49 protein-coding genes and 1 pseudogene are annotated in these 52275 nt (G+C 28.2%); 24 read left to right on the top strand and 26 right to left on the bottom strand.

What is annotated here, in order from left to right; all coding sequences use genetic code 11:
- From KQ44_RS02855 to hprK, 5 genes are all read left to right on the top strand, one after another.
- A partial coding sequence (locus tag KQ44_RS02855; RefSeq protein WP_143277868.1) for a DUF4132 domain-containing protein occupies positions 1-2103 on the top strand: 2103 nt, incomplete at its 5' end.
- Positions 2096-3406: an RNA polymerase factor sigma-54 gene (gene rpoN, locus KQ44_RS02850; protein WP_096736160.1), complete on the top strand. Its 1311-nt coding sequence runs from the start codon at positions 2096-2098 to the stop codon at positions 3404-3406. The genes KQ44_RS02855 and rpoN, both read left to right, overlap by 8 nt.
- A gap of 15 nt (positions 3407-3421) precedes the next feature.
- Entirely contained in the window at positions 3422-4192 is a 771-nt protein-coding gene (gene raiA, locus KQ44_RS02845; RefSeq protein ID WP_096736159.1) for a ribosome-associated translation inhibitor RaiA, read from the top strand.
- Between the two features lie 36 nt (positions 4193-4228).
- Positions 4229-4693: a PTS sugar transporter subunit IIA gene (locus KQ44_RS02840; protein WP_096736158.1), complete on the top strand. Its 465-nt coding sequence runs from the start codon at positions 4229-4231 to the stop codon at positions 4691-4693.
- On the top strand, positions 4693-5655 hold the full coding sequence (hprK, locus tag KQ44_RS02835) for an HPr(Ser) kinase/phosphatase (RefSeq protein ID WP_096736157.1): 963 nt from the start codon (positions 4693-4695) through the stop codon (positions 5653-5655). The genes KQ44_RS02840 and hprK overlap by 1 nt, the downstream gene beginning before the upstream one ends.
- Before the next feature lie 6 nt (positions 5656-5661).
- On the opposite strand, the gene KQ44_RS02830 is transcribed toward hprK, so the two are convergent.
- Together KQ44_RS02830 and rsmH are read right to left on the bottom strand one after the other, a co-directional pair.
- Positions 5662-6009 (bottom strand): septation ring formation regulator EzrA, encoded by a 348-nt coding sequence (locus KQ44_RS02830; RefSeq protein ID WP_096736156.1) that lies wholly within the window; start codon positions 6007-6009, stop codon positions 5662-5664.
- 34 nt (positions 6010-6043) lie between these two features.
- A pseudogene (gene rsmH / locus KQ44_RS02825) lies at positions 6044-6951 on the bottom strand (16S rRNA (cytosine(1402)-N(4))-methyltransferase RsmH).
- Positions 6952-7337: 386 nt separating this feature from the next.
- On the opposite strand from rsmH, the gene KQ44_RS02820 reads away from it, so the two are divergent.
- The 3 genes from KQ44_RS02820 to KQ44_RS02810 all read left to right on the top strand — a co-directional run bounded on the left by KQ44_RS02820 (position 7338) and on the right by KQ44_RS02810 (position 8320).
- The gene (locus KQ44_RS02820) at positions 7338-7868 is read left to right on the top strand and encodes a DUF308 domain-containing protein (protein WP_096736155.1); all 531 of its coding nucleotides are present in this window, start codon (positions 7338-7340) and stop codon (positions 7866-7868) included.
- Positions 7869-7935: 67 nt separating this feature from the next.
- Positions 7936-8148 (top strand): (2Fe-2S)-binding protein, encoded by a 213-nt coding sequence (locus tag KQ44_RS02815; RefSeq protein ID WP_096736154.1) that lies wholly within the window; start codon positions 7936-7938, stop codon positions 8146-8148.
- A complete protein-coding gene (locus KQ44_RS02810) occupies positions 8141-8320 on the top strand; it encodes a (2Fe-2S)-binding protein (RefSeq protein WP_096736153.1) in 180 nt (59 codons plus the stop codon). Before KQ44_RS02815 ends, KQ44_RS02810 begins: the two co-directional genes overlap by 8 nt.
- Positions 8321-8401: 81 nt before the next feature.
- Here KQ44_RS02810 and KQ44_RS02805 read toward each other — a convergent pair whose 3' ends face one another.
- From KQ44_RS02805 to kdsA, 5 genes are all read right to left on the bottom strand, one after another.
- On the bottom strand, positions 8402-9319 hold the full coding sequence (locus tag KQ44_RS02805) for a transketolase family protein (protein WP_096736152.1): 918 nt from the start codon (positions 9317-9319) through the stop codon (positions 8402-8404).
- Between the two features lie 31 nt (positions 9320-9350).
- Positions 9351-10148, bottom strand: a complete 798-nt coding sequence (locus KQ44_RS02800; RefSeq protein ID WP_096736151.1) for a transketolase — start codon at positions 10146-10148, stop codon at positions 9351-9353.
- A 148-nt stretch (positions 10149-10296) separates the two neighbouring features.
- The gene (locus KQ44_RS02795) at positions 10297-10650 is read right to left on the bottom strand and encodes a GIY-YIG nuclease family protein (RefSeq protein ID WP_096736150.1); all 354 of its coding nucleotides are present in this window, start codon (positions 10648-10650) and stop codon (positions 10297-10299) included.
- Positions 10637-11320, bottom strand: a complete 684-nt coding sequence (locus KQ44_RS02790) for a spore coat protein (protein ID WP_096736149.1) — start codon at positions 11318-11320, stop codon at positions 10637-10639. The genes KQ44_RS02795 and KQ44_RS02790 overlap by 14 nt, the downstream gene beginning before the upstream one ends.
- A gap of 255 nt (positions 11321-11575) precedes the next feature.
- Positions 11576-12391, bottom strand: coding sequence for a 3-deoxy-8-phosphooctulonate synthase (kdsA, locus tag KQ44_RS02785; protein WP_096736148.1), 816 nt, complete (start codon positions 12389-12391; stop codon positions 11576-11578).
- Between the two features lie 174 nt (positions 12392-12565).
- Here kdsA and KQ44_RS02780 point away from each other — a divergent pair, with 174 nt between their 5' ends.
- Together KQ44_RS02780 and KQ44_RS02775 are read left to right on the top strand one after the other, a co-directional pair.
- On the top strand, positions 12566-13129 hold the full coding sequence (locus KQ44_RS02780) for a GNAT family N-acetyltransferase (protein WP_096736147.1): 564 nt from the start codon (positions 12566-12568) through the stop codon (positions 13127-13129).
- A gap of 187 nt (positions 13130-13316) precedes the next feature.
- A complete protein-coding gene (locus KQ44_RS02775) occupies positions 13317-15689 on the top strand; it encodes a glycoside hydrolase family 3 C-terminal domain-containing protein (RefSeq protein WP_240516441.1) in 2373 nt (790 codons plus the stop codon).
- A 105-nt stretch (positions 15690-15794) separates the two neighbouring features.
- On the opposite strand, the gene KQ44_RS02770 is transcribed toward KQ44_RS02775, so the two are convergent.
- Positions 15795-16793 (bottom strand): LacI family DNA-binding transcriptional regulator, encoded by a 999-nt coding sequence (locus tag KQ44_RS02770; protein ID WP_096736145.1) that lies wholly within the window; start codon positions 16791-16793, stop codon positions 15795-15797.
- 170 nt (positions 16794-16963) lie between these two features.
- Between KQ44_RS02770 and KQ44_RS02765 the strand changes: the two genes are divergently transcribed.
- The 10 genes from KQ44_RS02765 (at position 16964) to KQ44_RS02720 (ending at position 27618) form a co-directional block, all read left to right on the top strand.
- Positions 16964-18388, top strand: coding sequence for a PTS transporter subunit EIIC (locus KQ44_RS02765; RefSeq protein ID WP_096736144.1), 1425 nt, complete (start codon positions 16964-16966; stop codon positions 18386-18388).
- Between the two features lie 142 nt (positions 18389-18530).
- The gene (locus tag KQ44_RS02760; RefSeq protein ID WP_096736143.1) at positions 18531-20018 is read left to right on the top strand and encodes a glycoside hydrolase family 32 protein; all 1488 of its coding nucleotides are present in this window, start codon (positions 18531-18533) and stop codon (positions 20016-20018) included.
- Between the two features lie 72 nt (positions 20019-20090).
- Positions 20091-20555 carry a transcription elongation factor GreA gene (gene greA / locus KQ44_RS02755; protein WP_020005730.1) on the top strand — a complete coding sequence of 155 codons (465 nt, stop codon included), beginning with the start codon at positions 20091-20093 and terminating at the stop codon, positions 20553-20555.
- Between the two features lie 177 nt (positions 20556-20732).
- On the top strand, positions 20733-22226 hold the full coding sequence (gene glgA / locus KQ44_RS02750) for a glycogen synthase GlgA (RefSeq protein WP_096736142.1): 1494 nt from the start codon (positions 20733-20735) through the stop codon (positions 22224-22226).
- A 35-nt stretch (positions 22227-22261) separates the two neighbouring features.
- A complete protein-coding gene (locus tag KQ44_RS02745) occupies positions 22262-22786 on the top strand; it encodes a DJ-1/PfpI family protein (protein WP_096736141.1) in 525 nt (174 codons plus the stop codon).
- Between the two features lie 192 nt (positions 22787-22978).
- On the top strand, positions 22979-23776 hold the full coding sequence (locus KQ44_RS02740; RefSeq protein ID WP_096736140.1) for a Cof-type HAD-IIB family hydrolase: 798 nt from the start codon (positions 22979-22981) through the stop codon (positions 23774-23776).
- A gap of 24 nt (positions 23777-23800) precedes the next feature.
- Positions 23801-24586: a Cof-type HAD-IIB family hydrolase gene (locus tag KQ44_RS02735; RefSeq protein ID WP_096736139.1), complete on the top strand. Its 786-nt coding sequence runs from the start codon at positions 23801-23803 to the stop codon at positions 24584-24586.
- A gap of 77 nt (positions 24587-24663) precedes the next feature.
- Positions 24664-25950: a glucose-1-phosphate adenylyltransferase gene (locus KQ44_RS02730; RefSeq protein ID WP_013112794.1), complete on the top strand. Its 1287-nt coding sequence runs from the start codon at positions 24664-24666 to the stop codon at positions 25948-25950.
- Between the two features lie 92 nt (positions 25951-26042).
- Positions 26043-27053, top strand: a complete 1011-nt coding sequence (locus tag KQ44_RS02725; protein ID WP_096737774.1) for an RluA family pseudouridine synthase — start codon at positions 26043-26045, stop codon at positions 27051-27053.
- 133 nt (positions 27054-27186) lie between these two features.
- Positions 27187-27618 (top strand): PepSY-like domain-containing protein, encoded by a 432-nt coding sequence (locus KQ44_RS02720; protein WP_096736138.1) that lies wholly within the window; start codon positions 27187-27189, stop codon positions 27616-27618.
- Between the two features lie 122 nt (positions 27619-27740).
- On the opposite strand, the gene KQ44_RS02715 is transcribed toward KQ44_RS02720, so the two are convergent.
- Both KQ44_RS02715 and KQ44_RS02710 read right to left on the bottom strand, forming a co-directional pair.
- Positions 27741-28976 (bottom strand): dicarboxylate/amino acid:cation symporter, encoded by a 1236-nt coding sequence (locus tag KQ44_RS02715; RefSeq protein WP_096736137.1) that lies wholly within the window; start codon positions 28974-28976, stop codon positions 27741-27743.
- A gap of 17 nt (positions 28977-28993) precedes the next feature.
- Positions 28994-30193: a MalY/PatB family protein gene (locus tag KQ44_RS02710; protein WP_096736136.1), complete on the bottom strand. Its 1200-nt coding sequence runs from the start codon at positions 30191-30193 to the stop codon at positions 28994-28996.
- 184 nt (positions 30194-30377) lie between these two features.
- Between KQ44_RS02710 and KQ44_RS02705 the strand changes: the two genes are divergently transcribed.
- A complete protein-coding gene (locus KQ44_RS02705; RefSeq protein WP_096736135.1) occupies positions 30378-31046 on the top strand; it encodes a PAS domain-containing protein in 669 nt (222 codons plus the stop codon).
- Between the two features lie 496 nt (positions 31047-31542).
- On the opposite strand, the gene KQ44_RS02700 is transcribed toward KQ44_RS02705, so the two are convergent.
- The 6 genes from KQ44_RS02700 to KQ44_RS02675 form a co-directional block, all read right to left on the bottom strand.
- Positions 31543-32304, bottom strand: a complete 762-nt coding sequence (locus KQ44_RS02700) for a DUF4253 domain-containing protein (RefSeq protein ID WP_096736134.1) — start codon at positions 32302-32304, stop codon at positions 31543-31545.
- Positions 32305-32368: 64 nt separating this feature from the next.
- Positions 32369-33985 (bottom strand): peptide ABC transporter substrate-binding protein, encoded by a 1617-nt coding sequence (locus tag KQ44_RS02695; protein WP_096736133.1) that lies wholly within the window; start codon positions 33983-33985, stop codon positions 32369-32371.
- Between the two features lie 79 nt (positions 33986-34064).
- On the bottom strand, positions 34065-34367 hold the full coding sequence (locus tag KQ44_RS02690; protein WP_096736132.1) for a nucleotidyltransferase domain-containing protein: 303 nt from the start codon (positions 34365-34367) through the stop codon (positions 34065-34067).
- On the bottom strand, positions 34364-34777 hold the full coding sequence (locus KQ44_RS02685) for an HI0074 family nucleotidyltransferase substrate-binding subunit (RefSeq protein ID WP_096736131.1): 414 nt from the start codon (positions 34775-34777) through the stop codon (positions 34364-34366). The genes KQ44_RS02690 and KQ44_RS02685 overlap by 4 nt, the downstream gene beginning before the upstream one ends.
- An 80-nt stretch (positions 34778-34857) precedes the next feature.
- Positions 34858-36048: an acetate kinase gene (locus KQ44_RS02680; protein ID WP_096736130.1), complete on the bottom strand. Its 1191-nt coding sequence runs from the start codon at positions 36046-36048 to the stop codon at positions 34858-34860.
- Positions 36049-36349: 301 nt separating this feature from the next.
- Entirely contained in the window at positions 36350-37591 is a 1242-nt protein-coding gene (locus tag KQ44_RS02675) for a peptidase M30, hyicolysin (protein WP_096736129.1), read from the bottom strand.
- 462 nt (positions 37592-38053) lie between these two features.
- On the opposite strand from KQ44_RS02675, the gene KQ44_RS02670 reads away from it, so the two are divergent.
- Positions 38054-38827, top strand: coding sequence for a CAP domain-containing protein (locus tag KQ44_RS02670; protein WP_096736128.1), 774 nt, complete (start codon positions 38054-38056; stop codon positions 38825-38827).
- 36 nt (positions 38828-38863) lie between these two features.
- Positions 38864-39274 carry a biopolymer transporter ExbD gene (locus KQ44_RS02665; RefSeq protein WP_096736127.1) on the top strand — a complete coding sequence of 137 codons (411 nt, stop codon included), beginning with the start codon at positions 38864-38866 and terminating at the stop codon, positions 39272-39274.
- Here the strand turns inward: KQ44_RS02665 and rfbB are convergent.
- From rfbB to KQ44_RS02630, 7 genes are all read right to left on the bottom strand, one after another.
- A complete protein-coding gene (rfbB, locus tag KQ44_RS02660; RefSeq protein ID WP_096736126.1) occupies positions 39261-40334 on the bottom strand; it encodes a dTDP-glucose 4,6-dehydratase in 1074 nt (357 codons plus the stop codon). The two genes, KQ44_RS02665 and rfbB, sit on opposite strands and share 14 nt — an antisense overlap.
- Before the next feature lie 15 nt (positions 40335-40349).
- The gene (gene rfbA / locus KQ44_RS02655) at positions 40350-41213 is read right to left on the bottom strand and encodes a glucose-1-phosphate thymidylyltransferase RfbA (RefSeq protein WP_096736125.1); all 864 of its coding nucleotides are present in this window, start codon (positions 41211-41213) and stop codon (positions 40350-40352) included.
- 14 nt (positions 41214-41227) lie between these two features.
- Complete coding sequence (gene rfbD, locus KQ44_RS02650; protein ID WP_096736124.1) at positions 41228-42085, bottom strand: dTDP-4-dehydrorhamnose reductase; 858 nt, start codon at positions 42083-42085, stop codon at positions 41228-41230.
- A gap of 5 nt (positions 42086-42090) precedes the next feature.
- Entirely contained in the window at positions 42091-42669 is a 579-nt protein-coding gene (gene rfbC / locus KQ44_RS02645) for a dTDP-4-dehydrorhamnose 3,5-epimerase (protein ID WP_096736123.1), read from the bottom strand.
- Positions 42670-42871: 202 nt separating this feature from the next.
- A complete protein-coding gene (locus KQ44_RS02640) occupies positions 42872-44827 on the bottom strand; it encodes an ABC transporter ATP-binding protein (RefSeq protein WP_096736122.1) in 1956 nt (651 codons plus the stop codon).
- A 44-nt stretch (positions 44828-44871) separates the two neighbouring features.
- Complete coding sequence (locus KQ44_RS02635) at positions 44872-45552, bottom strand: ABC transporter ATP-binding protein (protein WP_096736121.1); 681 nt, start codon at positions 45550-45552, stop codon at positions 44872-44874.
- Entirely contained in the window at positions 45545-46840 is a 1296-nt protein-coding gene (locus KQ44_RS02630; protein ID WP_168171282.1) for an ABC transporter permease, read from the bottom strand. Before KQ44_RS02630 ends, KQ44_RS02635 begins: the two co-directional genes overlap by 8 nt.
- Positions 46841-47012: 172 nt before the next feature.
- Between KQ44_RS02630 and KQ44_RS02625 the strand changes: the two genes are divergently transcribed.
- Positions 47013-47726, top strand: coding sequence for a hypothetical protein (locus KQ44_RS02625; protein ID WP_096736119.1), 714 nt, complete (start codon positions 47013-47015; stop codon positions 47724-47726).
- A 55-nt stretch (positions 47727-47781) separates the two neighbouring features.
- On the opposite strand, the gene KQ44_RS02620 is transcribed toward KQ44_RS02625, so the two are convergent.
- The 3 genes from KQ44_RS02620 to pheS form a co-directional block, all read right to left on the bottom strand.
- Complete coding sequence (locus tag KQ44_RS02620) at positions 47782-48180, bottom strand: phosphoribosyltransferase (RefSeq protein ID WP_096736118.1); 399 nt, start codon at positions 48178-48180, stop codon at positions 47782-47784.
- A gap of 18 nt (positions 48181-48198) precedes the next feature.
- A complete protein-coding gene (pheT, locus tag KQ44_RS02615; RefSeq protein ID WP_096736117.1) occupies positions 48199-50622 on the bottom strand; it encodes a phenylalanine--tRNA ligase subunit beta in 2424 nt (807 codons plus the stop codon).
- 66 nt (positions 50623-50688) lie between these two features.
- On the bottom strand, positions 50689-51708 hold the full coding sequence (gene pheS, locus KQ44_RS02610) for a phenylalanine--tRNA ligase subunit alpha (protein WP_096736116.1): 1020 nt from the start codon (positions 51706-51708) through the stop codon (positions 50689-50691).
- Between the last annotated feature and the right edge of the window lie 567 nt (positions 51709-52275).

Raw genomic sequence — 52275 nt, 5'->3', positions numbered from 1 at the left:
AATATAAACATTGCACTAAGTAATGAAATAATATTCGCATCAAAAATTATAATATTGATGTATGACTATAATGAAAAGGCGAGAAAAATAGTAAGAGGTTTATTAAAAGCTATGCCTTATAATCTTGCCATACCATTAATGATTAGAGATAAAAAAGAGTTTTATAATATAAAATTAAAAGAAGTATTAGAATATCTTGAGGGGTATGATTTAGATTTAAAAGATTTAATAATAACATATATTTACAGCTATCCTATATATATATTTAAACAGCAGTATATTCTCAAACTTATAAACAAAAATACTGATTATGTAATAGATTTATTTCATGATAAAAAGTTCTTGAAAGCAGTTTCGCATAAAAGTTATGCCTTATCAGATTTTTTAGAAATGTTATACAGAAAAGATAAAGCCGCAGTAACAAATTACTCGGCACTATGCTATGTACTTCATTTAAAAAACAAAGATGTATTAAAATGTGCTTTAGAATTAATAGAAAAAGATGAGTACAATTCCAGACCTTATGTAGAAAGCAGTATACATGCCTACAGAGAAGATGTGCAGTTTCATTTAAAGAATATCATAAAAAGATGGAACTATAACAGAAAAAGTTTTAAATTTCAAACAATAGATGATGTAATACAATATATAGATGATTATTATGATGAGAATTATGAACATATTATTGATTTTATAGATAAGGCATTAATATCTGATGTAGTTTTGAGAAAGGATAAAAAAACAAAAGTACCTGTAATAGTCATGAAATATATACTTCTTGAATATATGCTTCTTGAAGAGCCGTATAGAATAAAGGATATCGATAAGATTGCTGATTTATTTGATATGCCTTCTTTTAGGGCTGCTCTTGAAAATGTATACAGATACTGGATAGATAATGGTGCTGATGAAAACAAAAAGAATATTATTATACCCTACTGTATTTATGCTGACTATAATCAAATAGTAAATTTATATGACAAAATAGAATACTGGCATGATAATTTCAAATCATCTCTAGCAGCATATATAATACCTGCAATAGCTATGAATGGTGAAAAATTTGCTCTTATGATAATAAATCATATTATATATATGTCAAAGAACAAAAAATTAAAAAATGCAGCTATAGAATCATTTAAAAAGGCTTCAGAATGTTTAAATATACCTATAGATAATTTATTTGATAAAGTACTTCCAAATTTAGGATTTAATACTGAAAGAAACAAAATTATTAATTACGGCAAACAAAGTTTTACACTTCAGCTTTTAAGTGACTCATATTTGGAAATAATAGATAACTCTAATCACAAAATAATAAAAGAACTTCCAGATGCTATAGAAGGAGATGATGAGGAGAGAGTAAAAAATGCAAAAATGGATTTAGTTAATATACGTAATTCATTAGAGGCTATAATTACATATCAGAAAGAAAAATTAAAAAAAGTTATGTTTAATGGAAGAAAATGGGACTATGAAACTTTTTTTGAAGTATTTGTAGAGAATCCCGTTATGCAGTATTTCACTCTTGCATTTATTTGGGGCGTATATGATGAGGATAATAATTTAATAGAATGCTTCAGATATATGGAGGACGGCTCTTTAATTTCTATAGATGAAGACTTATACGAACTGCCTAAAAATATAAAGTATTATATAACATTATATCACCCTATTGATAAAGATGAAGATTATCAAAAAATTTGGGCTTATCAATTAGAGCTGTATGAAATAAATCAGCCTGTAGAACAGATAAAATTAAAAAGATATTTTCTAAAAGAAGATGATATAGAAAATGATGCTATAGTTTGTTTAAAAAATAAACAGTTATCTTTTGAATATATGGAAAAATTATCAAAAGAACTAGATATGAAAGTAGAATATTTTGAAGAACATGTATCATATTATTTATTAGATGATGTGCTAAAAATAGCGGCAGAAATAAACTGCAGTCTCTATGATGAAGATATAGAAATTGATAATATAAAGTTTTACAAGCTAGAAGATCATAACAGATTCGGAGTTAATATATCTCCTTATAAAATATCTCATAGATTTATAAGCACATTGATATATTATTTATCTATTGGTTTTTATGGTTAATAATACATCTTTATCAGCAAACACATCTATAAGAACGGCTATCAAAAATGATTTAAGGCTCAACTATCAAACTAGATTATGGCTTGATGTTATATCTTCAAATGCTGCGGAATTAAAAGAAAAGATAGAAAAAGCAATGGAAGATAATCCATTTTTGGAGTATGATGTAAAGGATAAATACACTTCAAAATCATCTTCATCGGATATTGACTCAATAATAGAGAATACTGCTGCAAACGGAAAAGAAAGTTTATTTTCTCATTTAAAAAGTCAGATAGAAATAAGTTTTAAAAGTAAAAAAGAAATAGAACTTGCAGAACAAATATGCAGTTTTATAAATCATGACGGGTATTTAAAAAACACAAGTGAAGAGATGTCTAATATACTTAATGCTTCAGTTTCAGAAATAGAAAAAATAGTATCTGTAATAAAAACTTTTGATCCATACGGAGTAGCTGCAAAAGATATTAATGAATGTCTTTCCATACAATTAAAAATGAAAAAAAAGGAAGACTCAAAAGAAAATGAGTTGATATATGATACTGCTATCAATATAGTAGAAAATTATTTGGATAAACTTTCTAAAAAAGAATATGATTATATAGCCTCAAGTATAGGTGTGGAAAAAGATATTGTTATAAAAGCATTAAAACTCATACAAACATTAGAACCCTACCCCGCAAGGGAATATGATACTTCTGCTGTAAAATATATAATTCCAGAACTTTTTATACTAAAAGAAAATGGAATTTGGATTGTAAAAACAGATGAAACTTTTATACCCCCCTTGAAAATTAGCAAAAAATATATTAAACTATTAGATAGAGAGAAAAGTAAAGATAGTATAAACTTTTTGAAAGAAAAAAAGAAAGAAGCGGAAAGCCTCATAAATGCAGCAAATGAAAGAAAAAAATCTTTATTAAAAATAGGCGAAGCTCTGCTTAAATTTCAGCTCGATTTCTTTGAATACGGCAAAGAGTTTATAAAGCCATTAACTTTAAAAGATATGTCTTTAGAAGTTAATTTAAGTGAATCTACTGTAAGCAGAATAGCTAACGGCAAATATCTTAATACCGTATGGGGTACTTTTTCTATAAAATATTTTTTCTCTAGGGCTATAAATGGCGGGCTTGGCTCAAGAGGTGTAAAAGAAATTATTAAAAGAATTATAGAAAACTCTCAGGCTAAACTAAGCGATGAAAAAATTAGATTAATACTTAAAAGCGAAGGCATTGATATATCCAGAAGAACAATAGCCAAATACCGAAAAAGTATGAACATTTTTTCATCAAGAAATCGATAATACAAAGGAGATTTTATGCATCAAAATATTATTGGAAAGAACGTAAGAATTACTAAAAATGTCAGAGAACATATAGCAAATAAGATGCAAAATATCAAAATACATGCTGATAGAATAATAGACGCCAATATTATCTGTGATTATATGCATGGCGAATATACTGTACAAGGAACTATTGCTTTCGGTAAAAAAGTATTTCATGATAAAGAAAAAGAAAAAGATTTATATGTAGCTATAGATGCTATGTTTCAAAAAATAGAAAGAGAAATAAGAAAATCAAAAGAAAGAAACATAGATAAAAGCCAAAGAGCTGTTGTGGATAAAAGCATGCAAAATGATGAAGAAGATAATGCTTATTCTATAACTTCTGCAGGTATATATGAAAAACCATTAGATGAATTAGACGCTGTACTCCATTTTAAAAGCGATAAAAAACCATATATGGCTTATCTTCCTATTAAACAAGGTAATGACCTATACAGTATAAAAATAGGAAAATTTCCAGTATTTTTATTCAAAGATAATGACAAAGTATTAGAGGTATATTATAATGATGAATACTGGAATATAGATGAAGTAAATGTTACTCCAGATAACAATATAGATGCCAGTAAAAGCGAAAATTATCTTATTAAAGAATACAATGTCAGTGAAGCAGTTACATATCTGACAGAAAATACAGATAAAAAATTTGTTGTTTATATAAGCAGCATTACAGAACAGGCGGAAGCATTATACAAAGAATCTAACAATTCATTTGTATTAATAAGAATGTTCGATATTTAATTTTGACTAATAAAAACCATTTTGGAGGAAGTAATAATGAGTTTGATAGATTATATAAATAAAGAATCTATAATGATAGATGTACAAGAGACAGAGAAAGAGCGTCTTCTCTCTAAAATGGTTGAAAGGTTAGACGGTTGCGGTTTGCTTGTAAGTAAAGATGATGCTGAACATGCTATTATAGCAAGAGAACAACTAATGAGTACAGGAGTTGGTAATGGTATTGCTATACCGCATGCAAAAACTGATGCTGTAAAAAGCATAGTGCTTAGTGTGGCAACAATAAAAAATGGTATAAATTACAAATCTGTAGACAAGAAAAAGGTATTTGCTGTATTTATGCTGCTTGCCCCTAAAAATTCTGCTAGTGAAAATTTAAAAGTATTAACTGCAATAGCTAAGATATTAAGAGATAATCCGCATTTCTTAGAAAAACTTATCAATGCTGAAAAGCCTGATGAAATTATGGAACTTATTGCAAAAGAGGAAATGAAAATATAATGCCTAAAGTATCAATATCAAAATTTCTAGATCTTAATGAAAAAAGAAATAATTTTTTAAAAATAAGGCGTTTAACAGGTTTTGTTGGTATGGAAAATGAAATATTCAGCTGTGATATAAACAGACCTGGCATGGCATTATTTAAATACTTTAAAGACTTTGCATATGAGAGAATACAAATATTTGGTAAGGGTGAGGCTAATTATGTGCTTACTCTTAATGAAGAAAATAAAATAGACGTATTTGAAGAAATGCTTAGTTACAAAATTCCTATATGTATATTTACATATAACATAACGCCGCCTGAAATATTTTTAGAAATAGCCAAAAAGAATAATATCTGTGTTATTATTAGCGAATTAAAAACATATGATATGATAAGAGGAATAGAGACATTAATAGAAGAAGAGTTTGTAGAATCTTTTACTATTCATGGGGGGCTTGTAGAAGTTTTTGGAGTTGGAGTTTTAATACTTGGCAAAAGCGGGGTTGGTAAAAGTGAAGCTACTTTAGAATTAATATCAAAAGGGCACAGACTTATTTCTGATGATACTGTAGAGTTCAGAAAGCTAAGAGACGGGAGAATAATAGGTAAAACTAATGAGTTTATAAAACATAATATGGAAGTTAGAGGAATAGGTGTTGTTGATATAAGCCGATTATCTGGTATGAGTGCCATTAGAGATAAAAAAAGACTTGATTTAATAGTAGAACTTGAACATTGGAAAGATGATGAACAGTATGACAGAATGGGGCTTTTTGAAAAGACATACAATATGTTAAATACTGAAATACCATACATAAAACTACCAGTACGTTCTGGAAGAAACATATGTATTTTAATAGAAACTGCAGCAAAAAATTTCCGTCTTAAACAAATGGGTTATAATAGTGCTAAAGAATTAGACAAGGCATTAATCGCACAAATAGAAAAGAAAAAGGCTAATAATTCAAACAAATAATTTTAATTAATTATTTTGATTTTTATTTTCTGATTCTATTTTCAAATATAAAATATCATTATTATCACCTGTAACAGAGGTAAATCCATTAATTATAGCCATTTCTATAAATCTGTTTGGAGATGAATATTCTGCTTCTTCAGCACTAAGTACTTTTACTTCTTTCTCTAAATGCTCTATTTCTTTATCCAATGCAGAAATTTCTTTTAATATATCATTAGCCTTAACATTCCTAGCAAATGTGAATATGCTTATAATTATAACAAATATAACTATAACAATAAATACAGATCCTATAGAATATGTTTTCTTTTCTTGAGTATCTGATTGAGTTTTATTCTGCTGTTTATTCATTTACATATCTCCAATAAGATTATATTTTTTATTATCATATTTTTATTAATTGTACGGCTCTCATCTTAGCACTTCTGCTTGCAGGATTTGATTTTATTTCATCATTTGTCGGAAGTTTAACCTTATTATTTAATAATTTAAATATACCATCTTTATTTTTGTTTTTTCATTTTCCTTAAAAAATCTCTTTACTATTCTGTCTTCCAAAGAATGATAGCTTATTATCACAGCTACCCCATTATTTTTTAATATATTAGGTATATTTAATATAGATTTTTCTAATATATTAAGCTCATCATTAACCTCTATTCTTATAGCCTGAAAAACTAATGTTGCAGGGTGAATTTTACCGTATCTTTGAGATTTATCAGTATTATGAAATATAATACTTTCAAGTTCTTTTGATGTTTCTATTTTTCTTTTATTCCTTTCTTTTACTATTATTCTAGCCATTTTTCTAGCATTGTTAAGCTCTCCGTAATCTCTAAATACTCTTTCTAGTTCTTCTTCACTGTATCCGTTTATTACATCATAGGCACTCTTTTCATTGATACCAAGCCTCATGTCAAGCATTGTATTATCTTTAAAAGAAAAACCTCTCTCTGCTTTTTTAAAATGAAATAAAGATACTCCTAAATCATATAGCATAAAATCAACATTTCCTATTATTTTTTCATCAAGGTATTCTATCATCTTATCATAAGTATTATTATAATAATGAAAATTAGAATAATCTTTCAAACGTCTTTTAGCTATATCAAGTATTATACCGTCTCTTTCAAAACTATGTACTTCAAGATTTAAATCAAGCATAGCTTTGGTATGACCGCCCTCACCTAATGTAGCATCTATGGCTATTTTGGCATTTTCTGGAATATAACTTAATACCTCTTTGAGCATAACAGGTGTATGCACTATATTTAATTCAATATTGTTATCCATTACTAATATTATCGGAACAAATATTATTAAAATAATTTACTTTTATAAAATATAAAAACAATATACTGCTATATAATCATAATTTATTATATCAGGCTCATTTCAAAATTAAATCTATTAATATTTATAGTATTTTTCATTATATTTTTGGATTTAACTCACATGTAAATACACTCTTATTTTATAGTGTATTAAACTACAAAAGTGCAAGGAAATGACTATTTTTATTTATTTTATGAAAATGATGAAAAAACATATGCTTTTATAATATAAGATTAAATAAGTTTTAGATATAACATTTTCAACTACTTTTAAAACAAATCTATTGACTTTTTTATATATTAAATTATCATTTAAATAAAATATTTAATAAAAGGATTTATATTATGGGAAAACTAGGAAGAGTTTTATGGTTAATATTTGGTATTTTATTAATAATATCAGGTGTAGCCACAATGTTTAATCCAATAGAAACAGTATTAATACTTGCCTACATTATAGGTTTTTTAACAATATTCTCTGGAATAAGCTCAATATTTTATTTCTTTGGCTTGAAACATAAATCAGGTTCTACTTTGATTTTACTTGACGGTATAATATCTGCTTTATGCGGTATTATAATCATTTCTAATCTGCAAATAAGCGGTGCTTTTGTGCCTTATATAGCAGCTTTTTTTGTAATAGTAAGAGGAGTTGTTGCAATATCATCTTCAATTGAATTAAAAAAAGAGGGATATAATCAATGGGGACTTTCTATGATAAGCGGAATACTTACACTGCTTGCTGGTATTATATTAACTTTTAATCCGCTGCTTGGTGCTGTATATGTAAGTGTTGTTCTTGGATTATCTTTAATACTTTACGGTATAATAACATTGCAGTTATGGTTTGCTTATGGTAAGTTCTTTAAAATATAAAAATATATTGATTTTATTACTCATTCTGTTAAAATATACGTTAATTTAATTGTTGGGAGCAATATCTATGTTTCAGAAGAATATAAACAGCACATTGTGTTTCTGTAAAAATATAAAATATAAAGAAGTAATAAATGCAATAAAGGAAAAAGAACTTACAACTCTTGAAGAAGTTATGCATTGCACAAAGGCTGGAATTACCTGCTGGAGCTGCCGAGGAGATATAAAAGATTTACTAGCAGAATATAAAGAAACTGGTGATATAAAAATTGATGAATAATGATAAGTTTATATGTCAATGCAAAGAGCTGTCATTAGACGAGATAGAATCACTCAAAAAAGAATATGGTATTGACACTTTAAAAGAAGTAGTAAAGAAAACAAAGGCTGGAACTGCCTGCGGAGGATGCAGAAATAAATTAAAAGAGATTTTTAAAGATAGACTTAAATAAATTTAATTATCAATAAAATATAAAAGGAATAGAAAATTAATTATTCTCTATTCCTTTTATATTATCATTTTTTATACTTTATTATTTTAGAGCTTCATATATAGCCTTAGCATTAAGTCCATATTTATTCATAAGCTCATCAACAGTTCCAGATTCGCCGAATGTATCTTTAATACCAAGCCTTATTAATCTGCTAGGGTATTCATCAGTTAAAACTTCAGATATAGCTGAACCAAGCCCCCCTATTATAGAATGTTCTTCAACACTAATTAATTTACTGTGCTTTTTAGCCATATCAACAACTAATTCTCTGTCTATAGGTTTTATAGTATGTATATTAACAACAGTTACAGATACTCCGTCTTTTTCAGCCATTTGAGCAGCTTCTAATGCCTCTGGCACAACAATACCTGAAGCAAATATACATATATCTTTACCTTCTTTTAATATATTAGCCTTACCAATTTTAAAAGGAGTGTTTTCATTTGTAATTATATTTGTAGCAGGTCTTGCCATTCTTAAATAACAAGGTCCGTCAAACTCAGCTGCAGCAAATACAGCTTTTTCAGCCTCTAAAGCATCACAAGGCACTATTACAGTCATATTTGGTATAGAACGCATAATTGATACATCTTCTATAGCCTGATGGCTCGCCCCATCCTCTCCTACAGATATACCCGCATGAGTAACTGCTACTTTAACATTAAGTTTAGGATAACAAATAGAGTTTCTAATAATTTCAAAAGCACGCCCAGCACCAAACATAGCAAATGTAGAAGCAAAAGGTATTTTACCATCTATAGCAAGTCCAGCAGCAGCTCCCATAATATTTTGTTCTGCTATTCCCATATTAAAAAATCTTTCTGGAAAAGCAGATTTAAAAATCTTTGTCATAGTAGAACCTGATAAATCTCCGTCTAAAACTACAACATTTTTATTTATTTCTCCAAGGCGTTTTAAAGCCTCACCATAAGCATTTCTTATTGCCTTTTTTTCCATAATATTAATTCCTTAAATATTTATTATTTAATTAATCAAGTTTATTTAATTCTTCCATAGCTCTTTCATATTCTTCTTTATTAGGAGCTTTACCATGCCAGCCTGCAGCATTTTCCATAAATGAAACTCCTTTTCCTTTAATAGTTTTAGCTATTACACATTTTGGCTTACCTAATACTTTTTTATTAAATATCTCTTCAAGTTCTGCCTCATTATGTCCGTCAGCTATAAATGTTTCAAAACCGAATGCTTTCATTTTTGCTTCTAAATCACCCAAACTCATAACATCATCATTTTTACCATCTATTTGAAGTCCGTTGTTATCTATTATTAATGTATAATTATCAAGTTTATAATTAGAAGCAGCCATTGCTGATTCCCAAAAACTTCCTTCCTGTGCCTCTCCGTCACCTGCTATAGCAAATATTTTACCATTTTTTTTATCTAATTTATATCCCAAAGCAATACCAACTGCAATACAAACTCCTTGACCTAAAGAACCTGTAGAAGCTTCAACACCTGGTAAATGTTTTTTATCTGGATGTCCCTGAAGTCTTGAGCCTAATTTTCTGTAAGTTAAAAGCTCATCTGTAGAAAAATATCCTCTATGTGCTAATGTAGAATAAAGTACAGCTGAAGCATGACCTTTAGACATTATAAGTATATCTCTTCCGTCCATTGTAGGATTTTTAGGGTCTATGTTCATAATCTTAAAATATAGAGTATGCATTATCTCTACCAATGACAATGAGCCACCTATATGACCAGAATTGGCATTATAAACCATACTTACTATATCTTTTCTTATCTGAGTATTTAATGAAGACATAATAATTCCTTATAAAATAAAATTATATTACATGATATAATAAAATTTTATTATTGTCAAATAAAGTACTTTTATAATAATTTATTAATAACTATCAGTTAATTTTTTATATATTATAATTTATTATTCAGCATAGCATTAATACTATTTAATTTTTTTTACTCACACTTCTAACCCTTATATTATTATAATACTTTTTTCTTTTATTTTTTATATGCTTAATATAATACTGTTTAAGAAGCCTGTTATTTTCTGCAAATAAAACTTTAATTTTTTTATTTACACTTTTTATATAATGTTCAATACTTAAAGCCGTATTAACACTATCAACTACCCAAGCCGATAAAAATTTTAATGGCTTATGACTTCTTGTATAATTAGCACCTTTACCATTTTTATGTTTTGTAAATCTGTTAATAAGATCATTTGTAATTCCTGTATAATAACAGTTATCCTCGCAAAGTATTATATAAACATACCAATAATTATTATTTTCTTTCATTTATTATATCGCTTATAATAGTATCAACATCTATATATATATCATTATTATATTTATTAAAAATATTGCATACATTATTATAATCTTCTATTGTATCAACTGTAGTTCTTAACTCAGGCATAGCAAAACTTTCAATTACTTTTGGATTTTCTATTTTAAACTTATCAGCATATCTGTAATGGTACTGTGTAATATGTTCATGTTCGAAAATATCTCTAGAATTATCATCAGCATATTTTAATGCTTCATAATTAATAACTTCAACTCCACTGCCGTAAGGAAGTAAATCATAATGGCTTAAATCTGCATTTTTATCAATATGATAATCAACAATCATATCCAATGCCTTTATGCTCACTAAAGGATTATCGCCTGTAGCACGCACAACTATATCGGCATTAAACTTTTCTGCAGCTTTAGTATATCTATTTAAAACATCTTCTTCGCTTCCTACAAAATAACTGCATTTAAGTTTATCAAATATATTTTTAAAACTATCATAAGATTTTTCTTCTGTAGCTACAACTACATCATTAGCTTTTTTTGAACTTCTCAATCTCTTTATAATAAGCTCAAGCATACTATCGCAGCCAGCCATGGGTTTCAATGCTTTTTTTGGAAGTCTTGTAGAACCAAGCCTTGAAGCAAGTATAATAACTATCTTTTTCATTTTATTTTTTACTCCTAATTAATACAGAATAATAAAAATAGAGATATATTAGATTTGTTTCAAAACTAAATTTATTTATGATTGTGGGGACTAGCCCCCACACCCCCACTTCTTTTGTTGACACAAAGAAGCAAAAAGACTGCATATTTACATATTAAAATGATAAAATATACAACATGTAAAACATTATGTTTATAATTTTAAAATTAAATAATTTTATACTTAATCTTGTAAAGTAGTTTTGAAATAAGTCTATTATATATTTTTAACTAAAGCATTAATTTTTATTACGCTAGCCCATAACTCTTCAACTTTACTCAAATCAAATATCGTTCCAGAATCAGAAGGGCTTTTATCAGGATTAGGATGTACTTCCATAAACACAGCATCCACTCCTAAAGCAACAGCAGCTTTTAAAAGTGCAGGTATAAACTCTCTAGCCCCTCCAGACTGTCCGTTATTGGCAGAAGGCATTTGCAAAGAATGTGTGGCATCATACATAACAGGTGCATAATTTTTCATTATCTCTAAGTTTTTCATATCTACTATAAGATTGCCGTATCCGAACATAGTACCCCTTTCACATAAAAAAAACCTTTTTTCATCAATGGCGTCAGAACATTTATCAGCTATATATTTGCAGTCATAACCGCTTATAAACTGACCTTTTTTTACATTAACAGCCTTTTTAGTTTCGCATGCAGCTCTAAGCATATCTGTTTGTCTGCATAAAAAAGCTGGAATCTGCAAAAAATCTACATATTTAGCAGCTACTTCTGCATCTGAAGGCACATGTATATCAGTTATAGTTGGAAGGTTAAATTCCTTTCCTGCATTTTGAAGTATTTGAAGCCCATCTTTCATTCCAAGCCCTCTAAAAGATGATAAAGAAGTTCTATTTGCTTTATCAAAACTTCCCTTTAATACTAATTGTATATTTAATTTATCTTTTATCTCTTTTAACTTTTTTGCTATAGTCATAGTCATCTCTTCGCTTTCTATAACGCATGGACCTGCTACAAATATTAAATCTTTATTTTTATTGGTTATACCTTTATAATCAAAAATCATCATTATATCCTTATAAAAAATCTTATATATATGATACAATATTCATTCTTAAAGTCAATTAAATATATAAGCTGATTATTATATATAGTATTAAATAATTTTTTATGAAAACAATATTTACTTAATTCAAAAAATAGTATATAATCGGACTAAATATTATATTGGGAGATTATTATGATTAAATTAATAGAAATGAAATATAATTTAGAAAATATAGATTTTTATAAAAAGTTATATAATGATGCTTTTCCTAAAGAAGAAAGATGGTCTTTCGATATGATTTTAGAAAATAAAGATAATAATAATTATAAACTATATGCTGTATTAGATGATAATACTCCTATTGGGCTTACTGTTATTTGGAATTTAGATGATTTTAATTTTGGAGAATATTTAGCTATAGATAAAAAACTAAGAGGAAAAAAATACGGCTCTGAAGTTTTAACAAAAATACTTGATATGCTTAAGGATAAATTAATAGTCATAGAAGTAGAGCCTTATGAATTGAACGAAATAGCAAAAAAACGTATAGATTGGTATAAAAGATTTGGTTTTATATTAGCAGACTATGAATATGATATGCCTTCTTTAGATGAAAATAATAAAATATCATCTATAAAAATGAAAATAATGACAAGCAGAGAATTAAAAAACAAAGAAGAACATGATAATATCACAAAAACATTATACAATGCTATTTACAAACCTAGATTAGATGAAATTGATAAATGGAAATAGCGTTAATCAAAGTAATCATAGTATAAAGCTATTGATTTACAGTAATATTTATACTATCATGTTAGTGTATACTAAAGCTATTATATTTTGCTAATTATTATTAATGCTATATATCTAATAAAAGCTAAAAATATTTATTGGCAAAATAAAAATGTTTTGATATACAATAATATTTTAAGGTCTTATTATGAATAATAAATACACCCAAAAAATCAAAGAAATAATAAATGAAATGACATTAGAAGAAAAGGTTTCGCTTTTAAGCGGTAAAGATTTTTGGTCAACGAAACCTATACACAGACTGCATATAGATTCTCTATATCTCACAGACGGTCCTCATGGAGTAAGAAAGCAAAGTACAGAAGCCGATGAATTAAGCCTGCAGAAATCTGAAGCATCAACATGTTTTCCTACCGCCTGCTGCAGTGCATGTTCTTTTGACCCTAATATAATGTATGAAATGGGTGAAGCTATATCTAGAGAGGCTAAAGCCAATAATGTATCTGTGGTATTAGGTCCTGGTATAAATATAAAACGCTCCCCTCTTTGCGGACGTAATTTTGAATATTTTTCTGAAGACCCGTATCTTGCTGGTAAAATGGCATCAGGCTGGATAAGCGGTTTGGAAGATAACGGTATACAGTCTAGTTTAAAACATTTTGCTGCAAACAATCAGGAAACTTTAAGACTGGTAATAGATAGTGTTGTTGATGAAAGAGCTTTAAGAGAAATATATTTATATGCCTTTGAAATAGCTGTAAAAGAATCAAAACCTTCTACTGTTATGTGTTCATACAATAGTGTTAATGGAACATTTGCTTCTGAAAATAAATATTTATTAACGGATATATTAAGAGATGAATGGGGATTTGATGGAATTGTTGTTTCAGATTGGGGAGCTGTTAATGACAGAGTAAAAGCTTTAAAAGCAGGTCTTGATTTGCAAATGCCTTCTACAAACGGATATGATGATAAAAAAGTTTATGAGGCTATCAAAGAAAATAAATTAGATGAAAAAATATTAAATAAAGCCGTAGAAAGACTTTTATATTTTACTCTTTATTCTATGGATAATATATATAATAATTTCACATACAATAAAGAAGAAAATCATAATACTGCAAGAAAAATTGCAGAAAACTCAATAGTATTATTAAAAAATGAAGATAAAATACTTCCTGCAAAAAAAGAAAGCAAAATAGCAGTTATTGGAGAGTTTGCACAAAAACCTAGGTATCAGGGAAATGGAAGCTCTCTTATAAATGCATACAAAATAGATACTGCAGAAGAATATTTTAAAGAAAATAATTTAGAGTTCAACTATGCTAAAGGTTATAACTCCGACTCTCCAGAAATAGATAATGCCTTAATAGAAGAAGCGGTAAATATATCAAAAGACAAAGATTTGGTAATAATATTTGCAGGACTTATAAACTCTTATGAATCTGAAGGTTTTGACAGAAAACATCTCAATCTTCCAGAAAATCATAATTACTTAATAGAAGAAATATCAAAAGTAAATAAAAATATAGTTGTAGTTCTTTCAATAGGTGCTCCTGTTTTAATGCCTTGGGTAAATAAAGTAAAAGGGATAGTTAATTTATATTTGGCTGGAGAAGCTGCTGTAAGTGCTGCTTTTAATATTATATTTGGAATTGTTAATCCAAGCGGAAAATTAGCAGAAACTTTTCCATTAAGTTTGGAAGATAATCCAAGCTATAAATACTTTCCAGGTGGAAATAAAGCTGTAGAATATAGAGAATCCATTTTTGTGGGATACAGATATTATGATAAAACAGAAAAAGAAGTTCTATTCCCATTTGGATACGGGCTTTCATATACTACTTTTAAATTTTCAAATTTAATAGTCTCAGATGCAAATACAATTGCAGGCTTGGATAATATACATGTAGTATTTGATGTAAAAAATACTGGAGATGTATTCGGATGCGAAGTAGCTCAGTTGTATGTATCTGCCCCAGAAAATAATATATTTAAAGCAAAAAGAGAATTAAAAGGTTTTATAAAAGTATTTTTAGAGCCTAATGAAACAAAAACTGTAATATTAAAATTAAACAAAAGAAGTTTTTCATTCTATAATACTGAAACCAAAAAATATGAAATAGAAAGCGGTATTTATACAATATCCGTAGGTAACTCTTCAAGAAATTTACCATTAAATAAAAATATAGAAATCAATGCCAAAAGCTACTATAAAAAGATGATACCAAGCTATTTTAATTTTAAAGATATCAATATACCAGATGAAGACTTTGAAGAATTAATGGAAAGAAAATTAAAGCCAATTAATATAAAAGCAGTAAAACCTTACAATATCAATAATAATCTTTTAGACTTGATGCATGAACAAATTGCAAAAGATTTTTATAATAAACTACTATCAGGTCTTAATAATATGTTTAAAGATGATAAAACTGACACAAAAAAGATGTTTGAAAGCATGATATTAGAAACGCCTCTTCGTTCATTAGTAACTATGAGCGGCGGTCTTATTAATAGAAATGATATAGAGACACTTCTAAATACTTTAAATAGTTAATTTTATTGACACAAATTTTCGTTTATGCAATTACTAATTAATTATTAGTAGTTGCATTATATTTATATTATATATATGAATTATTTTTTATTTTATCAAAAATATTTATCTCACGCTCTCGCCTTCTATAAACTCATAATTAATATACAAAACATTTTTTACTTCTACTTTATTAATCAAATCTATCAATGTATTTGCTGCACATATACCAGCATTAAGAGAATCAAATTTTATTGTAGAAAGTCTCGGTTCTATAATCTCATCAATTTCATACCCTCCAAATGATATTACAGAAACATCTTCAGGCATTTTTAATCCTCTCTCTTTTATAACTTTATATACCCCATGTGCCTGCCTATCTGTAGAACATATTATAGCATCTAATTTCTTAAATTTTAAAAGCTCTTCGGTTGCCGTCATAGCACTTTCATATGAAAAATCGGCTATAGCTATACTTACATCTATTATATTATAATTTTTTAAACCGTCCAAAACTCCGTTTCTCCTTGTAACACCAATAGCAACATCTTTTTCGTCTACTGCAATAAATCCTACGTTTTTATGTTTTTTTCTTCCTATATACTCCCCTATTTCAACTCCTGCATTATAATCATCATTGACTATGCTAATACCATCGCTATACTCCTGACCGTAAATAACTATTGGTATATCAAGTTTTTTTAATAATTTTCTATGTTCATCTGTTATTTCCGTAGCACTCAAAACTATACCATCAACATTAAGTCTTTTTAACTTTTCTATATATTTAAGTTCCAAAACAGACTGATGATTAGTATTCATTATTATAGGCATATAATGTTTTTCTCTGAAAGTTCTCTCAAGACCAGTTAATACCCTTGACCCTACTATAGAATCTAATGCAGGAACTATAATCCCTATCATACGGCTTTGTTTTGCATTAAGTCTTGCAAAAGTATTAGGCTCATAATTATATTTTTTTATTATCTTCGCTATTTTTTCTTTTGTTTCTTTTTTCATATAGCCTCCATTAAAATAGCGTGATATAGTAGTTTTTGTAACACCTGCTAAATCAGCAATATCTTTCATTGTAATTTTCTTATTTGAACCCTTACCGCTTTTCATTATATTATCACCTCTAAATACTATTATATAATATATTATATACTTTTTACATTAAAATACAAATTTTGAAATTTATTATCTATATAGACTTGACAAATACTAAAATAATGTTAAAATCAAAATCGATGTAACCGATAACATATATAAATCATAATAACGGGGTTTTTATTATGGCTATAGATTATAAAAAAACTGCTGAAGAAATAGTAAAAGTAGTAAAAAGAGAAAATATTATTTCGGCAGAATGCTGTGCTACAAGATTAAGACTTATAGTAAAAGACAGAGAAAGCATAAAAGACTCTGAAGTACAAAAAATAGACGGTGTAAAGGGAGTATTTTTTAATTCAGATCAATATCAAATAATACTCGGTACTGGTGTAGTTAATAAAGTTTATGATGAAGTTATAAAATTAGGTATTACTGCTAGCTCTCAAAAAAATGATGATAAAGATGTAAAAAAAACAGATGATAAAAATAAATTCAGAAAATTCATACGTATATTTGCTGATGTATTTGTACCTATAATGCCTGCTATGATAGCAACTGGTTTATTTTTGGGGCTTAAAGGTGCATTGATTAATGACAGTTTCCTAGGATTATTTAATCTGCAAGTTTCTAATATACCTGTTTCTGTTATGACTTTTATGAGTGTGTTAACAGAAACCACTTTTGCTTTTTTGCCTGCTTTAGTGTGCTGGTCTGCATTTAGGGTATTTGGAGGATCTCCTATTTTGGGTATCTTACTCGGATTAATGCTTGTTTCCCCTGCTTTGCCTAATGCTTATTTAGTTGCAAATCCAGACAGCGGTATTAAACCTATAATGTTATTTGGATTTATACCTATAGTCGGATATCAGGGAAGTATACTGCCAGCACTTATTGCAGGTATGATAGGTTCAAAACTAGAATTAAAATTAAGAAAAATAATACCAAACATCATAGATATATTGGCTACTCCTTTTTTAACTTTGCTTATAATGTTATTATTATCTTTGGCTGTAATAGGACCTATATTTCATACAGTAGAACAATGGATATTAATAGCCATAAACTTCTCATTATCTCTTCCTTTTGGTTTGGGAGGATTGATAATAGGATTTGGGATAATATTTATAGTTGTTACTGGTGTTCACCATATAATGAACTTAATAGAAATATCTCTTCTTGCTGCTACAGCATTAAACCCTATTAATCCTCTTTTAAGTGTTGCTAACTTAGCTGCTGGTGCTGCTTGTCTTGCTGTTACATTAAAAACAAGAAGAAAAAGTGTAAAAGCTATGGGTTACGGTGCTACTTTATCAGCTTGGCTTGGTATTACAGAACCTGCAATATTTGGTATTAATATAAGATACGGTATAAAACCTATGGTATGCGGTGCTATTGCCTCTGGTATTACTGGTTTGATTGTAAGACTATTAAATCTACAAGGTACTGCTAACGGTGTTACTGGTATACCAGGTATATTGCTTTATATATATGATACTAAACAATTAATAGGCTATATTTCTGTAGCAATACTAACAATAGTTTTATCATTTGCTATTACTTGGTTCTTCGGAGTACCTAAAGAGTATATGCAGGAAGATGATGAATAGACTTTGATATATAGATAATTTATACATAAATCCAATAAAAATTATTTGTTCTGCTTAATATCATGCATATAAAAAATATGCATGATATTAAGTATTTATTAAAAATGATAAAAGATAAAAAACATAAAAGAGGAATTCCATAATGAATCTAGTCAGTAAGATTTTTAAAGAAGCTATAATACAAAAAGAAAATGAGTACTTAAAAAAAAATATAAAAGATAAATGGAGATTAAATTTTCATCTAATGCCTCCAGTAGGCTGGCTTAATGATCCTAACGGATTATCATACTTCAAGGGAATATACAATATATTTTTTCAATATTCTCCATTTGAAACAGAAGGCGGATTAAAATTTTGGGGACATTATCAAACTAAAGATTTAATCAATTATAAATATGTTGGAGTTTCTATATATCCAGATGAAAAATACGATTGTCATGGCGTGTATTCAGGTTCTGCATTCATAGAAGATGATAAACTATATATTTATTATACTGGAAATGTAAAACTTTTAGGCAGTCATGACTATATAGAAAGCGGAAGAGAAGCTAATACTATGCTTACAGTTTCTGAAGATGGTATTAACTTCTCCGAAAAAGAATGCCTTATGGAAATGAAAGACTATCCTAAAGATATAACCAATCATATAAGAGACCCTAAAGTATGGAAAGAAAATGACTCTTATTATATGGTTCAGGGGGCTAGGAAATACGGCATTGACAGAAATAATGATATAGGCGAAGTACTTATATTTTCTTCTAAAGATAAAATAAAATGGACACATACAAGCACCATACATACAAAAGATATTTTTGGGTATATGTGGGAATGTCCAGACTTGTTTAATTTAGACGGTCAGGATATTTTAATAACATGTCCTCAAGGTGTAAAACAAATTGAAAGCATATATGAAAACTTATATCTTTCTGGATATTTTCTAATCAATGATGATTATAAAAATAAAGAATCTATTGAAGTTAGTAATTTTACCGTACTAGATAGAGGTTTTGACTTTTATGCCCCTCAGACATTTTTAGATGAAAATGGAAATAGAGTTATTATAGGATGGATGAGTGTTCCAGACACAGAAGATATTCATAAAAATTTAACAGTTGAATACGGCTGGCAGCATTGTCTTACAATACCAAGAGAATTAAGTTTCAAAAACGGAATACTGTATCAAAAACCTCATAGGAGTTTAGAAAAATTAAGAGAGAAAAAAATATTTGAAAATAAATTGTCTAATAATACATTATCAGAGAATTTAATTAATAATGATATTAATTCTTATGAAGTTATAATGGATAATATAAAAACAGATAAAATAAAAAATTTTGAAATTATTATATCAGAAGGTCTAGGCATAAAATATAAAGATAATAAGTTTATATTAGAGTTTGTAGGAGATACTGGAAAAACAATAGGCGGAGGCAGAAATAAAAGAAGTGCATATTTAGAAAATCTTAAAAATATTAGAATAATGGCAGACACTTCATCTTTAGAATTATTTATTAATGACGGAGAATTAGCATTCACTACTAGGTATTATCCTTTAGAATATTCTTTTAAAATTCTAGGAGAAATGAATATAATTATATATAAACTTTCTAGTTTTAAGTTTAATCATTAACCTTTTTGTTTGTAAATATTTAAAAATAGTTTATAATATCAAGATTATTATAATATTTAAGGATATTAAATTATGGCAAAACCAATAACAAAAGAAGGATATGACAAAGTAAAGGCAAAACTAGCTGAACTTAAAGCAGAGTTTGAAACTTTACCAGCTATTATTGCAGAAGCAAGAGAAAAAGGCGATTTAAAAGAAAATGCTGAGTATCATGCTGCAAAAGAAAGACAAGGATTATTAAATGCTCAGATATCAAAGCTTGAAGGGGATTTAGCAGGATGCGAAATAATAGACCCTTCTTCTTTAGATAAAAATACTGTAACTTTCGGCAAAAGAGTAAAGGTAAAAGATAAAAACAGAAATGCTGTTTTTGAATACAGAATAGTAGGCGAATTAGAAGCAGATATGAGCAAAAATGAAATAACTATAGTAACTCCTATTGCTAAAGGTTTATTGGCAAAAAAAGTTGGTGATGTAGTTACTATAAAAGTGCCTGCTGGTGATAAAGTCTTAGAGATATTAGAAATTAATATATAATTTTATTATAAACATTTATTTTTTATAAAGAATTCTATTGATTTTTAATAAATTGATAGAATTCTTTTATTTTTACCAAACTTTTACTGTAATAAGATTCTAACAATAATAATTTTACTTGAACTTTTTAAATAAAGTTATATATTTAAAATATATTCCAAAGTTTAGGAGTTTATTATGTCAAAAATGAAAGTTATGATAGCATCTTCTGAAGCTGCCCCATTTATAAAAACTGGGGGACTTGCTGATGTTGTCGGTTCTTTACCAATATATCTCAAAAAATTAGGTGTAGAAGTATGCGTAGTACTTCCAAAATACAGAGATATTAATTTTCAGGATTGCTACCTAGAAAATGTTCTTCCTACTATGGGAGTATGGATGGGTAACGGAGAAGAATGGTGTTCTGTATTTAAGACAGTAAAAGACGGAATAGATTTTTATTTTATAGAGCATCATAGTTTCTTCAGCAGAGACGGGCTTTATCATGATGCTTCTTTTAATGATTATCAAGATAATGCTTGGAGATTCGGATTTTTCTCAAGAGCAGCTTTACAGTTATGCAAAGATTTGCAGCTTAATGTGGATGTTGTACATGCTAATGACTGGCAGACTGCAGCAATTCCAGCTTATATAAAAACTTGGCACTGGAATGACCCAGTAGGACATGCAGCAAGTCTCCTTACAATACATAATGCAAATTATCAAGGTATATACAGTGCAAATACAACTTATGACTATTTAGGTTTGGGCTGGAACAATTTTAGTCCAGACACTTTTGAAGATCATGGCAACATCAATTTCCTTAAAGGCGGTATATTCTTTGCAGATGTAGTTACAACAGTAAGTCCTACTTATGCTAAAGAAATTTCTTCTCCTTATGGCGGACATGGTATGGCACCTTATTTGCAAAATAAAACTACAAGTTTCTTTGGAATACTTAACGGTATTGATGAAAATGTTTGGTCTCCTGAAAAAGATAAATTTATACCTGCTAATTATTCTGCTGATAAAATGGAAGGTAAAAAAATATGCAAAAAGGAACTTCAAAAAAGATTCCTTCTTGAAGAAGATGATGGTGTTGTATTAATAGGTGCTATTGGAAGATTTGTTGATCAAAAAGGATACCATTTTATAGCTTCTATAATAGACCCATTAATTAATAATATGAAAGTTCAATTCTGCATACTAGGTACTGGAGATAAGGGATTAGAAGGTTTCTTTGGTGATTTACCTAAAAGATATCCTGGAAGAGTTGGCTCTTATATAGGATACAGTAATGAATTATCTCACTTAATAGAAGCAGGATGCGATTTGTTTGTAATGCCTTCTTTATTTGAGCCTTGTGGACTTAATCAAATGTATTCTTTAAGATATGGTACTTTACCTATTGTACATGCTACTGGAGGACTTGAAGATACAGTTGAAAATTACAATGAGCAAACTGGTGAAGGTACTGGTTTTAAATTCTATGATTCTACCCCATCAGCATTATATAATACTATAGGCTGGGCTGTAAGTGTTTATTATGATCATAGAGACAGATTTAATGAAATGCAGCAAAGAGGAATGAAAATAGATAACTCTTGGGAAAAAAGTGCTAAAGAATATGTTAAAGCATATGAACTTGCTATTTTAAATAAAAATAACTATGATAAAAATTGCGGATTATAAAAAATTATATTAATAATAACTGGAGAAATCAATTAATGGAAAAAACTAATAATATTTTATATGTAATGTCTGGTCAGAATTTTCAAGATGAAGAATATTTTGAAAGCAAGAAAATTTTTGAAAATGCAGGATATAAAACAAAAGTATCATCTACATTTATAGGTACTGCTCAGGGTAAATTAGGCGGTATGACCAATATAGATTTACTATTTAGTGAGGTTGATGCTGTAGAATTTGATGCTGTTGTATTTATAGGCGGTATAGGCTGTATTACTTTATGGGACGATTGGCGTACTCAGGGGCTTGCTAAATTATTTTTGGATAATCAAAAGATAGTCGCAGGCATAGGAAGCGGTGTTGTTATTATGGCTAATGCTAAAATACTAGAGGGAATTAATGTTACCTGTCTATCTGCTGATGAATCGCATGTAAGACATGGTAATGCTAATATAATGTCTGAAAATGTTGTTGTATCTGGAAATATAGTTACTGCAAATGGTCCTACATCTTCTAAAGATTTTGCCAATGCTGTTGTTGGAGTATTAAACAGTTTATCTTAAATAATATTCTGTCATTTTTTATAAAAGGCCTAAAATTATTTAGGTCTTTTATTTTATAATCAATTTTATTTTTAATAATTAAAAAATAATTATTAAATAAATTTAATATATTTTATTCCTAAAAAATATTTGAAAAACTTTTTCTCTTGTATTATAATATTTCTCGAAAAAATAATATAATGGGTTATTACAATGATAAAAGCAGTATTTTTTGATATAGACGGTACTTTAGTTAGTTTTAATACACACAAAATATCTGAATTATCTAAGAAAGCTATTAGAGAACTTAGAGAAAAAGGTATAAAAGTTTTTATAGCAAGCGGCAGAGCTTTATTTCAAATAGATAATTTAGAAGATTTAGAGTTTGACGGATATATATTACTTAACGGATGCAGCTGTATTATTAAAGATAATGACAGTATGAAAGAAATATATAAAGTTTCAATAAATAAAGATGATTTATTTTCTTTGATGAACTATCTTGATAAAGATGAATTTCCTTGTACTATTATAACAACCGATAACATATTTCTCAATTATACTGATGATGTTATAAATATGCTCTATGGCATGGCTAATGTAAAAGTTCCAGATACTATAGATTTTAATGATTATATAAAAAATAATTATGAAGAAATTGTTCAGCTTAATATATTTGTAGATGAGAATAAAGAGAAATATTTAATGGAAAACATACTAAAAAACAGCATATCAAGCAGATGGCATTTTTCATTTGCTGATGTTAATCCTAAAGGTGGAGGAAAAGATATAGGAATAGATAAGATTATAGAACATTATAAAATAGACTTATCTGAAACAATGGCTTTTGGAGACGGAGGTAATGATTTAGGAATGATTAAACATGCTGCTATAGGAGTTGCTATGGGCAATGCTAATGATAATGTAAAAGAAGCAGCTAACTATATTACAGAAAGTGTTGACGATGAAGGGGTATATAAAGCACTTAAGCATTTTAATTTGATAGATTAGTTATATAATTAAGGATTTTTTATTATGATAAAAGCAGTATTTTTTGACATAGACGGTACTTTAGTTAGTTTTAATACTCACAAAGTTTCGGATTCTTCAAAAGAGGCTATTAAGCAATTAAGAGATAAAGGAATAAAGCTATTTATAGCAACTGGAAGAATAAAAAAGCATATAAATAATTTGGATAATTTAGAATTTGACGGATATATAACAGCAAATGGTTTTGACTGCTATATAGGAGAAAAATCTATTTACAGACATTCTATAGCAAGAGAAGAAATTTATTCTTTAATAGACTATCTTAAAAATAAAGAAAACTTCCCCTGCTCTATTATGACAAATAACGGAATATTTATTAATTATGTTACTAAAGAAGTGGAAGAAGTTTCAAAATCAATAAACCTTCCAATACCTAGAGTAGACAATTATTATGAGTTTTTAGAACAAAATATAGATGATATTCTGCAGATAAATCTGTTTGTAGATGAAAAAAAAGAAAAAGAACTTATGAAAAACATATTTAAAAACTGCGAATCAAGCAGATGGCATCCAGCCTTTACTGATGTAAATACTAAAGGCGGCGGAAAACATATAGGAATAGATAAAATGATAGAACATTATAAAATAGATATATCCGAAACTATGTCTTTCGGAGATGGCGGAAACGATGTTACTATGATAGAGCATTCTGCTATAGGAGTAGCTATGGGTAATGCAAATAAAGAAGTAAAATTAGCGGCTGACTATATTACTGATGATGTTGATAACGACGGTATTTATAATGCCTTAAAACGTTTTAATGTATTATAGTTCTTGAAAAGTTATATTTTTTTTACTATACTTATAATATATGAATTTTTAGTACAAAACAAATATTGGAGTTTTTTATGAGAGCATTTAATACTGTTGCCTTGATACTTGGCGGAGGAAGGGGAACAAGACTTTATCCATTAGTAAAAGCACGTTCAAAACCTGCTGTATCTTTGGGCGGTCAATACAGAATGATAGACATACCAGTATCCAACTGTATTAACAGCGGATTTAGAAATATTTATGTAATTACTCAATTTAATAGTGCTTCTTTAAACAATCACATATACAATGCTTATAGATTTGATAACTTTTCTGGAGGTCATGTAAGTATACTTGCAGCTGAGCAGACTGATACTAATATAGACTGGTATCAAGGTACTGCCGATGCTGTTAGAAAAAATCTTTCTCACTTTGATAAAGAATATGTTAATAATGTTGTTATACTTTCAGGAGACCAAGTATACCGTATGAATTATAATGTTATGCTTCAGCATATGTTGGAAACTGGTGCTGATATAGTAGTAGGTACTGTTCCAGTAGTAAGAGAAGATGCCAAAGGTTTTGGTGTCATGCTTGTTAATAAAAGAGGTCAAATTACAAATTTCCATGAAAAGCCTAAAGAAGACGATACTCTTAATGCTTTAAAATTAAGCGAAGAGCAAAAGAAAATGTTTAATATAGAAGATCCTAATAAAGAATATTTGGCTTCTATGGGTATTTATGTATTCAGGCACAGCGTACTTAAAGAGCTTTTGGCAGATGTATCTATGATAGATTTCGGTAAAGATATAATACCTGAAGCTATCAAAAGATATAAAGTATACAGCTATGCATTCCAAGGATATTGGGAAGATGTAGGAACTATCAAAGCATATTTTGAGGCTAATATATCTTTTGGAAGTAAAAATCCGCCTTTTGATTTCTATGATGAAAATGCCCCTATATATACTCATGTGAGATACTTATCACCTTCAAAAGTTGAGAAAGCAAGCATAACTTCAAGTATAATAGCTGACGGATGCCGAATAGAAAACGCCACTATTAAAGAATCTGTAATAGGTGTGCGTTCTGTTGTACAAAGCGGATCTACTTTAGAGAGAGTCGTTATGATGGGAAGTGACTACTATGAAGATAATGATGATATTGAAAGACTTAATGTAAAACATATTCCTAAAATAGGAATAGGTAAAAAATGCACTCTTAAAAATGTTATAATAGATAAAAATGTTAGAATAGGAAATGATGTTGTTATTACTAATAAAAAGAAAATACAGCATCAGGACAGTGAGTTTTACTGTATAAGAGACGGTATAGTAATACTTCCAAAAAATACAATAGTGAAAAGCGGTACAATAATATAAAAGTTTGTTTGTTGTGGGCAGGGTTAATTCTAACTTCTGCCCCTTTTTATAATGTTTTGACAGAATATTATTTTTTTAGTATAATAAATAATATGAAAAAAGCTAAAAATAAATTGCATTTAAACACAGAAGATATATACCAAAAATCTGTTATAAGAAAATGCCGCATAGAAGAAAATATTGATGAGAATATAAGATTAGATAAATATATGGGAGATAGATTTTCTTATTATTCAAGAAATAAATGGCAGGATTTGATAGGACAAGGTTTGGTGCTTTTAAACGGAATAAAAGTAAAATACACTAGAACTGTAAATAAAGGTGATGAAATAGAGTATCACATTATAGGAATGAAAGAACCTGAAGTTGATAAAAATGTAGGTATTATATATGATGACGGAGATTTGATTATAGCAAATAAACCTGCCAATCTTCCTGTTATACCTTCTGGTAAATATTATCATAATACACTTCATACTATTGTTAAACAAATGCTTAATTGCAATATAAACATGCTAAATAGAATAGACAGAGAAACTAGCGGATGTGTTGTTATGTCAAGAGGACATGAAACTGCATCTAAATTTTGTGCTATGATTGCAAGAAGAAAAAATATAAAAAAGAGAATAAAGAAAACTTATATTGCAATAGTGGAAAATGCAAAAAATATTGAAGATAATTTTATAGTAGAGGGATATATGCTTGAAAGCGGACATAAATATTACAGACGTTTTCAAACTTTGCATAAAGAAAGTATAGAAGGTTCAAAATATTCAAAAACAGCATTCAAAACTATTAAACGTTTTGATGATTATGCTGTTGTTATGGCTAGATTATATACTGGAAGAATGCATCAAATTAGAGTTCATCTTTACTCAAAAAATCTTTATATGGTTGGAGATAAAATATACGGCAAATACGGACCTAAAGTCTTTGATGATTTTATAGAAAAAAATATTATACCTGAAGGATTTTTTTATAGACAGGCTTTGCATGCTTATAGTTTGGAATTTAATCACCCTATTACTGATAAATTAATAAAAGTAAAAGCTCCTTTAGCAAAGGATTTAAGAGAGTTTATAAAAAAAATAAAAAATATATAACAAAAATAAAATTTATGTAAAAAAATAGTAAAATAATTGTAAATAAACTTGACAATTATCTAAAAAATGATATACTTATAATTGTAAAGATAATTTACAAACAATAAATAACAAATTAAAAGGAGAGTAACTCATGAAAAAATTATCTATTTTATTTTTATCATTAATGGTATTATCAGCTTCAAGTCTTTTTGCTGATGATTGGGTAGTTCCACCTTCTGCTTTACCAGCAAATGCTACATCATTTATACAGAGAGTATTTCCTGGAGTTCAGATATGGAAAGTAGAAAGAGACGGAAGAAAATTTGATGTTAAATTATCAAATGGAGTATCAATAGACTTTTTAGGAAACGGTGATTGGGAAAATATAGACAGTGAATATGCTCCTATACCAGATGCTGCTTTTCCTCCTGCTGTTGTACAGGCTGTAAAAAATGCTTATCCTCAGGCTGCTATAATAGATGCTGAAAAAGAATGGGGAAACTACAAAATAAAATTAAACAATATGATGGAAATTATGGTAACAGGTAATGGTCAGATTATGGGACAAAAATTTGATGACTAATTTTAAGTTATTAATGATTAATATTTAGTAAAAAATAAAGCGGCCAATAGATTAATTAATCTAAGCCGCTTTTTTAATAACTTTTTATATTATATTAGCATCAAAAAATAAATATTTATTTCTTAATTAGAGTTTTTAATAGCATGTTTAAACCAATCTTTTCCTTCAACTATTCTTGAAACTAACATACCAGCCACATTATCACCAACAGAATTAACCATAGTAGCAGGAGGGTCAACTAGTATACCAATAGTAGCTATTAGAGGGAAAGCCTCTGGAGGAAAACCGTATATAGAAACTATTAACATTTCGCTGATAAGTCCTCCGCCAGGTATTGCACCATTAGCCATACCTGCTAGTACTACAAATACTATAGAACCAAGCCAAACTTCAATACCTGTGAAATTCATTCCAAATACACCATAAAGAAAAGCTATTTTTAATATTCCACTCAAACAAGTTCCGTCCATATGAGCAGTTGCCCCTATAGGTAAAACTATATTTCTAACATCTTCACTTATTCCTATTTTTTCAGATGCTTCCAAGTTGATAGGAAGTGTAGCAATAGAACTTTGTGTTGATAATGATGTTATCATAGGAGTTATCAAATACTTCATAGATTTTACGCCGTATTTTCCAGCAGCAATATAACCGTATATAGGAAAGAAAATAATAAAATATAAAAATGCAGCAGGATAATAAACAGCACATGCTCTGGCATAAGTACCTATCAATTCTGGTCCGAATTTACCTACTAAATTAGCAAAATAAGCACCCAAACCTATAGGAGCATAATACATTATAATACTTACCAATTTCATCAATGCCAATGTAGCACCGTCAATAACAGCAACAAGAGGTTTAGCTTTTTCTCCTACTAGCTTTATAGAAAAACCAAAGAATAGAGAAAATACTATAAGAGGAAGCATATTGCTTATAGAAAGCAAATCTTTAAAATCTGTAACTGTTATCATTTTTACCAACTGTTCTGATACTTTAGGTGGGTTAGGCTCTTCTACCTGAGTTATAGGTATTTGAAAGCCTTCAGCTGGATTAAATACTCTTACTGTAATGATCATTATAGTTGCTGCAATAAGCCCAGTAATAATAAACACTACAAACATTGAAGCTACTATTTTTCCTAATCTTTTCATATCATCCATTTGAATAATAGAGTTGGTAATAGATAAAAATATTAAAGGAACAACTACTGTGAAAAGTATATTAATAAAAATATCCCCAAAAGGTTTTAATACAGCAGCTTTTTCTTTCAATATTATACCTAATATACTTCCAATTACTACCCCAGAAACTAAAAGTATAGGAAATCTGTAATTTTTCCAGAAAGAACTTTTCATATTATGCCTCCTATTTTTTATTTATAATTTTTATTTTTTAATTGTGAAGATACTTTATTTACAAACTCCTCTATATATTTAAAATCGGTTGCAACATTAACCCTTATAAATCCTTTACAATTATCAGAAAACCATTCTCCAAAATCTATAGCTATTTTACAGTCATCTTGTATAAACTCTTTTACTCTCTCTGGATTAACAACTTTTCTTAAATCTATAAAAGGCAAATAAGTACCTTCTAAAGGACTGGTTATTATTTCTGGAACTTTTGTTTTTAATTCATCTCTTATATATTCATAATTGCGTCTTATTGTTTTTAAAAGTCCGTCAACCCAATCTTCTCCGTATCTGTAAGCTGCTTCTGCTGCTACCATACCAAGCAAACTTAATTCTGTTCTATTTACAGTATTAACATATTTATTATATTTTTCTCTCATTTTTTCGTCTGGTATAACTATATGAGAGTTTAGAAGACATGCCAAATTAAATGTTTTTGAAGGTGAAGTTAAAACAACTAATCTGTCCAAATATTTATCTTTATTCTTTATAGAAAGTGCTGAAATAAAAGGACGATATCCCAAATTTATATCTTGGTGAATTTCATCAGAAACAATATATACATTATGTCTTTTACATATATCAAAAGTTTTATCTATTTCTTCATCAGTCCATACCCTTCCAGCTGGATTATGAGGATTGCAGAATATCATTAATTTTACATTATTTTTTACTATATCATCTTCTAACTTTTCAAAATCTATAGAAAATACTCCATTATCATTTTTTAACTCGCATTTAATCAAATTTCTTTCATTATCTTTAACTGCATTATGAAAAGGATAATAAACAGGTGTAAGTATTACAACACTGTCACCCTTATTTGTATATGCATTAACAAGCCAATATAATGCTGTTACAAGCCCAGTTGAAAAATTTATCCATTCTTCTTTTAAGTCTATATTATATCTTTTTTTCTGCCAATTAAAAAATGATTCAAAATAACTGTCCCACAAAACAGTATATCCAAAGACTCCATGGCTTACTCTTTTGTTTAAAGCATCTATTACTTCATCAGGAGCTTTGAATTCCATATCTGCCACCCACATAGGTATAAGTCCGCCTACTTTAAATCTCCTGTCTTTTATTGTGTCCCATTTTTGAGAGTTTGTACCCTCCCTGTTTACTAAATATTTGCTGTTAAATTCTTCTATTGTCATAAAATATTCCTTAATTTAATATATAAAGATATATAATATAGTATATACAAATAGTTTATACTGTCAATAAAATTTGATAGTTTATATATTATTTTTATTTTTTATCATAAAAATATATATCATATTTGTTTTTTATAAAATTATAAGATATAATACATTTAATAATAATTAATGGGGTAATTTTATGGATAATTATACTAAGTCTGGTTCTGTAATATTAGATGATACAGATAGGGCTATAATACAATCATATGAAAATGCTGTAAAAGGAATAGCAAATATATTCGGAACATATTGTGAAGTTTTGGTTCATTCATTAGATAATTATGAACATGCTGTTTTATTTATAGAAAACGGGCATAATTCTTCAAGAGATGTAGGGGCACCTATAACTGATTTGGCTTTAGAGCTTATAAACTCAGTGCATAAAGATAAAAAATTTTTAGAATCTTATGAATCAAAATTTCCAAACGGAGATAGATGCAAATCTGTTACAATACCTATAAAAAATAAAGACAAATTAATCGGTTTATTATGCATCAATATAAATATGGAAGTAAGCCTCATAGATTTTATGAAAGAATTTTCTATAAATAAAAATGATAGTGAAGAACATACTCATTCTGAAAATTATAGTTCTAATATTGACGATATGATAAAATCTATACTTAATAAAAATATTAATGATATAATACTGGATATGTCAATACCAAATCAGGAAAAAAATAAACAGATTATATTAAAACTTCATAAAATAGGATTTTTTCAATTAAAAGGTTCTGTTGAAGCATTAGCTGAAAAACTTCATATTTCAGTTCATACAGTTTATTCAAATATAAGAAAATATACATAAAAATATATTCGTACTTGTTTTAAAACTTATTCATACTGTTTTTAATTTAGTGAATTATATCTATGTTTTAATCTTTTAAGAATACAAAACTATACAAACATATAAACTATGTCATTGAAAAAACTGAATTTTAAAAGCTTAAATATATAATTTAAAAACTTACAAAATATACCTGCCGCAATTTTGTATATGTATATAGATATGTATTATTATATAATAATTAAAAATAGTATTTATAATTTTAATAATTGGGGCTTTGCCACAAATCCAAGTTATTTTGTGACGCTGTCCGCCTTCGGTGTGACCAAAGAACTAAAAAGACGGCATTTTTATAGTTATTTATATAATATTATATTACATTTAAAACAAAAATAATATATAAAAATCATTATAAATAAAAATAATAGTATATATTCTTAATATTAGATGTATAAAAATACAAAATTGCAACTGTTCTAATATATACATTAATATGTTTAAAAAATTATAATGAATATTAATCCCACCAAAAATACCAAACATTTGATTTTAATAATGTGCCTGCTAATTTGCCATGATCATAATTTTCGCCATATTGATCAACTCTATCCAAACAAAAATAATAATGTTCTATAGCAAGCTCTCTAGCCTCTTCTTCTGTATTAGGAATTTTTTGTGCAAAAAGCTCCCAAGTATCATATCCAACTACTGCAGGATAAGCATTATATTTTTCATACCAATATTTAAAAATAGCAGTCTGTGTTTCAGGGTTAGGACAGTCATTAAATCCTCCCATAGGGATATAGCATGCCAATTCATAAGGATTAAGAGTAGGAATTTTTGCTAATATCAAATCAACAGTACTTTTAGTTTCATAATCATAATATGAACAAAAACTATCAAATACTTCAAAGCCTACTTCTACAGGAGCATTGAATGATTTTTTTATTTCTTCAATATATTCTTTATCCTCATAAATATCTTCTATATTCTGATTTAAATATTTTTTATAATCTATATCTTTTGACTTTTCTATGTATTCATTTATTAACTTTCTTGAATCTTTTATATCGCAGTTATTATCTTCCAAAAAACACTCTATTGACTCAGTAAGCATATCACTTGGTATTATAATTAAAGGTATATATCCTTCTTTTTTTCCTTTTTCAAGATTTTCTTTATACCAATTCATTATCCTAGTGTCATCTTCAAATCCGCCCTCAAGTATCTCATAATCACATTTGAGAAAATCGGTTATAAATTTAATATCTTCATTCATATGTATTCTCCATTATACTTTTTATATAAAAACACCATATAATTGTAAAAAATCATAATATAATTTACTCTGATATATATGCTCTACTAAAATTATATATTCCAAATATATCATAAATCACATCATTAAGATTTTTACTTTGCATAACAGTACCTGAATAATAAAATATAGGTATAATAGCCATATCGTCCATAGCTATAGTTTCAGCTTTATGTAGATATTCACTTCTCTCTAAATCACTTTGAGAAAATGCAGCATCATATAAAGCCTTGTCAAATTCAGGATTACTATATCTTCCCTCGTTAAGAACATAACCTGTTTTTACCAAAGATAAAAATGCCTGAGGACTGTTATATCCTCCTATCCAGCCTTGTCTTGCCATATCAAAATTTCCATCTCTTCTAGTCTGAAGCAGTACCGCCCATTCTTCCTGTCTTATTACCATATCTATATTAAGTGCATCTTTAAGCATAGACTGTATACTTTCTGCAATAGTTACATGAAATCCAGGATTAGTTAAAAATTCAAATACTGGAAAACCTTCCCCATTAGGATATCCAGCCTCTGCAAGCAAAGCCTTAGCCTCTTCAACATTTTTCTGATAGTCTTCGCTATTAACAGAAAAATATCCGTCTTTTTGATATCTAAAATCATTAGTACCGTAAACATCTTTTATATTATAAGGTACTATAGCGGCTGCAGGTTTCTCTCCAGCATTCATTATATTATTTACTATATAGTCTCTGTCTATAGCTAAAGAAACAGCCTTTCTAACTCTCTCATCATTAAAAGGAGCTTTTGTGTGATTAACCTCATAAAAATAAAGTGATACATTAGGAACCACCCTAGCAATTCCCTCTTCAATAAGTTTTGCTCTATCACTAATTGGAGTATTATGATAAAAAGATATCTCTCCGTTTAAAATTGCTGACATTGCTGTATTATCATTATCTATAAACTCAAAATTTATTATATCAGGCTTAATCTCTTTATAATTCCAATAATCAGTATTTTTGCGTACAACTAACCTTGAATTATGATCCCATCGTACAATCTGAAAAGCTCCGTTTCCAACCATAGTATCAGTTTTTAAAGTCCAGCCGTCTTCATCTTGACTGACAATATCCTCACGCAAGGGAGTATATGCAGTGTGAGATACCATCTCTGGAAAATAAGGCACAGGATATTCAAGTTCTACATATAAAGTTTTATCATCTAATGCCTTAACTGACAATGTATCTTTATCTTTATTCCCCATCATAATATCGCTTGCATTTTTTATAACATCTAAAAGTATGGAATATGATGCTCCATTTTTAGGGTCAACTATTCTCTTCCAAGCATAAACAAAATCATCTGCTATTACGTCCATTCCATCACACCATTTTGCATTGCTTCTAATATTAAAAATATATATTGTGTTATTATTAGACGATACCCAGCTTTCAGCAGCACCAGGTATTATATTTCCATTTTCATCTTTAATAGTAAGATTTTCAAATAAATGTGTTGTATATATCATAGCATCTACTGCTGAGTTTATAGTAGGGTCTATTGTTTGAGGTTCTGGACCTACAGAAACTGTTATTTCATTTAAAATATTTTTAGGCTCTTTAGAACAAGATATCAAAAAACAAATTATTATAAATAAAAAAATAGTGATTAATATATTCTTTTTCATAAAATCATATCCCTAACTTTAAATTATTATTTTTTAATATCGAAAAAAAATATGATTAACTAATTAAAATATTTTAATTTTAGACAGTTTTATATATTAATACTTTTTCATCATCTATAATGCTCTTAAAACTATCATCTAAAGTATTATAATCGATAATATCAGCAACATAAATTAAATCACTTTCTTCAAAATCATCTTTTATTCTTGACATATCATTTAATGATAATTTAGTATTAATATCTATAACTATATCAATATCTGAAAATTTTTTATTTGTACCTTTTACTCTTGAACCAAATAAATATACTTTTCCATTTTTTATATGTTTTTTTAGAATATCTTTTATAATTTGAATTTCATTTTCAGTTAGGTTAATCATTCATTATTTTCCTCTAAACGTTTCAAAAGATATTTGGCATAGGGTAAAAATGCTACTACTTCATTAATTACTTCCAGAGAAACTTCATTTGAATAGATATGAGAAGTAGAATTTCTAGCATCTTTAAATCTTATCCACTTTTCAACATCATCTATAAGTAAATGTTTAGCTGCTAATCTGAATAATTCTTTTTTAGTTATTCCGCTAGTTATGTCTGGATTTATATTCTCATTAAGCCATCTTTGTATAAATTTCCAACTTTGTTCAAAAGCTATTTCAAAGTTTTGTATTACTCCAGATCTTATCGTAAGCATTAAATCTTCATCATCTGTTTTAATTCTATCATATACATTGATTGATTTTTCTAATGCGATTATGGATTTTTTCAGAGTATCCAAATTTAATATCATAAAAAAACCTTAAAAATAGGGCATCTTTCATAATAAAAGATACCCTATCAATTTTAATATTTATTATTTATATATAAAAATTATTTCAATGCTATATTATAAGTATCTATAGCTATAGCTTTTTCTTCATCAGTAGCTATAACATAAAGTTTAATAGGAGCACCGTCTTTTTCAAAACTAGCACATCCTCTAGCTTTAGAGTTTTTATCAGCATCACATTTAATACCAAGTTCATCTAAACCTTCAAGTATTCTTCCTCTAATAGAAAAACTATTTTCACCTATACCGCCTGTAAATACAATACCATCAACATGACCAAGAGCAGCCATATAAGCACCTATGTATTTTTTTACTCTGTAGCAGAACATTTGTATAGCAAGTTCAGCTTTATGATTAGTTTTAGAAGCCTCTTCCAAGTTTCTCATATCATTGCTTACTCCAGAAACTCCTAAAAGCCCACTTTTTTTATTTAAAATATTATCCATTTCTTTTGGAGCTAAATTTTCTTTAGCCATAACAAAAGTAGCAACAGCAGGATCCATATCTCCAGATCTAGTACCCATTACTAAACCTTCTAATGGAGTTAAACCCATACTTGTATCTACTGACTCTCCGTTTTTTACAGCAGTTACACTAGCACCATTACCTAAATGGCAAACTATAACATTAGCATTAGGCTTATTTTCAGCTTTGCAGAACTCTCCGTAAACATATCTGTGTGAAGTACCATGGAAACCATAACGGCGTATTTTATATTTATCATACCATTCATGAGGAACAGCATACATATAAGCATATTCTGGTATTGTTTGATGGAAACTGGTATCAAAAACAGCAACCATTTTTACATCTTTTAATATTTCCTGACAAGCAGCTATACCCTGCAAACCAGCTGGATTATGTAAAGGTGCTATATCACAGCATGCTTCTATAGCTTTGATAGCTTCATCTGTAATTAAAGTACTTTTGCTGAATGATTCTCCTCCATGTACAACTCTATGACCTACACCTGATATTTCGCTCATATCAGATATAACACCAACTTCTTTATCTGTGAGAAGAGAGAAAATCAAAGACATACCTGCTTTATGGTCAGCAACTCTTTGTTCTAATTTTTTTTCTTTGCCTTTTTCTACAGCTGTGTGTTTTAATGCACTTGTCTCTTCGCCTATCTTTTCTAAAAGACCCTTAGCTAAAACTTTTGCTTCAGGCATAGCAAATAATTGATATTTAATGCTGGAACTGCCTGAATTAATTACCAATACGTTCATATAATGACTCCATAGTTTTTAATAATTATAATTTGACTTATTATAACATAATATATATATTTATCAATGAATTTTTATTTTATTATAATTTGATAATTCATATAATACATATAAAATATAAAAAAGACTTAAAACATTTGCATAAATTAAACATAATATTTTTATTTATCCTTGCTTTTATGTCAACATAATAGTATACTATCAAACGATTTTTCTTCCGTAAGCAAGACACATATTGTATCATTCTTTATAAGGAAAGAATATTTTTATAAATTATTTTCATCAATTATCATTTTATAAATTAATACTCTTTAATTTTCCCGTCTTTACCAAACAATATATTTTTATACTTAGGAACATATGGTTTGCCGCTTTGGGAAGATGATTTATACTGCATACTATTTACACTGCTTGGAATTTGTATATTTATCGCACTCGGACTATCTCCTATATACATATCTTTATTTAACGCTATTTCAATATTAGCATTTAATTTTCTTGTAGACAAATTATTATCGCTAATACTTCCTAAAGATCCGTAATAAGCAACCAAAGCACCAGGGTATAACGGCACTGTTTCACCAAAACGCCTAAAAACTGGATTTACACCAGATACCTGATAACTAAATATTCCTTCCATCCAATTTAGCAATAATTCTTCCCAAGTACTAGCCATACCTCTATGTGAAACTGAACTAAGAACTTTATCATAACCATTAATCTGAGATGAAGAAGCTATATCTCTAAATACCGTTTTATCGTTTCCGCTTGCACTGTAAAGCCAATTCATAAATACAGAAGCTGAAGGATAATTTGCAAATACAGCTATAGGAAGATACCAAGTATAAAAACAGTAATATCCTCCCATAGAATTAAACTCCTCTATTCTTGAAGAAACTGTTGTAGGGCTATACAATATTGAGGTAGATTCTGAAAGTGCCTCATTAAGCCATAGGTCCATAGATATTCCTTTATTTATATCATTGACATTAAAATTAATTAAATGCTGAAGCTCATGCAATATAGTTCCTGCCATAATATCAGGAATTCCATTTACTAAATCCACATCCATATATAGTATCTCCGCATCATTAAAATTTCCTAATATTAAATCATCTGGATAAAAATAACCTAATATAACTGTAGAAGCTCCTGCAGGATTCATAGAAAAAAGAAGAATATTTATTTTGCCGTTTCCATCAACATCTGTATGATTTCCATATGTATTTACTAAATCACTGTAATATTTGTTAAAACTATATCCTATTTTTGATACAGAAGACCTTTGTACATTTGCTCCGTTTTCTACATAAATTATTAAATTATCAGATTCGGCATATGTTCTGAATGTTTTTGTTTCTATCATATTATTTTCATTGATAACCTTAAATCTTTTTATGGAAGAACTATATTCATCATAGTAAGTTAATACTCCGTCATCATAAATAGCATTATTATAATCTCCTCCCAATATACTACTTACAACTCCGCATGAGTTTAAAAATACGATAGAAAAAATAAACAATATAATATATTTATTCATAATCCCTCCAATAAAAATAACATAAAGCTTCACATAATAATACATTATAAATGTAAAAAATCAATTCATAAATATTTTATATTTTTACTTATAAATAAATTTATATAATCAACTTGTTTCAAAACTCAATTTTTTAATATTTATAGTTCTTTGCCATCACTTTTTTAGACGCTGTGCTGTATACAGAAGCCATATTATACTCGGAAAGACTGCATATTTATATACTAAAATAACAAACCATACAACATATAAAACATCATATTTATAATTTTGTACTTAATCTTGTCAAGTACTTTTGAAACAAGTGTAATTAAAACCATAAAAATAAAATAAATATATACTGATTATTACGCATTTTATTATTTTTTATCTTTTATTTTTTACAATGTTGCTGTAAAATAGCATTTATATAATAAAGATATATTTTTTATACAGAAAATAATTAAATTGGAGATTAAAAAAATGAAAAAATTAAATTTTATAATTGTATTGATGTTTATATCAACATTAATATTAAATGCCAACACAATAGAAGATGAAGTATTCAGATTAATTAACTTAGAAAGAAGCAAAGTATCTCTTCCTCCTCTTCCAAACAATCAAAGACTTCACTCTTTAGCTTTATACCATGCTGATAATATGGCAAAAAACAAATTCTTCAGTAATACAGATTTAGACGGACTGGATTCTAAAGCTAGACAAGTAAAGTTATATCCAGAAATGGTTGGAAATATAAGCGAGAGTTTAGGAAAGCTGGATGTTATACCTTTTACCGATAAAAAGGCTGCTGAAAGTATAGTAAAAAATTTAATGGCTACTCCAGACAGTAAAAAAAATATCTTAAATAAAAATTTTAATGCTATGGGAGTCGGAGCTGTAAAAAGAGGTGTAGGAGTATACGTTACAGTAACATTTGCTGATATAGTTGCTGAATCTGTTGATTTTAGCCCTACTGCTAAATATGAAGATGATATAACTGTAAAATACAGAATATTAAATGGTGCTGCTTTCACTGATTTTAAAATCGCTGTTGAAATGGCCGATAAAGAAGCACGCATTACTGGAGATGATGGAAAAACTTATATAGGAAATGTTATATATGATGTTAAAGATATGGGAAACAGTATATTAGGAAGAACTTTTAAAGCTGAATATGGTAAAGGAGATTATAAAATTTCTATACTATATAAAGGTCAGCATTTCTTAAGCAATGTAAGAACTATAACTGTAGAATAAATATTTAAATAAATAATCTCTAACGGAAAATTATTAATGAAGTTTAGAAGAAGATTTAATATAAAAAGCGGAATAGATTTAACCCCCATGATAGATATAGTATTTAATTTACTTATATTTTTCATGGTGGGTACTACTATAATTGAAACTCCCCAAATAGAAATAAGTCTGCCAAAATCTACTTCAGCTGTAGGTGCTGAAAAAAATGAAACTATAATAATAAGCATATCAAAAGATGGCAAACAGTATATTAACGGCTATGAAGTAGAAAATCTTGATAATAACCTCAAAGAATTGGCAAATACAGAAGGCGAACTAGAAAAACCTGTAGAAATACGTTCTGATGAAGATGTAAGAACTCAGGTTTTAATATCTGTAATAGACAGTGTAAAAAATGCGGGGTTTACAAGATTAAGTATAGCAACTGAAAACTCTAAAGAGAATTAGAATAATTTAATTCTATCCATTTTTTATATTCACCGCTTTTTACATCATATACCCATTCTTTATTATTTAAATACCAATCTATAGTTATATCAATAGCTGTATTAAAATCATATTGTCTTTGCCAGCCTAATTCTTTTTTTATTTTTTCACAGTTAATAGCATATCTTCTGTCATGACCTGCTCTGTCTTTTACAAACTTTATTAATTTTTTATAATAAGTTTTTTCTTTATTCATTTTAGCCGCTAATTTTTCGCATAAAATATTTACCATATCAATATTGGTAATTTCATTTTCTCCGCCGATATTATAAGTCTCACCTACTCTGCCTTTATATATAATATCTAATACGGCATTATTATGATCTTCAACAAATATCCAATCTCTTATGTTTTTACCATCTCCGTAAACAGGTAAATCTTTTTCTTCGATAATATTTGATATCATAAGAGGTATTAATTTTTCAGGGAATTGATACGGTCCGTAATTATTACTGCAGTTAGATATTGTAACAGGTAAATTATAAGTATGATAATATGCTTTTACAATATGATCGCTTGAAGCCTTTGAAGCAGAGTAAGGACTTCTAGGATCATACGCTGTTGTTTCATAAAAATAGCCAGTTTCTCCTAATGAACCGTAAACTTCGTCTGTACTTATATGGTGAAAAAGTTTTCCGTCTGTATTATCTTTCCATAAATTACGTGCTGCTTCCAATAATGTAAATGTACCGATAATATTAGTTTCAATAAAATCTTTAGGTCCGAATATTGAACGATCAACATGACTTTCTGCTGCAAAATGCACTATACAGTCTGGTCTGTACTTTTCAAATATGCTATTAATTTTTTTGGCATCGCAAATATTTACTCTCTCAAAGCAATATCTATCTTTATATTTATTTTCTATATCTATTAAATTTTTTATATTACCAGCATAAGTTAAGGCATCTATATTGATAATTTTTATATTATAATTAGTGTTCTCAAAAATATATTTAATAAAATTAGTACCTATAAAACCGCATCCACCAGTTACTAAAACAGTATCAAACTTTCTCATATATTCTCTCCATAATTATCTTATTAAATTACATAAATAATTTCCATATTCTGTATTTTTTAACTTAAAAGCAATTTTATCAATATCTTCTTTATTAATCCATTTGTTATTATAAGCTATCTCCTCAAGACAGGCAATCTGCATGCCTTCAACATTTTCAACTGATGACACAAACTCAGAAGCTCTTAATAAACTATCTCTCGTACCAGTATCAAGCCAAGCAAATCCTCTTCCTAATATTTCCACTTTTAATTTCTTATTTTCTAAATACACATTATTAACATCTGTTATTTCTAATTCTCCTCTGGAAGATGGTTTTATATTTTTAGCTATATTAATTACATCATTATCATAAAAATAAAGTCCTGTAACCGCATAAGGCGATTTTGGATTTTTAGGTTTTTCTTCTATTGAAATAGCATTACTATTTTCATCTATCTCTACAATACCGAAACGCTCAGGGTCTTTCACTTTATAAGCAAATATAACAGCTCCATCATTAATTTTAGAACTTCTTTCTAATATATGAGTAAAACTTTGCCCAAAAAAGATATTATCTCCAAGTATCATAGAAACATTATCTTTACCTATAAATTCTTCACCTATAATAAATGCCTCAGCAAGTCCGTTAGGTGCCTTTTGTACAGCATATTCTATATTAATACCCCATTGACTGCCGTTTTGTAATAATCTTTTAAAAAGAGGCGTATCGTTTTCAGTTGAAATCACAAGTATATCCCTAATTCCAGCAAGCATCAAAACAGATAAAGGATAATATATCATAGGCTTATCATATACAGGCAATAACTGTTTCGATATAACTGTTGTCATAGGATAAAGCCTTGTACCGCTTCCTCCTGCTAACACTATTCCTTTCATAAAAACTCCCGTAACTATTTATTTTTGTATATCTCAAAAAATTGATTTAAGCTATACTCATAATCATATATTTTAGCATATTTTCTAATTTTTTCTATAGATAAAACACTGTATTTTGGTCTTTGTGCTTTGGTAGGATATTCTTCACTAGTGCATGGATTTACTATGCAGTTATTATTTATAATATTAAACTCTTTTCCCTTTCTATATATAGTTTTTGCAAAATCATACCAAGAAATATTACCCTCATTAGTATAGTGATAAAGCCCATAATCAAAATTATTTTTATTTATTATATCAAAAACTGTTTCAGCTACATCTAATGTATGAGTTGGAGAACCAAATTGATCATTAACTACTTTTATACTATCTTTACTATTCATAAAATTTATCATGGTATATACAAAGTTTTTACCATATATACCATAGAGCCAAGATATTCTAATAACAATAGAATTTTCTAATGATAATGCATATTTTTCACCTTCAAGTTTACTTTTACCATAAACATTAATAGGATTGGTATTATCTTCCTCTGTATATGGTTTATTAGCTTTACCGTCAAATACATAATCAGTAGAAAAATGAATTAAATCAGCTTTAATATTAGATGCTATTTCAGATATATTTTTAACTCCGTCTCTATTAACCTTATAACAAATATCCTTCTCATCTTCTGCTAAATCTACCTTAGTATAAGCAGAACAATTAATAATAGTATTTATTTTTTTATCTTTTACAAAATCATTAAGTATATTTATATTAGTAATATCTATATCTGAAGCTGTTGCTGTATATTCTATATTATTTTTATTAAACACATTAATTATATCATTAGCAAGCATTCCATTTTTACCAATAATCCAAATCATAAAAATTATTCTCCAATCCAAGTACCGTCTAATGAAAAATATTTTTTATTGTTATCGAAAGAAGGTAATTTTAAATCTTTATCAGAAACAATCACATTATTAATATCAGAAGTCCAGTCAATATTAATAGTTTTATCATTATAAATTATACCGCCCTCATCTTCAGGGTGATAAAAGTCGGAACACTTATATGCAAAAACAGCAGTTTCACTTAAAACAATAAAACCATGAGCAAAACCTCTCGGAATAAAAAACTGTTTTTTATTTTCTTCTGTAAGTAATACTCCGTAATATTTACCAAAAGTAGCTGAATCATTTCTCAAATCAACTGCTACATCAAAAACTTCACCCTCTAATACTCTAACCAATTTAGCCTGACAGAATTTTTTCTGATAATGAAATCCTCTTAATACATTTTTAGTAGATTTTGATTGATTGTCCTGAACAAATTTTTCCTTAATACCAGCTTCAACAAAATCTTTTTCACTATAAGTTTCTAAAAAATATCCTCTGCTGTCCCCAAAAACTCTAGGCTTTGCTATAAAAAGCCCATCTATATCTAATTTTTCAAAAGTAAATGACATTACACTTTATCCTACAATAGTTTATTTTATGTTATTATAATTTGTATTAAGAATAAATAAAAATTTGATAGTATTCAATAATACAAAATATTTTCTAAATCTTAATTCTTAAAAAATACAATATAACTATATTCATAATATAGTTTTTATTATAAAAAAATATACATTGTAATATAAAATTTAATAATCTTAATTAAAACATTTATTCTCTAAACTGCAATGAATACAAATACTGATACTTACCGCCTCTTTTCATCAATTCTTCATGTGTCCCAGATTCTATTATTTGACCATTTTCAACGACGCATATATAAGTAGCATTTTTTATAGTAGAAAGTCTATGTGCTATAACAAATGTAGTTTGAAGATTAATAATCTCATTTAAAGCTTTTTGAACATACATTTCGCTTTCTGTATCCAATGCACTTGTAGCTTCATCAAGTATAAGTATAGAAGGTTTTTTTACCACTGCTCTTGCTAAAGCTATACGCTGACGCTGACCTCCTGATAACATTACACCTCTAGGACCAATATGAGTATCATAACCATTAGGAAGTTTAAGAATAAACTCATCAGCATGAGCTATTTTTGCCGCTCTCACCAATTCATCATCTGTTGCATTTGGATTAGCATACAAAATATTTTCTCTTACTGTACCATAAAATAATATGTTTTCCTGTGATACAACACCTATCTGATTTCTTACGCTTCTAGTATTTAATTCATTTATATCAATACCATCAAATCTTATAACTCCGCTGCTTGGAGTAAATAATTTAGGTATTAAACTTATAAGAGTAGTTTTACCGCCTCCAGAATTACCTACAAAAGCAACTACATCTCCTTTTCTTACATTAAAACTTACAGGACCTAAATGGAATGGATCGCTGTCGCTTCTTCTAGGATATTCAAAATTAACATTTTCAAAAGTAATAGAATGTTCTATAGGTTTCATCTGTTTTTTAGTAGGATCATTAACATTTTCTGCAGGTAAATCTATAATTTCAAAAACTCTCATAGCTATCATTTTAGTCATTTGTAAATTAATAATTATACCCGATAAATCCCTTACAGGAGTAGATATATTAAGCATATAAAGTAAAAAACCCCATAAGAACTCAAAAGGCATTTCTCCTTTAAATATCAAAAATCCACCGTAAGCAAGTATTATAAGCATAGCAACTATCATTACTAATTCTGTCATAGGTCTATTTAATGAAGTAAGAAGACTTATTCTTCTCATTACATTTATTAACTCATCATATAAATTTTTATACCTACTTACTTCCTGATCCTCTTTAGAAAATATTTTTATAACCTCTATCCCTCTTATATCCTCCTGAATAACAGAAGTTGTACTTCCCAAAAAATTCTGCTGTGCTGATATTCTAGTTCTTATTAATTTAGAAACCTTATCTATACCCAAAGCTATCAAAGGAGCAGCTATAAAACAGGCTATAGTAAGTTTTACATTTAATATCAAAAGCATACATAATGTAAGTATTAAAGTTAAAGGAACAGTAATCATATTAGGTAATGTTCCTGATAAAAAATTCTCTATAGAACCAGATTCATTTATAACCCTACTCATTAAATCACCTTCTTTTTCCTGTTTAAAATATGCTATATCAGTATTAAGAAGACCTTTCATCATATCAGCACGCACATCTTTTCCTATTTCCTGAGCTGTAAAAGCAAAAAGAAAAGTTTTTAGATAATCAAAACCAACTCTAAATAAAACATAAATAAATCCTATTATAATAATAAATGTAAACTGTGCTATTATAACTGGATTTGCAATAGAGTCAGCAGTTAAAAACTGCTGTGCCAAATCTTTTGTGTTTATATTACTAAATTTAGCTGTTAAGTCAGCAACAAATGGTATCTTATCTAAAATATCAACTCTTTTTCCTCCTGTTATAGCTATTGCCATTTGACCAAAAAATGGGGGAAGTATATTTATTATTGTATAACCTACACTCAAAAGAAAAGAGGGTATAAATAATTTCTTATGCCTCATAGCGTAAGAAAACATTCTTTTATAAGGATGTTTCTCTGTTTTAGAATAATATTTTTTTATATGTTCTTCAGTAACAGCACCATAATCGAAAGGTCTGTCATCTTTCTTAAAAAATTCTTTTACTTTTTTTATTAACATAAACTAATATCCTATTTTTAACATTTTGTAATTTTCTATAATAATTAATATTCTATTAAATTTTCACCATACTCCAAACGCAGTTTTCTATCAGCCATATTAGCTATAGAAATTGAGTGAGTAACTATTATCAGAGAAGCACAACTCTGTTTCGTCATATTCCATAAAAGCTCTCTCACAATCTCAGCATTTTTTTTATCTAGGTTTCCAGTAGGCTCATCAGCCAAAACAACACTAGGCTTATTTACTAATGCCCTAGCTATAGCAACTCTCTGTGCCTCACCACCTGAAAGCTCCCCTATTCGATGATTCATTCTATCTTTTAAGCCTACAGTTTCAAGTAAATATTCAGCCTTTTGTTTTGATTCTTTTTTATTATATTTAAGCATTAAAGAAGGTATCATAACATTCTCTAAAGCACTAAACTCACCAAGCAAATTATGAAACTGAAAAACATATCCAAGTGAACTATTTCTAAAATGTGCAAGCTGCCCTTCATTCATTTTGCCTATATTATTTCCTGCTATATTTATAATACCATCTGTTATATTGTCTATTCCGCCTATTAGATTTAAAAGGGTGGTTTTTCCGCTTCCAGACTCTCCTGTTATAGCAAGTATTTCATTTTTATATACCTGCAAATTTAAAGACTTTAATACCTCAACTTTAGGAGGACCAATATAAGTTTTTTTCAAGTTTTCTATATTAATGATAACATCACTCATACCTTAGTACCTCCGCTGGTTTATATCTGCTTGCGATATAAGCAGGTATTATAGCAAATAATACTGAAAGCAAAAATGAAATACAAGCAACCATTATAACCTGAGAAGCATGTATTATAGAAGGAAGTCCTCCGCTTACATAATATATATCTGAAGGGAAAAAGTCTGGAACTATAGGTATTGATATATTAGAACTTATAGCTGATGGTATAAACCAAATAATATTAACTATTACCTGAAGTATTATTCTTATACCTTCCAAAGCCTCATTTACATAATTGGCAAGAAGTACACCAAATATCACCCCAAGCACTGTACCTATTACACCTATTATAGCACCTTCCAAAAAGAAAACTTTAGCAACATTTGAAGGTCTCAAACCTAATGTCTTTATTATAGCAATATCACGCCTTTTATCTTTTACAAATATTATCTGACTTGAAGCAATATTTAAAGCTGCTATTAATATGATAAAAGAAAGTATCAAAGCAAGCATCAATTTTTCAGTATGAAGTGCCTGAAAGAAATTTCTGTCAAAAAGCATCCAAGGCATAACATTATAAAACTCTTTTAAATCACTGTCTATTTGTTTGGCTACTTTATCAGCATCAAAAAAATTCTTTACCTTAACTGCCACACCAGTAACAGCATTGTTGTAACCAACCATAGCCTGACCCGCAGAAAGCGGTACTATAACCATTCTGCTGTCATATTCATAATATCCTGTTTTATACACCCCCTTAATTGTAAAAGTTGTTTTTTGAGGTTTAAATCCTCTATCAAAACTGCCCGAAGCAGAGATTATATCTATAGTATCCCCAACTGATAAAGCATAATCTTTTGCCATCTCTGAACCTATTAATGCCTCATTAGTTTTCATATCTTTATTATTGCCTTCAACAAAATTAAAATATTTTATGAAATCTTTATCAGTAGAAAATATATTGTCTTCAAAAGCCCTTACAGTAATTAAGATGGTAAAATTATAAGAACGCATTATACAAGGAATCACTATATATGGATATGCACTGGTTATTTCTTTATTGTCCATTATATTATCAACAACATATTCATAATCACTAAGAGCTCCGTCATTATAAGAACTAATATTTATATGGGCACGCATTCCAAGTATTTTATCTCTAATATCATCCTGAAAACCATTCATAACAGAAAGCACAGTAATCATCACCATGTCTCCAACTAATATACCAAGAACACATATAATTGTAATAACTGAAACAAATGAAAATTTTTTTTTGGCTCTCAAATATCTGACGCCAAGCATTAACTCTAATCTCAAAACATCTCCTTGTTCTTCATAATTAATATATTATATATCATATATAATAAATTTAAACCTATTTTCTTACTGTATGAAAAATTATTTTTTATAATAAAACTTGTATAAACTTTGAATAATGTTAAAATACATACACAAATTAACTTGGATATAAATTATGAGCGATAATACAAAAGAAAATAAAAAGATAAAACAGCCTAAATTAAGCCTAAAAGAAAGATACAATGATGATTTTTTAGAAAAAGCAGAACTCAGAAGAAAATCTCTGAAATATCAAAGAATGCATGTAGGGCAGATTAATAATAAAAGATTAGAACATATGCTTAAACTGCTTTATCAGGTTCATCAAAATTATTATTTTGGATACTTTGAAGCAAGCTGCACACTTGTTGGAAGTATGTTTGAACAATCGCTTATGATACTTTTAGAGGAAAAAATAGAAGAAAACGGATTTGTTTCAATACAGAAATTTAATAATTGGAAAAAGTATGAAGAGAAAATAACAAATATAGAAGATTTAGCACAATGCAATATAGGAATGCTGATATCTATAGTAAACAATAATAAAATGCTTCCAAAAAATGAATATAACTTGGCTAAAACACTTCAATCTGTAAGGAACTGCGTAGTTCATGATATGCTTCCTGAGTTTAATATAAATGGGCAACATTATAAAGCAGAATTAAAAATAAACTTAAGCTATAACACCACAAAAACTATACAAATACCAGTTGATGAAATAAACACTTATACAACAGGTCAAAGCTCTATAGAATTATGGTCATATTTTTTATTAACACGAACTAGAAAATTAATAGAGTTCTTATTCAAAGAAAGAGTAAAAAAATACCCTCCAGACTTTTTAAACTAAAAACAATATAATAACTCTCATAAATAGAAATCATTATATATAAAACTAAAAAATATTATTTACTTGAAGCTTTAGTTTCCCAAGGAAATAAGAGCCAATTATCATGGTTAATATTTTTATAATTGTATCTAGGCTTTATTTTGCTTGTATGCTCTCTTACAAAAAGAGTTGCTATATCAAATTTTTGTCCGTCAAAATATTTTAGAGTTTCTCCAGTATCGGATATATCATCAACTATTAAAGCAGCCTTATTTTTTACTTTTAATCTCCAAACCTCTTCCATATTAAGAACCATAGGAATTTTAAGTCTATGTGAAAGCATAACAGCTGGAACTAATCCTCCTCTAGCCAAACCATAAATTACTTCGTAATGTATCTTAGAATCCTCTATCTGTTTAGCCAAAATCTCAATAGCTTCATCTATATCCGCCCAAGAAATTATATCATATTCCATATAAAAGCTCCTGTAAATTTAAGAACGCAAACTAATATTAAATCTAGTTTTAAGCATTTCAAGCAAAGATTTTTCTGCATTATTAATATCTTCTTCTCTTAATGTCTTATTAGGATCATAATACGTAATAGATATAGCTATAGACTGCTTACCTTCTCCTACCTGTTCGCCTACATACCTATCAACAACATCAACATTTTGTATGATATTATTAAATCTGCTTATTGATTTTATAACCTTATTAAACTCTATATTATTATCACATACCAAAGCCAAATCCCTAAATACTGCAGGATATTTACCAATATCTTTTAATTTTTGTTTTTTAACTCTTTCTTTAACAAGTTTTAAAGTTTTTCTGATATCAATATCTAAGAAATATACTTCTGTACTTATGTCAAAAAGAGACAATAGTTTTGGGTGAAGTCTTCCTATTATACCTATTCTCTCACCAAATATCATTATTTCAGCAGACATTGTAGGTACAAACCATTTATGTTCTTTAGGTATTAAATTATAATCGCTGCATTTCAAATCTTTAATCAAAAGCTCCTCAACAACACCGCTCATATCAAAAAAATCATAAGGTCTTGAATCTTTGTTCCATAATTTTTCCTGATAAAGACCAAACATAACAGCTGAAAGATGCTTTTCTTCTACAAAATTATCATTTTCTTTATAAAAGATATTTCCAACCTCAAATAAAGCTCCGTTTTTATGTCTATGATTCTGATTATAAAGAACACTATTTAAAAGAGATACCAAAGCAGTAGGTCTTAAAACGTCCATTTCATTTGTAAGAGGATTAACAACTTTAATTAATTTTTCCTCTTCTATACCTATTGATTTAAATACATTACTGTCTCCCATAGAATACTGCTTAGTTTCATAAAGTCCATAAGATGCCATTTTATGTTTTACAAAACTTACTTCTTTATAATCTGTTTTTATAGGATTGCATTTTATATGAGGTACATTTGATTCTATATTATTATATCCATAAACTCTGGCTATTTCTTCTATTAAGTCTTCAGCTATAGATAAATCATGCCTATAGCAAGGTATTTCAACTTTTAAATTATTTTCACCAAGTGCAACTGCCTTAAAACCATATCTTTTGAATATAGAAGATATTTCCATTTTATTCATATTAAGACCTAAATATCTTTTTACAAGTCCGCAGTCAAATACTATAATTGTAGAGTCAAATTGTCTTACATTGAGTTCTTTAGACCTAGAAGCTATTTTACAGCCATTATCCAAAGTAACTATTAAATCAACTACCCTATTTAAAGCTGCAAGAGTTAGTGTATGATCTATTTCTCTTTCAAATCTGTATGAAGCATCTGTTTTTGTATTTGTAATTATAGTAGACTTTTTAACAGCTATATGATCAAAATATGCACTTTCTATTAAAATAGTTTTGGTTTCAGGTTCTATTTTAGTAGAATCTCCGCCCATAACACCAGCAACACCTATAGGTTTTTCACTGTCTGCTATAACTAAAACTTCATCGGTAAGATCAACATCTCTTCCGTCAAGTAATTTTATTTTCTCTCCGTTTCTAGCATTTCTAACTATGATTTTACCGTCTTTAACTTTATCAAAATCATAAGCATGCAAAGGCTGACCATATTCTAACATAACATAATTGGTAACATCTACAATATTGTTGATAGGATTAATTCCGCACATTATAAGCCTTTTCTGCATCCAGTCTGGAGAAGGTCCAACTGTTATATCCTTTATAAGTCTGCCTACATATTTGTAGCAGCTTTCCTGATTTTCTACAGTTATATCAATATTTCCGCCTGCAGCATCATAAGTATTAACAGAAGGAATGCTTACTCTTCTTTCTAAGACCAAAGAACATTCACGAGCAAAACCTATAATACTTACTAAATCCCCTCTGTTGGCAGTAATTTCTACATTAAATATATGGTCTGTGCTTCCCACTATTGTAGAAAGTGAATTTCCTAAAATACTATCTTTATCAGCATTAACTTTTTCTATATCTTCATCTAGTATCCAAATACCATAAACACCTTCTATTTCTTCATATCCTAATTCAGATCTTGAACATATCATACCATTACTTTCAAAACCGCGTATAGAAGCCTTTTTTATGGTAAGTCCATTAGGAAGTTTAGCACCTATCATAGCAATAGGAACATATATGCCCTCTCTAACATTAGGAGCTCCGCATACTATTGAGAGAGTATCTCCATCGCCGACATCAACCTTACAAACACTTAATTTATCAGCATCAGGGTGTTTATGGACTGATATTATTTTACCAATTATAACACTAGGAATATCTCCGCCTGTTGTTTCTATTGATGAAATTTCACTTCCTGCAAGTGTTATTTTTTTGGCGATTTCTTCTACAGTAAAACCGTCTAAATTAACAAATTCTTTAAGCCAACTTAATGGAACTCTCATTATTATATCCTCTACTTAATTCACTTATAAATATATATTAAAAATGCTTAAAACATTAAATATTAATTACCATTGTTTTAAGAAATCTATATCATTTTCATAGAACATTCTTATATCGGTTATACCGTATTTAATCATAGCTACACGTTCTATACCCATTCCGAAAGCAAAACCAGTATATTTAGTTATATCATACCCAACATGTTTAAATACATTTGGATGTATCATGCCTGCCCCCATAAGCTCAAGCCAGCCTTCACCGCCGCAGGTTTTACAGCCGCTGCCGCCGCATATTACACAAGTAGCACTCAAATCGGCACCAGGTTCAACAAATGGGAAATAATCAGGTCTTAATCTTATCTGTGTTTTATCTCCAAACATCTTTTTACAGAATAATTCTAATATTCCTTTTAAATCATTAAAACTTATACCATTATCCACCATAATACCTTCTACTTGATGGAATACTGGAGAATGTTTTGAATCTATTGAATCTCTTCTCGCACATTTACCTGGGGAAACAACAGCTATAGGAGGAGGAGTTTCAAGCATAGTTCTTATCTGCATACCTGAAGTATGAGTTCTTAATACATTTTCTTTAGATATAAAGAAAGAATCATGGCTATCTCTTGAAGGGTGATAATAAGGTATATTTAAAGCTTCAAAATTATGAAAATCATCTTCTATTTCATTACCTTCAACTACTCTAAAACCTATTTCAGTTAAAATAGATACTATTTCTTCTTCTACTTTTGTAAGAAGATTAACGCTTGCTGCTTTAGGTCTTCTTCCGGGCATAGTAATATCTATTTTATTTTTTTCCAAAGAGGAAAGGAATTCCCTTTCTGAAATTTCATTTTTCTTTTCAGATAAAGCATTTTCACAATAATTTTTTATCTCATTAATCTTTTTTCCAAATTCTTTTTTTTCTTCTATGTTTTCTATAGATGATAAATTTTTTAAAAGTTCTGTAATTTTACCTTTACGTCCAAGATAATGAATTCTTATGTCGTCTATTTCTGCCTGAGTATTAGCATTTTCTATGCTGTTTTTTAAAAAACTGTAAAGCTCCTCTAAATTATCCATTGTTTTTCCCTAAACTAAAATTAACTATTCTATTATAATATAACATAAAATTATTTTCAATACAATAAAATACTATAATAAATTAGTGAAAATTATAGGATAATAATTTACACAATTTTTTTAATATTTTCAATAAGAATTCTAATCTTTTCTGAAATATTTTCCTTAATATCGTTAAAAACATTTTAATATATAACATTTTTTACGTATTTTTAAAAATTTAATGGTATTTATATATACAATTAAAACATATTATTAAATTTGTTTCATAAATAATTTTTTATTTTGTATACATTGACTTACAACTATAAAAAGTGCATCATGTTTGAACAAATAATATAAGTTTGCTGAAAGTTTCAATTATAAAATATTAAAAATTTAAATAGTATAAATATTTATTATTTAAGTTATCAAACAAGTATATTAATTTTATCATAATAAATTTTTTAAATAAATCTAAAAAATATAGCAATTATCACAAATACATAAATGGCATTCATTAAATTAATGTGTTTTATATGCAAGTAAAATAATAATAATTTGCATATCTAAGAACATACCGATAAT

Origin of the sequence: Brachyspira sp. G79 (assembly GCF_002379365.1) — a bacterium.
Lineage (GTDB): Bacteria > Spirochaetota > Brachyspiria > Brachyspirales > Brachyspiraceae > Brachyspira.
Note: the sequence above shows the minus strand (reverse complement) of the source record. Positions and strands in the feature narration are given on the sequence as shown.

Coding starts and splice junctions, on each gene's coding strand:
- rpoN (WP_096736160.1), top strand. CDS start 2,096: ATGGTTAATAATACATCTTTATCAGCAAACACATCTATAAGAACGGCT.
- raiA (WP_096736159.1), top strand. CDS start 3,422: ATGCATCAAAATATTATTGGAAAGAACGTAAGAATTACTAAAAATGTC.
- KQ44_RS02840 (WP_096736158.1), top strand. CDS start 4,229: ATGAGTTTGATAGATTATATAAATAAAGAATCTATAATGATAGATGTA.
- hprK (WP_096736157.1), top strand. CDS start 4,693: ATGCCTAAAGTATCAATATCAAAATTTCTAGATCTTAATGAAAAAAGA.
- KQ44_RS02830 (WP_096736156.1), bottom strand. CDS start 6,009: ATGAATAAACAGCAGAATAAAACTCAATCAGATACTCAAGAAAAGAAA.
- KQ44_RS02820 (WP_096736155.1), top strand. CDS start 7,338: ATGGGAAAACTAGGAAGAGTTTTATGGTTAATATTTGGTATTTTATTA.
- KQ44_RS02815 (WP_096736154.1), top strand. CDS start 7,936: ATGTTTCAGAAGAATATAAACAGCACATTGTGTTTCTGTAAAAATATA.
- KQ44_RS02810 (WP_096736153.1), top strand. CDS start 8,141: ATGAATAATGATAAGTTTATATGTCAATGCAAAGAGCTGTCATTAGAC.
- KQ44_RS02805 (WP_096736152.1), bottom strand. CDS start 9,319: ATGGAAAAAAAGGCAATAAGAAATGCTTATGGTGAGGCTTTAAAACGC.
- KQ44_RS02800 (WP_096736151.1), bottom strand. CDS start 10,148: ATGTCTTCATTAAATACTCAGATAAGAAAAGATATAGTAAGTATGGTT.
- KQ44_RS02795 (WP_096736150.1), bottom strand. CDS start 10,650: ATGAAAGAAAATAATAATTATTGGTATGTTTATATAATACTTTGCGAG.
- KQ44_RS02790 (WP_096736149.1), bottom strand. CDS start 11,320: ATGAAAAAGATAGTTATTATACTTGCTTCAAGGCTTGGTTCTACAAGA.
- kdsA (WP_096736148.1), bottom strand. CDS start 12,391: ATGATTTTTGATTATAAAGGTATAACCAATAAAAATAAAGATTTAATA.
- KQ44_RS02780 (WP_096736147.1), top strand. CDS start 12,566: ATGATTAAATTAATAGAAATGAAATATAATTTAGAAAATATAGATTTT.
- KQ44_RS02775 (WP_240516441.1), top strand. CDS start 13,317: ATGAATAATAAATACACCCAAAAAATCAAAGAAATAATAAATGAAATG.
- KQ44_RS02770 (WP_096736145.1), bottom strand. CDS start 16,793: ATGAAAAGCGGTAAGGGTTCAAATAAGAAAATTACAATGAAAGATATT.
- KQ44_RS02765 (WP_096736144.1), top strand. CDS start 16,964: ATGGCTATAGATTATAAAAAAACTGCTGAAGAAATAGTAAAAGTAGTA.
- KQ44_RS02760 (WP_096736143.1), top strand. CDS start 18,531: ATGAATCTAGTCAGTAAGATTTTTAAAGAAGCTATAATACAAAAAGAA.
- greA (WP_020005730.1), top strand. CDS start 20,091: ATGGCAAAACCAATAACAAAAGAAGGATATGACAAAGTAAAGGCAAAA.
- glgA (WP_096736142.1), top strand. CDS start 20,733: ATGTCAAAAATGAAAGTTATGATAGCATCTTCTGAAGCTGCCCCATTT.
- KQ44_RS02745 (WP_096736141.1), top strand. CDS start 22,262: ATGGAAAAAACTAATAATATTTTATATGTAATGTCTGGTCAGAATTTT.
- KQ44_RS02740 (WP_096736140.1), top strand. CDS start 22,979: ATGATAAAAGCAGTATTTTTTGATATAGACGGTACTTTAGTTAGTTTT.
- KQ44_RS02735 (WP_096736139.1), top strand. CDS start 23,801: ATGATAAAAGCAGTATTTTTTGACATAGACGGTACTTTAGTTAGTTTT.
- KQ44_RS02730 (WP_013112794.1), top strand. CDS start 24,664: ATGAGAGCATTTAATACTGTTGCCTTGATACTTGGCGGAGGAAGGGGA.
- KQ44_RS02725 (WP_096737774.1), top strand. CDS start 26,043: ATGAAAAAAGCTAAAAATAAATTGCATTTAAACACAGAAGATATATAC.
- KQ44_RS02720 (WP_096736138.1), top strand. CDS start 27,187: ATGAAAAAATTATCTATTTTATTTTTATCATTAATGGTATTATCAGCT.
- KQ44_RS02715 (WP_096736137.1), bottom strand. CDS start 28,976: ATGAAAAGTTCTTTCTGGAAAAATTACAGATTTCCTATACTTTTAGTT.
- KQ44_RS02710 (WP_096736136.1), bottom strand. CDS start 30,193: ATGACAATAGAAGAATTTAACAGCAAATATTTAGTAAACAGGGAGGGT.
- KQ44_RS02705 (WP_096736135.1), top strand. CDS start 30,378: ATGGATAATTATACTAAGTCTGGTTCTGTAATATTAGATGATACAGAT.
- KQ44_RS02700 (WP_096736134.1), bottom strand. CDS start 32,304: ATGAATGAAGATATTAAATTTATAACCGATTTTCTCAAATGTGATTAT.
- KQ44_RS02695 (WP_096736133.1), bottom strand. CDS start 33,985: ATGAAAAAGAATATATTAATCACTATTTTTTTATTTATAATAATTTGT.
- KQ44_RS02690 (WP_096736132.1), bottom strand. CDS start 34,367: ATGATTAACCTAACTGAAAATGAAATTCAAATTATAAAAGATATTCTA.
- KQ44_RS02685 (WP_096736131.1), bottom strand. CDS start 34,777: ATGATATTAAATTTGGATACTCTGAAAAAATCCATAATCGCATTAGAA.
- KQ44_RS02680 (WP_096736130.1), bottom strand. CDS start 36,048: ATGAACGTATTGGTAATTAATTCAGGCAGTTCCAGCATTAAATATCAA.
- KQ44_RS02675 (WP_096736129.1), bottom strand. CDS start 37,591: ATGAATAAATATATTATATTGTTTATTTTTTCTATCGTATTTTTAAAC.
- KQ44_RS02670 (WP_096736128.1), top strand. CDS start 38,054: ATGAAAAAATTAAATTTTATAATTGTATTGATGTTTATATCAACATTA.
- KQ44_RS02665 (WP_096736127.1), top strand. CDS start 38,864: ATGAAGTTTAGAAGAAGATTTAATATAAAAAGCGGAATAGATTTAACC.
- rfbB (WP_096736126.1), bottom strand. CDS start 40,334: ATGAGAAAGTTTGATACTGTTTTAGTAACTGGTGGATGCGGTTTTATA.
- rfbA (WP_096736125.1), bottom strand. CDS start 41,213: ATGAAAGGAATAGTGTTAGCAGGAGGAAGCGGTACAAGGCTTTATCCT.
- rfbD (WP_096736124.1), bottom strand. CDS start 42,085: ATGATTTGGATTATTGGTAAAAATGGAATGCTTGCTAATGATATAATT.
- rfbC (WP_096736123.1), bottom strand. CDS start 42,669: ATGTCATTTACTTTTGAAAAATTAGATATAGATGGGCTTTTTATAGCA.
- KQ44_RS02640 (WP_096736122.1), bottom strand. CDS start 44,827: ATGTTAATAAAAAAAGTAAAAGAATTTTTTAAGAAAGATGACAGACCT.
- KQ44_RS02635 (WP_096736121.1), bottom strand. CDS start 45,552: ATGAGTGATGTTATCATTAATATAGAAAACTTGAAAAAAACTTATATT.
- KQ44_RS02630 (WP_168171282.1), bottom strand. CDS start 46,840: ATGCTTGGCGTCAGATATTTGAGAGCCAAAAAAAAATTTTCATTTGTT.
- KQ44_RS02625 (WP_096736119.1), top strand. CDS start 47,013: ATGAGCGATAATACAAAAGAAAATAAAAAGATAAAACAGCCTAAATTA.
- KQ44_RS02620 (WP_096736118.1), bottom strand. CDS start 48,180: ATGGAATATGATATAATTTCTTGGGCGGATATAGATGAAGCTATTGAG.
- pheT (WP_096736117.1), bottom strand. CDS start 50,622: ATGAGAGTTCCATTAAGTTGGCTTAAAGAATTTGTTAATTTAGACGGT.
- pheS (WP_096736116.1), bottom strand. CDS start 51,708: ATGGATAATTTAGAGGAGCTTTACAGTTTTTTAAAAAACAGCATAGAA.